Origin of the sequence: Streptomyces sp. NPDC049970, assembly GCF_040660235.1 — a bacterium.
Lineage (GTDB): Bacteria > Actinomycetota > Actinomycetes > Streptomycetales > Streptomycetaceae > Streptomyces.
On sequence record NZ_JBFALP010000028.1, the window covers coordinates 1 to 47893 of the forward strand.

47 protein-coding genes and 1 tRNA gene are annotated in these 47893 nt (G+C 72.0%); 28 read left to right on the forward strand and 20 right to left on the reverse strand.

Features of this window, described 5'->3' with window-relative positions; translation table 11 throughout:
• Nucleotides 1-108 precede the first annotated feature (108 nt).
• Nucleotides 109-768 (reverse strand): TetR/AcrR family transcriptional regulator C-terminal domain-containing protein, encoded by a 660-nt coding sequence (locus AB0I83_RS29820; protein ID WP_363306851.1) that lies wholly within the window; start codon nt 766-768, stop codon nt 109-111.
• Between the two features lie 65 nt (nt 769-833).
• Here AB0I83_RS29820 and AB0I83_RS29825 point away from each other — a divergent pair, with 65 nt between their 5' ends.
• The 3 genes from AB0I83_RS29825 (at nt 834) to AB0I83_RS29835 (ending at nt 3102) form a co-directional block, all read left to right on the forward strand.
• Nucleotides 834-2021, forward strand: a complete 1188-nt coding sequence (locus AB0I83_RS29825) for an acyl-CoA dehydrogenase family protein (RefSeq protein ID WP_356536675.1) — start codon at nt 834-836, stop codon at nt 2019-2021.
• An 81-nt stretch (nt 2022-2102) separates the two neighbouring features.
• Nucleotides 2103-2393 carry a YiaA/YiaB family inner membrane protein gene (locus AB0I83_RS29830; RefSeq protein WP_356536673.1) on the forward strand — a complete coding sequence of 97 codons (291 nt, stop codon included), beginning with the start codon at nt 2103-2105 and terminating at the stop codon, nt 2391-2393.
• Between the two features lie 85 nt (nt 2394-2478).
• Entirely contained in the window at nt 2479-3102 is a 624-nt protein-coding gene (locus AB0I83_RS29835) for a TetR/AcrR family transcriptional regulator (protein ID WP_356536672.1), read from the forward strand.
• Nucleotides 3103-3232: 130 nt separating this feature from the next.
• Here AB0I83_RS29835 and AB0I83_RS29840 read toward each other — a convergent pair whose 3' ends face one another.
• A complete protein-coding gene (locus tag AB0I83_RS29840) occupies nt 3233-3694 on the reverse strand; it encodes a MaoC family dehydratase (protein ID WP_356536670.1) in 462 nt (153 codons plus the stop codon).
• A 157-nt stretch (nt 3695-3851) separates the two neighbouring features.
• On the opposite strand from AB0I83_RS29840, the gene soxR reads away from it, so the two are divergent.
• The gene (soxR, locus tag AB0I83_RS29845) at nt 3852-4325 is read left to right on the forward strand and encodes a redox-sensitive transcriptional activator SoxR (RefSeq protein ID WP_363306852.1); all 474 of its coding nucleotides are present in this window, start codon (nt 3852-3854) and stop codon (nt 4323-4325) included.
• Nucleotides 4326-4371: 46 nt separating this feature from the next.
• Here the strand turns inward: soxR and AB0I83_RS29850 are convergent, their stop codons facing one another.
• Complete coding sequence (locus tag AB0I83_RS29850) at nt 4372-4992, reverse strand: hypothetical protein (RefSeq protein ID WP_356536666.1); 621 nt, start codon at nt 4990-4992, stop codon at nt 4372-4374.
• A 225-nt stretch (nt 4993-5217) separates the two neighbouring features.
• On the opposite strand from AB0I83_RS29850, the gene AB0I83_RS29855 reads away from it, so the two are divergent.
• On the forward strand, nt 5218-8046 hold the full coding sequence (locus AB0I83_RS29855; RefSeq protein WP_363306853.1) for a penicillin acylase family protein: 2829 nt from the start codon (nt 5218-5220) through the stop codon (nt 8044-8046).
• Between the two features lie 111 nt (nt 8047-8157).
• On the opposite strand, the gene AB0I83_RS29860 is transcribed toward AB0I83_RS29855, so the two are convergent.
• Nucleotides 8158-9426, reverse strand: coding sequence for a DUF1343 domain-containing protein (locus AB0I83_RS29860; protein ID WP_363306854.1), 1269 nt, complete (start codon nt 9424-9426; stop codon nt 8158-8160).
• Between the two features lie 194 nt (nt 9427-9620).
• Here AB0I83_RS29860 and AB0I83_RS29865 point away from each other — a divergent pair, with 194 nt between their 5' ends.
• From AB0I83_RS29865 to AB0I83_RS29880, 4 genes are all read left to right on the forward strand, one after another.
• Nucleotides 9621-10385 carry an SDR family oxidoreductase gene (locus AB0I83_RS29865; RefSeq protein WP_356536661.1) on the forward strand — a complete coding sequence of 255 codons (765 nt, stop codon included), beginning with the start codon at nt 9621-9623 and terminating at the stop codon, nt 10383-10385.
• Nucleotides 10382-12049, forward strand: a complete 1668-nt coding sequence (locus AB0I83_RS29870; protein WP_363306855.1) for an AMP-binding protein — start codon at nt 10382-10384, stop codon at nt 12047-12049. The genes AB0I83_RS29865 and AB0I83_RS29870 overlap by 4 nt, the downstream gene beginning before the upstream one ends.
• Before the next feature lie 38 nt (nt 12050-12087).
• Complete coding sequence (locus AB0I83_RS29875; RefSeq protein ID WP_356536658.1) at nt 12088-12681, forward strand: TetR/AcrR family transcriptional regulator; 594 nt, start codon at nt 12088-12090, stop codon at nt 12679-12681.
• Nucleotides 12682-13062: 381 nt separating this feature from the next.
• A complete protein-coding gene (locus tag AB0I83_RS29880; RefSeq protein WP_363306856.1) occupies nt 13063-14376 on the forward strand; it encodes a M28 family metallopeptidase in 1314 nt (437 codons plus the stop codon).
• Nucleotides 14377-14436: 60 nt separating this feature from the next.
• On the opposite strand, the gene AB0I83_RS29885 is transcribed toward AB0I83_RS29880, so the two are convergent.
• Entirely contained in the window at nt 14437-15651 is a 1215-nt protein-coding gene (locus tag AB0I83_RS29885; protein WP_363306857.1) for an acyl-CoA dehydrogenase family protein, read from the reverse strand.
• A 7-nt stretch (nt 15652-15658) separates the two neighbouring features.
• Nucleotides 15659-16681, reverse strand: a complete 1023-nt coding sequence (locus AB0I83_RS29890) for a phosphotransferase family protein (protein ID WP_356536653.1) — start codon at nt 16679-16681, stop codon at nt 15659-15661.
• A gap of 147 nt (nt 16682-16828) precedes the next feature.
• On the opposite strand from AB0I83_RS29890, the gene AB0I83_RS29895 reads away from it, so the two are divergent.
• On the forward strand, nt 16829-17764 hold the full coding sequence (locus AB0I83_RS29895; protein ID WP_356536651.1) for an NADP-dependent oxidoreductase: 936 nt from the start codon (nt 16829-16831) through the stop codon (nt 17762-17764).
• 13 nt (nt 17765-17777) lie between these two features.
• Here the strand turns inward: AB0I83_RS29895 and AB0I83_RS29900 are convergent, their stop codons facing one another.
• From AB0I83_RS29900 to AB0I83_RS29915, 4 genes are read right to left on the reverse strand one after another with little or no spacing between them, the layout of a single operon-like run.
• Complete coding sequence (locus AB0I83_RS29900) at nt 17778-18089, reverse strand: DUF202 domain-containing protein (protein ID WP_363306858.1); 312 nt, start codon at nt 18087-18089, stop codon at nt 17778-17780.
• On the reverse strand, nt 18086-18481 hold the full coding sequence (locus AB0I83_RS29905) for a DUF202 domain-containing protein (RefSeq protein ID WP_363306859.1): 396 nt from the start codon (nt 18479-18481) through the stop codon (nt 18086-18088). Before AB0I83_RS29905 ends, AB0I83_RS29900 begins: the two co-directional genes overlap by 4 nt.
• Entirely contained in the window at nt 18478-18996 is a 519-nt protein-coding gene (locus AB0I83_RS29910) for an NUDIX domain-containing protein (RefSeq protein WP_356536645.1), read from the reverse strand. The genes AB0I83_RS29905 and AB0I83_RS29910 overlap by 4 nt, the downstream gene beginning before the upstream one ends.
• Nucleotides 18983-19900 (reverse strand): DMT family transporter, encoded by a 918-nt coding sequence (locus AB0I83_RS29915; protein WP_356536643.1) that lies wholly within the window; start codon nt 19898-19900, stop codon nt 18983-18985. The genes AB0I83_RS29910 and AB0I83_RS29915 overlap by 14 nt, the downstream gene beginning before the upstream one ends.
• Before the next feature lie 163 nt (nt 19901-20063).
• On the opposite strand from AB0I83_RS29915, the gene AB0I83_RS29920 reads away from it, so the two are divergent.
• Nucleotides 20064-21719 carry an FAD-binding dehydrogenase gene (locus AB0I83_RS29920; RefSeq protein ID WP_356536641.1) on the forward strand — a complete coding sequence of 552 codons (1656 nt, stop codon included), beginning with the start codon at nt 20064-20066 and terminating at the stop codon, nt 21717-21719.
• 157 nt (nt 21720-21876) lie between these two features.
• Here AB0I83_RS29920 and AB0I83_RS29925 read toward each other — a convergent pair whose 3' ends face one another.
• Nucleotides 21877-22302 carry an ASCH domain-containing protein gene (locus AB0I83_RS29925; RefSeq protein WP_363306860.1) on the reverse strand — a complete coding sequence of 142 codons (426 nt, stop codon included), beginning with the start codon at nt 22300-22302 and terminating at the stop codon, nt 21877-21879.
• Between the two features lie 241 nt (nt 22303-22543).
• Here AB0I83_RS29925 and AB0I83_RS29930 point away from each other — a divergent pair, with 241 nt between their 5' ends.
• The 4 genes from AB0I83_RS29930 to AB0I83_RS29945 all read left to right on the forward strand — a co-directional run bounded on the left by AB0I83_RS29930 (nt 22544) and on the right by AB0I83_RS29945 (nt 26603).
• Nucleotides 22544-23506, forward strand: a complete 963-nt coding sequence (locus AB0I83_RS29930) for a hypothetical protein (protein ID WP_363306861.1) — start codon at nt 22544-22546, stop codon at nt 23504-23506.
• Nucleotides 23507-23541: 35 nt separating this feature from the next.
• Nucleotides 23542-25113 (forward strand): APC family permease, encoded by a 1572-nt coding sequence (locus AB0I83_RS29935; protein WP_363306875.1) that lies wholly within the window; start codon nt 23542-23544, stop codon nt 25111-25113.
• Between the two features lie 193 nt (nt 25114-25306).
• Nucleotides 25307-25972 (forward strand): molybdopterin-dependent oxidoreductase, encoded by a 666-nt coding sequence (locus AB0I83_RS29940; protein WP_356536678.1) that lies wholly within the window; start codon nt 25307-25309, stop codon nt 25970-25972.
• 13 nt (nt 25973-25985) lie between these two features.
• Nucleotides 25986-26603 carry a cytochrome b/b6 domain-containing protein gene (locus AB0I83_RS29945; RefSeq protein WP_363306862.1) on the forward strand — a complete coding sequence of 206 codons (618 nt, stop codon included), beginning with the start codon at nt 25986-25988 and terminating at the stop codon, nt 26601-26603.
• 21 nt (nt 26604-26624) lie between these two features.
• Here AB0I83_RS29945 and AB0I83_RS29950 read toward each other — a convergent pair whose 3' ends face one another.
• Entirely contained in the window at nt 26625-28022 is a 1398-nt protein-coding gene (locus AB0I83_RS29950) for a gluconate:H+ symporter (RefSeq protein WP_363306863.1), read from the reverse strand.
• 11 nt (nt 28023-28033) lie between these two features.
• The gene (locus AB0I83_RS29955; RefSeq protein ID WP_356843663.1) at nt 28034-28543 is read right to left on the reverse strand and encodes a gluconokinase; all 510 of its coding nucleotides are present in this window, start codon (nt 28541-28543) and stop codon (nt 28034-28036) included.
• A gap of 131 nt (nt 28544-28674) precedes the next feature.
• On the opposite strand from AB0I83_RS29955, the gene AB0I83_RS29960 reads away from it, so the two are divergent.
• The 3 genes from AB0I83_RS29960 (at nt 28675) to AB0I83_RS29970 (ending at nt 31167) form a co-directional block, all read left to right on the forward strand.
• Nucleotides 28675-29376, forward strand: coding sequence for an FCD domain-containing protein (locus tag AB0I83_RS29960; protein ID WP_356536630.1), 702 nt, complete (start codon nt 28675-28677; stop codon nt 29374-29376).
• A gap of 76 nt (nt 29377-29452) precedes the next feature.
• Entirely contained in the window at nt 29453-30538 is a 1086-nt protein-coding gene (locus AB0I83_RS29965; protein ID WP_363306864.1) for an S-(hydroxymethyl)mycothiol dehydrogenase, read from the forward strand.
• The gene (locus AB0I83_RS29970; RefSeq protein WP_363306865.1) at nt 30538-31167 is read left to right on the forward strand and encodes an MBL fold metallo-hydrolase; all 630 of its coding nucleotides are present in this window, start codon (nt 30538-30540) and stop codon (nt 31165-31167) included. Before AB0I83_RS29965 ends, AB0I83_RS29970 begins: the two co-directional genes overlap by 1 nt.
• 9 nt (nt 31168-31176) lie before the next feature.
• Here the strand turns inward: AB0I83_RS29970 and AB0I83_RS29975 are convergent, their stop codons facing one another.
• Nucleotides 31177-32118: a pseudouridine synthase gene (locus AB0I83_RS29975; protein ID WP_363306866.1), complete on the reverse strand. Its 942-nt coding sequence runs from the start codon at nt 32116-32118 to the stop codon at nt 31177-31179.
• Between the two features lie 125 nt (nt 32119-32243).
• A tRNA-Leu gene (locus tag AB0I83_RS29980) sits at nt 32244-32328 on the reverse strand.
• A gap of 181 nt (nt 32329-32509) precedes the next feature.
• On the opposite strand from AB0I83_RS29980, the gene AB0I83_RS29985 reads away from it, so the two are divergent.
• From AB0I83_RS29985 to AB0I83_RS29995, 3 genes are all read left to right on the forward strand, one after another.
• Nucleotides 32510-33844, forward strand: a complete 1335-nt coding sequence (locus AB0I83_RS29985; protein WP_356536623.1) for a M20/M25/M40 family metallo-hydrolase — start codon at nt 32510-32512, stop codon at nt 33842-33844.
• 146 nt (nt 33845-33990) lie between these two features.
• Nucleotides 33991-34224 (forward strand): chaplin ChpH, encoded by a 234-nt coding sequence (chpH, locus tag AB0I83_RS29990; protein WP_031099530.1) that lies wholly within the window; start codon nt 33991-33993, stop codon nt 34222-34224.
• Nucleotides 34225-34360: 136 nt separating this feature from the next.
• Entirely contained in the window at nt 34361-35119 is a 759-nt protein-coding gene (locus AB0I83_RS29995; RefSeq protein ID WP_363306867.1) for a chaplin, read from the forward strand.
• A gap of 58 nt (nt 35120-35177) precedes the next feature.
• Here AB0I83_RS29995 and AB0I83_RS30000 read toward each other — a convergent pair whose 3' ends face one another.
• Nucleotides 35178-35366 (reverse strand): DUF5703 family protein, encoded by a 189-nt coding sequence (locus tag AB0I83_RS30000; RefSeq protein WP_356536619.1) that lies wholly within the window; start codon nt 35364-35366, stop codon nt 35178-35180.
• A 47-nt stretch (nt 35367-35413) separates the two neighbouring features.
• Here AB0I83_RS30000 and AB0I83_RS30005 point away from each other — a divergent pair, with 47 nt between their 5' ends.
• Entirely contained in the window at nt 35414-36073 is a 660-nt protein-coding gene (locus AB0I83_RS30005) for a hypothetical protein (protein WP_363306868.1), read from the forward strand.
• 237 nt (nt 36074-36310) lie between these two features.
• Here the strand turns inward: AB0I83_RS30005 and AB0I83_RS30010 are convergent, their stop codons facing one another.
• Nucleotides 36311-38596, reverse strand: a complete 2286-nt coding sequence (locus AB0I83_RS30010; protein WP_363306869.1) for a helix-hairpin-helix domain-containing protein — start codon at nt 38594-38596, stop codon at nt 36311-36313.
• On the reverse strand, nt 38593-39576 hold the full coding sequence (locus AB0I83_RS30015) for an aldo/keto reductase (RefSeq protein WP_356536615.1): 984 nt from the start codon (nt 39574-39576) through the stop codon (nt 38593-38595). Before AB0I83_RS30015 ends, AB0I83_RS30010 begins: the two co-directional genes overlap by 4 nt.
• A gap of 145 nt (nt 39577-39721) precedes the next feature.
• On the opposite strand from AB0I83_RS30015, the gene AB0I83_RS30020 reads away from it, so the two are divergent.
• Together AB0I83_RS30020 and AB0I83_RS30025 are read left to right on the forward strand one after the other, a co-directional pair.
• A complete protein-coding gene (locus AB0I83_RS30020) occupies nt 39722-40774 on the forward strand; it encodes an LLM class F420-dependent oxidoreductase (protein WP_363306870.1) in 1053 nt (350 codons plus the stop codon).
• A gap of 244 nt (nt 40775-41018) precedes the next feature.
• Nucleotides 41019-41807, forward strand: coding sequence for a ferritin-like domain-containing protein (locus AB0I83_RS30025; protein WP_363306871.1), 789 nt, complete (start codon nt 41019-41021; stop codon nt 41805-41807).
• A 23-nt stretch (nt 41808-41830) separates the two neighbouring features.
• Here AB0I83_RS30025 and AB0I83_RS30030 read toward each other — a convergent pair whose 3' ends face one another.
• Nucleotides 41831-42826 (reverse strand): magnesium and cobalt transport protein CorA, encoded by a 996-nt coding sequence (locus AB0I83_RS30030; protein WP_356536610.1) that lies wholly within the window; start codon nt 42824-42826, stop codon nt 41831-41833.
• Nucleotides 42827-42870: 44 nt separating this feature from the next.
• Here AB0I83_RS30030 and AB0I83_RS30035 point away from each other — a divergent pair, with 44 nt between their 5' ends.
• From AB0I83_RS30035 to mshC, 4 genes are all read left to right on the forward strand, one after another.
• Nucleotides 42871-43581 carry a histidine phosphatase family protein gene (locus AB0I83_RS30035; RefSeq protein WP_363306872.1) on the forward strand — a complete coding sequence of 237 codons (711 nt, stop codon included), beginning with the start codon at nt 42871-42873 and terminating at the stop codon, nt 43579-43581.
• Between the two features lie 105 nt (nt 43582-43686).
• Complete coding sequence (locus tag AB0I83_RS30040) at nt 43687-44277, forward strand: DUF3090 domain-containing protein (RefSeq protein WP_356536606.1); 591 nt, start codon at nt 43687-43689, stop codon at nt 44275-44277.
• Nucleotides 44241-45098 carry an SCO1664 family protein gene (locus tag AB0I83_RS30045; protein ID WP_363306873.1) on the forward strand — a complete coding sequence of 286 codons (858 nt, stop codon included), beginning with the start codon at nt 44241-44243 and terminating at the stop codon, nt 45096-45098. Before AB0I83_RS30040 ends, AB0I83_RS30045 begins: the two co-directional genes overlap by 37 nt.
• A gap of 176 nt (nt 45099-45274) precedes the next feature.
• The gene (gene mshC, locus AB0I83_RS30050) at nt 45275-46504 is read left to right on the forward strand and encodes a cysteine--1-D-myo-inosityl 2-amino-2-deoxy-alpha-D-glucopyranoside ligase (protein ID WP_363306874.1); all 1230 of its coding nucleotides are present in this window, start codon (nt 45275-45277) and stop codon (nt 46502-46504) included.
• An 80-nt stretch (nt 46505-46584) separates the two neighbouring features.
• Here mshC and AB0I83_RS30055 read toward each other — a convergent pair whose 3' ends face one another.
• Entirely contained in the window at nt 46585-47643 is a 1059-nt protein-coding gene (locus AB0I83_RS30055) for a PAC2 family protein (protein ID WP_125500620.1), read from the reverse strand.
• Nucleotides 47644-47893: the final 250 nt, after the last annotated feature.

Sequence of the window (47893 nt, forward strand, 5' to 3'; positions counted from 1 at the left end):
CGGAGCAGGTGTGTGCACCGTGTACGCCGCGCGCCCCGGTCCCCCGCGCGGGGGACCGGGGCGCGCGGCGTACACGGTGCACACACCTGCTCCGGGCGGACCGTTCGGCTACGGCCGCACGGCCCGGCCGTCGGCCACCTGCTGGAACTGCAGCTCGAGGCCGTCGAGCAGGGCCCGCAGCCCGGTCTCGAACGCGCCCTCGTCGACCTGCTGGCGGCGGTCGGCCAGCAGGTGGGCCTGGCCGAGGTGGGGGTAGTCGGCCGGGTCGTACGCGGTCTCGTCGTCGACGAATCCACGGGCGAAGGAGCCGAGGGCCGAGCCGGTGATGAAGTAGCGCATCAGTGCGCCGATGTAGGTGGCCTGGGCGGGCGGCCACCCGGCCCGGACCATGGCGCCGAAGACCGCGTCGGCGACCCGCAGGCCCGCCGGGCGGCGGCCCGGCCCCTGGGCGAGCACCGGGACGATGTGCGGGTGCTCGGCGAGCGCCGCACGGTAGGAGACGGCCCAGTCGTGCAGGGCGGCGGGCCAGTCGCGGGGGTCCGCGTCCTCGAACATCGACAGATCGACCTGCGCCGAGACGGCGTCGGCGACCGCGTCCAGGATCTCGTCCTTGTTCCGGAAGTGGTTGTAGAGCGACGGCCCGCTGACCCCGAGCTCCGCGGCGAGACGCCTGGTCGAGACCGCTTCCAGTCCCTCGGCGTCCACGAGCGCGCTCGCCGCCCCGACGATGCGGTCTCTGCTGAGGAGGGGCTTGCGCGGTCGGGCCATGCGGCACATAGTAGGGCCTGCAAGCAGAAAACTAGCAGTGCTAATTAAAAGTGGGGTGTCGCAGGATGAACCTGGAGCTGAGCGAGGAGCAGGAAGCCGTTCGGCAGCTTGCCGAGGACTTCGTCGCACGGGAGATCACCCCGCACGTCGTCGAGTGGGACCGCGCCGAAAGTGTCGACAAGTCGATCGTGAAGAAGCTGGGCGCCCTCGGCTTCCTGGGGCTGACGATTCCCGAGGAGTACGGCGGCTCGGGCGGCGACCACCTCTCGTACTGCCTGGTCACCGAGGAGCTCGGGCGCGGCGACTCCTCGGTGCGCGGCATCGTGTCCGTCTCGCTCGGCCTGGTGGCCAAGACGATCGCGTCCTGGGGGAGCGAGGAGCAGAAGCGGCAGTGGCTGCCGGGGCTCACCGCGGGCGAGACCATCGGCTGCTTCGGCCTCACCGAGCCCGGCACGGGCTCGGACGCGGGCAACCTCACGACCAGGGCCGTGCGCGACGGAGGGGGCACCTCCCGGTCGAGCGGAGCCGAGGGTGGGGGGGACTACGTCATCGACGGGGCCAAGATGTTCATCACCAACGGCACCTGGGCCGACGTCGTCCTGCTGTTCGCCCGCACCGGCGACATCCCCGGGCACCGCGGCGTCTCCGCCTTCCTGGTGCCGACCGACGCCCCGGGCCTCACCAGGCGAACCGTGCACGGCAAGCTGGGTCTGCGCGGCCAGGCCACCGCCGAGCTGACGCTGGAGGGCGTGCGCGTTCCCGCCTCGGCCATGCTGGGTCCCGAGGGCAAGGGCTTCTCCGTCGCCATGTCCGCGCTGGCCAAGGGGCGGATGTCGGTCGCGGCCGGCTGTGTCGGCATCGCCCAGGCCGCGCTGGACGCGGCCGTGCGCTACGCGGGCGAGCGTGAGCAGTTCGGCAAGTCCATCGCGAGCTACCAGCTCGTCCAGGAGCTCATCAGCGACATCTCCGTGGACGTCGACGCCGCCCGCATGCTGACCTGGCGGGTGGCCGACCTCGTCGACCGGGGCCAGGACTTCGCCACCGCGGCGTCCACGGCGAAGCTCTTCGCCTCCGAGGCCGCCGTCCGCGCCGCGAACAACGCCCTGCAGGTATTCGGCGGCTACGGCTACATCGACGAGTACCCCGTCGGCAAGCTCGTCAGGGACGCCCGGGTGATGACCCTGTACGAGGGCACCAGCCAGATCCAGAAGCTGATCATCGGCCGGGCCCTGACCGGTGTCTCCGCCTTCTGAGCGGGCGCGGCCGGCGCCTGAGTACCCACTGAGTACGCCGACGGATACCGGCGCCGTACCCGTCGGCGGATGCTGTGCCACATGAGTGAGACAACTTCGGTCAAACAGCAGAGCACCGCCGCCTTCTACGGCCAGGCCGTCCTCTCCTTCGGTGTGGCGGCGGGGGCGGTGGCCATGGGGATCTTCTTCCTCGAAGCCGACGCCTGGGTGCGGGCCTTCCTCGCCATCGGCGTCCTCTACCTGATCACCTCGTGCTTCACGCTCGCCAAGGTCATCAGGGACCGCCAGGAGGCGGGCCAGATCGTCAGCCGGGTCGACCAGGCCAGGTTGGAGAAGATCCTCGCCGAGCACGACCCCTTCCAGAAGCTCTGACGATCTCCGTCCGCCCGACGCTCTAAGCGCTTGCTCAGCTTCGGGGTATGGTGTTCGTCCTGCCAGCGGAAAGGGGCACGTGGCGATGAGCACGGCGGAGGAGACCGACGGCGAGAACACGCCGTGGAGCGAGGTCACGCCCGAAGCGGCGAGGCGACTGCTCGTCGCGGCCGTCGAGGCATTCGCCGAGCGCGGCTACCACGCGACCACCACCCGGGACATCGCGGGCCGGGCCGGGATGAGCCCGGCCGCGCTCTACATCCACTACAAGACGAAGGAAGAGCTGCTCCACCGGATCAGCCGGATCGGTCACGACCGGGCCCTGCACCTCCTGGAGACGGCGGCCGAGAGCGGCGGCACGGCCTCCGAGCGGCTCGCCGACGCCGTGCGGTCCTTCGTCAGCTGGCACGCCGAGCGGCACACCACGGCGCGGGTCGTGCAGTACGAGCTGGAGGCACTCGGCGAGGAGCACCGGACCGAGATCGTCGCCCTGCGCAGGAGGACGGACGCGGTGGTGCGCCGCATCATCGGTGAGGGCGTCCGGGCGGGCGAGTTCGACGTCCCCGACGTCCCGGGCACCACGCTCGCCGTGCTCTCGCTCTGCATCGACGTGGCGCGCTGGTTCAACGCGCAGGGCAGCCGGACGCCCGAAGAGGTCGGCACGCTCTACTCGGACCTGGTCCTGCGGATGGTGGGCGCCAAGAAGTGACGCCGGGGCCGGACGCCCCCCGGAGGAGCCGGCCGGGAGTGGCGCCGGCTCCTGCCACGGGCCCGGCGCCTCCGTGCGGCTCAGGAGCGGTGCGGCTCGCGGACGTTGCCGAGCCGCACGGAGGTGCGGCTCAGAAGTAGTAGCGCGAGACGGACTCCGCGACGCAGGCCGGCTTGTCGCCGCCCTCGCGCTCGACGGTGACGAGCGCGGTCACCTGCACACCGCCGCCCGCCTCCTCGACGTTCTTGAGCACGGCCGTCGCGCGCAGCCGCGAGCCGACCGGGACGGTCGAGGGGAACCGGACCTTGTTGGTTCCGTAGTTGATGCCCATCTTCGCGCCGTCGACCCGCAGGATCTGCGGCACGAGAACCGGCAGCAGCGACAGCGTCAGGTAGCCGTGCGCGATCGTCGTGCCGAAGGGGCCGGCCGCGGCGCGCTCCGGGTCCACGTGGATCCACTGGTGGTCGCCCGTGGCTTCGGCGAACAGGTCGATCCTCTTCTGTTCGATCTCCAGCCAATCGCTGTGACCGAGCTCCTCGCCCACCCCGTCCCGCAGCTCCTGAGCGGACGTGAAGATCTTCGGCTCTGCCATGTTCCTGGTCCCTGCCTTCCGGCTGTCTGTCGCCATCTCCGGGCAATGTCTAAGCGCTTGCTCAGCATGGTTGGGCCGCGCTTCCCTGTCAACGACGGACCGGCCGGTTCTCCGGGTGAGGGGTGGGAGGCCAGCGCCTTCCCGTAGCGTTGGGGGAGTGCCACAGATCCCGCAGACGTGCCAAGAACTCACCGTCGGGCAGCTCTCCGCCCGCAGCGGAGCCGCGGTGTCCGCCCTTCACTTCTACGAGTCCAAGGGCCTGATCAGCAGCAGTCGCACCAGCGGCAACCAGCGGCGCTACACCAGGGACGCGCTGCGCCGGGTGGCGTTCGTCCGCGCGGCCCAGCGGGTGGGCATTCCGCTCGCCACCGTCAGGGACGCGCTGTCCGAGCTGCCGGAGGAGCGCACGCCGAACCGCGAGGACTGGGCCCGGCTCTCCCGCGCGTGGCGCTCGGAGCTGGACGAGCGCATCGAGCAGCTGGGGCGGTTGCGTGACCACCTCACCGACTGCATCGGCTGCGGGTGCCTCTCGCTGGAGACCTGCGTGCTGTCCAATCCCGACGACGTCTTCGGCGGCCGGCTGACCGGGTCGCGCCTGATGTCCGAGCGGAGCGCGGCCGACCGTCCCTGAACGCGTCCCCGCTCCCGCCGGTCCTCCCGTATCCCGCCCGCGTCCCTCAGGCCGCCGTCGCCGCCAGGTTCCTCCCGCTCGGCCGGGTACCCCTGGCCCTGGCCAGCGCACCCGCCGTGAGGACGGGCCTGGGGACCACGATCCCGCACCGCGTGCACATCGGGCCCGCCCCGGGCTCGCGGTCCAAGTCCTGCCGCCAGGCGATCCGGGTCCCGGTGCAGACCGGGCACGCGGCGCCCGGCGCGGTGCCCAGCGCCGAGATCAGTCGTCCCAGGACCTCGGCCAGCGGTGCGCTCGGGTGCACCTCGGGGTCGTCGCAGTGCGCGATCCCGTAGCCGCCCCAGGTCCTGCGGTGCCAGTCGTCGAAGCTGCCGGGCCGGCGCAGTCCGTCCTGCTTCTCCCGGCGCCGCCGCTCGGCGAAGCCCGTCTCGTACGCGAGCCAGACGGCGCGCGCCTCCTCCAGCTCGTCCAGTGCGCGGATCAGGCGGCCCGGGTCGGGGGCCCTGTCCTCGGGTTCGATCCCGTGCCGGGCGCACAGGTGATCCCAGGTCGCCCGATGACCGTACGGGGCGAACCTCTCCAGGCATTTGCGCAGCGAGTACCGCCGCAAAGCCAGATCGCCACGCGGATCGCGCACCTGTCTCGCAAGACTCCGGAAACCGGCCATGGCCACTGCCACCTCCGCCGCTCGTGATTTCGACGTCAAGGGATGGACGTACGCCTGCCCCGTTCGGCTCCATCGAAAGGTGAAAAGCGTCCATTGATTGAGACATTCCACGTGGGCTCGCGTGCCGGTGTGTGGCGATTCGGAAAAAGTGACTGATGTTCATCTTACCGACGGGGTCGTACCGCCAGTAACCTCCGGCGCAATCGGCCACCCGGAGGAGCACGCATGCCCCCACGCACCCGCACGCTCGGAGCCGCCGCTGTCGCGGCCGTTCTCGCTCTCGGCACGTCCCTGCTCGCCTCGGCCCCCGTCGCCGGAGCGGCGGAACCGAAGCCCCTCGCTGTCACCGACCACTGCGGAAACCAGTGCGCGGACATCCTGCCGCCCGGCGAGAACGGCAACGCCACACTCGTCGAGATCCTCGGCAACAAGGCGTTCGGCACCCATCCCGCGCACAGCGACGACCAGCTCGACCGCTACAACGGCCTGGTCGCGGGCCACACGGGCCTCACCGACCAGAAGCTGACCGACTTCTTCAACGACGCCTCCTTCGGCGTCGCCGCGGACCAGGTGGAATCCGTCACCTCGCCGCGCGAGGACGTCACCATCACCCGGGACAAGAAGAGCGGCGTGCCCCACATCAAGGGCACCACCCGGTACGGCACCGAGTTCGGCGCCGGATTCGCGGCCGGACAGGACCGGCTGTGGCTGATGGACCTCTTCCGGCACATCGGCCGCGGCGAGCTCACCTCGTTCGCCGGCGGAGCACTGGCCAACCAGGGACTTGAGCAGCAGTTCTGGCCGCAGGCCCCGTACACCGAGGCGGACCTCGAGGCCCAGGTCGAGCGGATCAGGACCACCGAGGGCGCCCAGGGTGAGCAGGCGATGTCCGACGCGCAGGCCTACATCGACGGCATCAACGCCTACCGGGTGAAGTCGAAGAAGGGCCGCTACTTCCCGGGCGAGTACGTCCTCACCGGGAAGATCGACTCGATCACGAACATCGGCGAGATCCAGCCGTTCAAGCTGACCGACCTGATCTCGATCGCCTCCGTCGTCGGCGGCCAGTTCGGCGGGGGAGGGGGCGGCGAGGTCCAGGCCGCGCTCTCGCTGCTCGCCGCCCAGCAGAAGTACGGCGTCGAGGAGGGCACCCGCGTCTGGGAGTCCTTCCGCCAGCGCAACGACCCCGAGGCCGTCCTCACCGTCCACGACGGCACCTCGTTCCCCTACGCGGGCAAGCCCGACAAGGCCAAGGGCACCGCCCTCCCCGACGCGGGCTCCGTCACGGCCGAACCCCTGATATACGACCGCACCGGCTCGGCGGGCACGGACAGGAAGGCCCCGGTGAAGGCCCCGGCCGGCCTCGAACCCGTGCAGGGCGTGTTCGACGACGGCGTGATCCCCGAGGGGTCGCTGCCCGGCTCCGGGGACGGTGCCCAGAAGCGGGGCATGTCCAACGCCCTCCTGGTGTCCGGCAAACACACCGCGAGCGGCAACCCGATCGCCGTCATGGGTCCCCAGACCGGCTACTTCGCCCCGCAGCTGATGATGCTCCAGGAGCTCCAGGGCCCGGGCATCAGCGCCCGGGGCGTCTCCTTCGCCGGTGTCGGCATGTACATCCAGATGGGCCGAGGCCAGGACTACGCCTGGAGCGCCACCTCCGCCGCCCAGGACATCACCGACACCTACGCCGTCGAACTCTGCGAACCCGGCGGCTCCACGCCCACCAAGGACTCCACGCACTACCGCTTCCGGGGCACCTGCACCGCCATGGAGAAGCTGGAGCGCACCAACTCCTGGAAGCCGACCGTCGCCGACTCCACCGCCAAGGGCTCCTACCGGATGCAGGTGTGGCGCACCGACTACGGCATCGTCACCCACCGCGGCACGGTGGACGGCAAGCCGGTCGCCTTCACCTCGCTTCGCACCACCTACCGGCACGAGGCCGACTCGATCATCGGCTTCCAACTGCTGAACGACCCCGCGTACGTGACGGACGCGGCCTCCTTCCAGCAGGCGGCGAGCCACATCGACTACGCCTTCAACTGGTTCTACGCCGACTCACGCACCGCGGCCTACTACAACAGCGGCATGAACCCCGTGCGTGCGGCCGGCGTGGACGCCGCGCTGCCGGTCAGGGCGGAGCAGGCGTACGAATGGCGCGGCTACGACCCCGCCGCCAACACCACCGACTACACCCCGTTCGCCGAACACCCCCGGTCCAGCGGCCAGGACTACTACATCTCCTGGAACAACCGCCAGGCCAAGGACTACTCCACCGCGGCCTTCGGCTTCGGTGCCGTGCACCGCGGCGACCTGCTCGACGACCGGGTGTCCGCACTGGTCGAGGAGGGCGGAGTGACCCGCGCCTCCCTCACCCGCGCCATGGCCGACGCCGCGCTCACCGACCTGCGCGGTGAGCAGCTGCTGCCCGAGCTCCTCAAGGTGCTGCGCTCCCAGCCGGTCACCGACCCGGAGGCCGGTGCGGCGATCCAGCAGCTGGAGTCCTGGCGGTCCGCCGGGGCGCAGCGCAAGGAGACCGCTCCGGGATCGCACACGTACACGCACGCGGACGCGGTGCGGATCATGGACGCGTGGTGGCCGAAGCTGATCGAGGCGGAGTTCCGTCCCGGCCTCGGCGACGGCCTCTACACGGCGCTCACCGCGAACCTGGCCACGGACGAGTCCCCGGCCGCGAGCCACGGGCCGAGCGGGGCGCACAGCGGCTCCGCGTTCCAGTACGGCTGGTGGGGCTTCGCGGACAAGGACCTGCGCCAGGTCCTCGGACAGCCCGTCAAGGGGCCGCTGGCGAAGACGTACTGCGGCGGCGGCGACCTGAGCACCTGCCGCTCCGCGCTGCTCAGCACCCTCAAGGCGGCGGCCGCCGTGCCCGCCGCGACGGTCTACCCGGGTGACGACAGCTGCAAGGCCGGCGAGCAGTGGTGCACCGACTCGATCGTCCACCGCCCGCTGGGCGGGATCTCGCAGAAGGCGATCCACTGGCAGAACCGGCCGACGTACCAGCAGGTCGTGGAGTTCCCCTCCCACCGCTGACGTCCGCCCCCGCTCGCCGGACGGGGCCCGTGCCCGTCCGGCGAGCGGTACCCGTCCACCCGCGAACCCGCCCGGCGCGGTCGGGGACCGGCGGCCGGACGGGCCCGGCAGCTACCGGTAGAGCAGGTACTCCTTCCGTGTCCTGCGGAACGCCGCGAGGTCCGCGCTCCACGCGCCGACGACCTCGTCGGTGTCCGCCCCCGCGTCGATCATGGTGCGGACCCGGGTGTTGCCGGAGAGCCTGTCGATCGCGTTGTCCGCCCGCCAGGCGAACCCGCTCCACGTCTTCTTGGCGGTCACCAGCAGCGCGATGCCGGTGCGTACCGGGTCGAAGGCATCCCGGTCCTGTACGTGCAGCTGGACGCCGCCCACCGTCTTCCCCTGGAACTTGGAGAACGTCGGCGAGAAGTAGGCCTCGCGGAACGCCACCCCGGGCAGCTCCAGCGCGTTCGCTGCCGCCGCCCACCGGTGGTCGACGCCCTCCGCGCCCAGCAGCTCGAACGGCCGTGTCGTCCCCCGCCCCTCGGAGAGGTTCGTGCCCTCGAACAGACACGTTCCCGAGTAGACCAGCGCCGTCTCCGGTGTCGGCATGTTGGGACTCGGCGGGACCCACGGAAGACCCGTCGCGTCGAAGAAGTCCCCGCGCCGCCAGCCGGACATCTTCACGACGTCCAGCCGCAGGGGACGGTCCGCCAGGAACTCCGCCTCGAAGAGCAGCGCCAGCTCCGCGACCGTCATGCCGTGCGCCTGGGAGATCTCCCGGCGTCCGACGAACGAGGCGAAGGCCGGATCAAGCACGGGTCCCAGGGCGGCGCGGCCGGTGACCGGATTCGGCCGGTCCAGCACGACGAAGCGCTTGCCGGCGAGCGCCGCCGCCTCCATGCAGTCGTACAGCGTCCAGATGTACGTGTAGAAGCGGGCCCCCGCGTCCTGGATGTCGAAGACCACCGTGTCGACGCCGGACGCCGTGAAGATGTCGGCGAGGGGCTGCCCGCTCTTCAGATACGTGTCGTAGACCGGGAGTCCGGTCGCGGGGTCGTCGTAGCGCCCCTCCGAACCGCCCGCCTGCGCCGTCCCCCGGAAGCCGTGCTCGGGTCCGAAGACGGCGGTCAGGTCCACCCGGTCGTCGGGATGCATCACGTCGACGATGTGCCGGACGTCCGGGGTGATCCCGGTCGGGTTGGTGACGATGCCGACCTTCTGCCCGGCCAGCATCCGGTAGCCGTCGGCGGCCAGCCGGTCGAAGCCGGTGCGGACACCGCCGTGCCCGGCCCCGTGCCCCCGGCCGGCCGCCGCTGCCGTCCCCGGCCCGGCCGCGGTGGCCGCGAGGGCTCCGATCGCGCCGCCTGCGGCCAGCACACCACGTCTGGACAGGGTCATTCCACTACCTCCATGATCGCGACGACTGTCATGGTCACGCACGCTAGCGCGGGTGCGGTCCGCACGGAACGCCCATGACCCGGAAGATTGCCTGTCCCGCGTCAGGCCGCTTCCCTGCCCCGGGCCCCTTCCCGGATCACATACCGACTGGTTAGTCTGCCGGGGTAGGACGGCGTACGGAGAGGCGGGAACCGATGAGTACGGTGCAGGGCGCTGGTGTAGTGGTGACCGGAGCCGGAGGCGGCATCGGAGCCGCCCTGGCACGCAGATTCGCCGCGGAGGGCGCGCGGGTCGTCGTCAACGACCTCGACGCGGCCCGGGTCGAGGCCCTCGCCGAGGAGATCGGCGGCACCGTCGTGGCGGGCGACGCCTCCACCGTCGTGGACGCGGCGCGCGAGGCACTCGGCGGCACGGTGGACGTCTACTGCGCCAACGCCGGACTCGCGTCGGGCGGGGACGCCTTCGCCGACGAGGACGTGTGGGCCAGGGCCTGGGACGTCAACGTCATGGCGCACGTCCGCGCGGCCAAGGCCCTGCTGCCGGACTGGCTGGAGCGCGGCAGCGGCCGTTTCGTCTCCACCGCTTCGGCCGCGGGACTGCTGACGATGATCGGTGCGGCGCCCTACAGCGTCACCAAGCACGGTGCCGTCGCCTTCGCCGAGTGGCTCTCGCTGACCTACCGGCACCGCGGCGTCAAGGTCCACACGATCTGCCCCCAGGGCGTGCGCACGGACATGCTCACGGCCGCCGGGTCGGCGGGCGACCTGGTGCTCGCCCCCACCGCGATCGAGCCGGAAGCCGTGGCCGACGCACTGTTCGACGCCATGGAGCAGGACCGCTTCCTGGTCCTGCCGCACCCCGAGGTCGCCGGCTACTACCGGGCCCGTGCGAAGGACCCCGACCACTGGATCGGCAGCATGAACCACCTGCAGCAGAAGTGGGAGGAGGCCCGAGCATGACCGAGTCGATCTACGCGGCGAAGCCCTGGACGGCGCTGCTCAGTGCGGCCCAGCTCGCTCCGGTCCACCCAGCCGAGACGGTGGTGCACGCCTTCCGCGCGGCCGTCGGGCGGGCCCCGGACCACACCGCGCTCGCCTACTTCGACGGGCGCCTCAGCTACCGGGAGACCGACGCGCTCTCGGACTCGGTGGCCGGGCACCTCGCCGCCGAGGGACTGGAGCGCGGGGACCGCGTGGCGATCATGCTGCAGAACACCCCGCACTTCGTGCTCGCGCTGCTCGGCGCCTGGAAGGCCGGAGCGACGGTCGTACCGCTCAACCCGATGTACAAGTCCGGCGAGGTCGGACACGTGCTCAAGGACGCCGAGGTCAGCGCGCTGATCTGTTCCGACCGGGCCTGGGACTCGTATCTGCGGGCCACCGCCGAGGCGGCCCCGAGCGTGCGGATCGCCCTCACCGCCTGCGAGCTCGACCTCCAGTCGGCCGACGACCCGCGTGTCCTCGGATTCGAGCGGCTCCCCGCACCCGGCGCCGACGACCCGGCCCACGACCTGGTCACCGTCGCCCGCCTGGGTCTCCCGGCCCCCGGCGGCCGGGAACTCAGCGCCGCGGACACCGCCCTGATCAGCTACACCTCCGGGACGAGCGGCACCCCCAAGGGCGCCATGAACTCCCAGGGCAACATCATGGTCAACGCCGAGCGGCAGCGGGCCGGCCACCCCATCGCCGAGGGCTCCGCCTACTTCGCTCTCGCACCGCTCTTCCACATCACCGGCATGGTGTGCCAGCTCGCCGCCTGCCTGGCCAACGCGGGAACCCTGGTGCTCACCTACCGCTTCGAGGTGAGCGTCGTCCTGGAGGCATTCGCCGAGCACCGGCCCGCCTACACCGTGGGCCCCTCGACCGCCTTCATGGCGCTGGCCGCCCACCCCGGCGCCACCCGGGAGCACTTCGCCTCCTTCGAGGTGATCTCCTCCGGCGGTGCGCCGCTGCCGCCCGCGCTGGTCGAGAAGTTCCGGGAGGACTTCGGCCCGTACATCCGCAACGGGTACGGGCTGACCGAGTGCACCGCGCCCTGCGCCTCCGTGCCCCCGGAGCACGAGGCGCCCGTCGACCCGTCGTCCGGGACCCTCTCGGTCGGCGTCCCGGGGCCCGACACACTGGTCCGGATCATCGACGAGAAGGGCGACGACGTCCCGTTCGGCGAGCAGGGCGAGATCGCCGTACGCGGTCCGCAGGTCGTCTCCGGCTACTGGAACCTGCCCGAGGCCACCGGGGCCGCCTTCCCGGACGGGGAACTGCGCACCGGCGACATCGGCTTCATGGACGCCGCGGGCTGGCTGTACGTCGTCGACCGCAAGAAGGACATGATCAACGCCTCCGGCTTCAAGGTCTGGCCACGCGAGGTCGAGGACGTCCTCTACACCCACCCGGCGGTACGCGAGGCCGCCGTCGTCGGCGTCCCGGACGCCTACCGGGGGGAGACGGTCCGCGCCTACGTCAGCCTGCGTCCCGGTGCCGAGGCGGACGCCGCCGAACTCGGCGCGTACTGCAAGGAGCGGCTGGCCGCCTACAAGTACCCGCGCCAAGTGGAGATCCTGACGGAACTTCCCAAGACGGCGAGTGGGAAGATCCTCAGGCGGGAACTGCGTTCCCCCCGGTAGAGCAGTTCACGCGCGGTACGAGAGGGCAGGTGGCGGCAATGGCCAAGGCGACGGACGGGAACGGCGTGCCCGTCCCCCAGAGGCTGCTGGCCGCCGCCACCCGGCTCTTCGCGGAGCGCGGCTACGACCGCACCTCGGTACAGGAGATCGTCGAGGCCGCGGGTGTCACCAAGGGCGCGCTCTACCACTACTTCGGCTCCAAGGAGGACCTCCTCCAGGAGGTCTACGCCCGGGTTCTGCGACTCCAGCAGGAGCGGCTCGACGCCTATGCCGATGCCGAGGCGCCCATCGAGGAGCGGCTGCGTGACGCGGCGGCCGACGTGGTCGTCACGACCATCGACAACCTCGACGACGCCTCGATCTTCTTCCGTTCCATGCACCATCTGAGCCCGGAGAAGAACAAGCAGGTGCGGATCGAGCGCCGCCGGTACCACGAGCGCTTCCGCGCCCTGGTCGAGGAGGGCCAGCGGGCCGGGGTGTTCTCCACCGCGACCCCGGCCGACCTGGTCGTCGACTACCACTTCGGCTCGGTCCACCACCTGTCCACGTGGTACCGGCCGGACGGCCCGCTCAGCCAGCAGGAGGTCGCCGACCACCTGGCCGACCTGCTGCTGAGGGCGCTGCGCCCCTGACCGGACGACGTCCGGCCGGCCGCGCCTCCGGTGCAGGCCGCCGACCCTGTGAGCGGTCGGCGGTCTACCGGACATCGAACTGACGGTTCATCCGCTGCTCCGCGGTGCCCCCGGGTGGCCGTACCCGTGCCGATGCCCGGCTGATCCCTCCGGCGGCGCCCCCTGGGGGACGAGCGGCCCTGTAGTCCACGGCCCCGTGGTGGCCCGCCTCGCCTGGTGTCCGCTGAGCGGACGGCTCTGTCCGGATTCCACCCTTGACGGTACGCGGACATTGATTGAGCATCGGGGGCGCACTTCGCACCACCAGCTCCAGGCCCCTGCCGTACGCGGCCGGGGACCCCCGCACGTTCCGTCAGTCCCCAACGGAATCCGGAGCCACACATGAGACCCGTCCGTCACAGATCCCTGCCCGTGGCCGTGCTCGCCGCCGCGGCCCTGCTGGCCGCCGCGGCCCCCGCGGTCCAGGCCGAGCCCGTCCCGGCCGCCGTCGCCGCAGCCCCGGACATCCCGCTCGCCAACGTCAAGGCGCACCTCACCCAGTTCCAGTCCATCGCCACCGCCAACGGCGGCAACCGGGCCCACGGGCGCACCGGTTACAAGGCGTCCGTCGACTACGTGAAGGCCAAGCTGGACGCGGCCGGATACACCACGGCGCTCCAGCAGTTCACCTCCGGCGGTGCCACCGGCTACAACCTGATCGCCGACTGGCCGGGCGGTGACCCGAACAAGGTCCTGATGGCCGGCTCGCACCTCGACTCGGTGACCTCCGGGGCCGGGATCAACGACAACGGCTCCGGGTCGGCAGCCGTGCTGGAGACCGCCCTCGCCGTCTCCCGGGCGCAGCTCGCGCCCGACAAGCACCTGCGGTTCGCCTGGTGGGGCGCCGAGGAGCTCGGCCTCGTCGGATCGAAGTACTACGTCAACAACCTGGCCTCCACCGAGCGCGCCAAGCTCGCCGGCTACCTCAACTTCGACATGATCGGCTCGCCCAACCCGGGCTACTTCGTCTACGACGACGACCCGGTCATCGAGCAGACCTTCAAGGACTACTACGCCGGTCTGTCGATACCCACCGAGATAGAGACCGAGGGCGACGGCCGCTCCGACCACGCCCCGTTCAAGAGCGCGGGCATACCGGTGGGCGGTCTGTTCTCCGGGGCGGACTACACGAAGACGAGCGCCCAGGCCCAGAAGTGGGGCGGCACGGCCGGACAGGCCTTCGACCGCTGCTACCACTCGTCGTGCGACACGACGGCGAACATCAACGACACGGCCCTCGACCGCAACAGCGACGCGGTCGCCCACGCCGTGTGGACCCTGTCCGCCGGTACGGTCACCCCGCCGACCGGCACGGTCTTCAGCAACGCCACCGACGTCTCCGTACCCGACAACGGGGCGGCGGTGACCTCCTCGGTGCCGGTCACCGGCCGTACGGGCAACGCCCCGTCCACGCTCAAGGTGGGGGTCGACATCAAGCACACCTACCGGGGCGACCTCGTCGTCGACCTGCTCGCGCCCGACGGCACGGCCTACCGTCTGAAGAACTCCAGCAGCAGCGACTCCGCCGACAACGTGATCGCGACCTACACGGTCAACGCGTCGAGCGAGACCGCCAACGGCACCTGGAAGCTCCAGGTGCGGGACGTCGCCGCGCAGGACACCGGCTACATCGACAGCTGGCAGCTCACCTTCTGACCCGCCGGGGAGGCGCCACACGGGTGCCTCCCCGCACCGGGCCGCCTCCCCGCACCGGGCTCAGAGGTACTTCTTGATCTCGCGCCGTGCCAGCGACCGCTGGTGCACCTCGTCCGGACCGTCCGCGAGCCGCAGCGTCCGGGCCGACGCCCAGAGTTCGGCCAGCGGGAAGTCCTGGCTGACGCCCCCGGCGCCGTAGAGCTGCACCGCCTGGTCGAGGATGCCGACCACCGCGCGCGGCGTGGCGATCTTGATCGACTGGATCTCGGTGTGCGCCCCGCGGTTGCCCACCGTGTCCATCAGCCACGCCGTCTTCAGGACCAGCAGCCGCAGCTGCTCCACGGTCACCCGGGCATCCGCGATCCAGTTCTGCACGACGCCCTGCTGGGCGAGCGGCTTGCCGAAGGCCGTACGGTCCACGGCCCGCCTGCACATCAGCTCGATCGCACGCTCGGCCATGCCGATCAGCCGCATGCAGTGGTGGATACGTCCGGGGCCCAGCCGTGCCTGGGCGATGGCGAAACCGCCGCCCTCCTCGCCGACCAGGTTCGCGGCCGGCACGCGTACGTCGGTGAAGACCACCTCGGCGTGGCCGCCGTGCGAGTGGTCCTCGTAGCCGTACACCCGCATCGCGCGCCGCACCTCCAGGCCGGGGGTGTCACGCGGGACGAGGATCATGGACTGCTGGCGCCGGATGTCCTCGCCGTCCGGGTCCGTCTTGCCCATGACGATGAAGACGGCACAGTCCGGGTTCATCGCCCCGGAGATGTACCACTTGCGGCCGTTGATCACATAGGAGTCGCCGTCGCGCGTGATGCGGGTCTCGATGTTCGTCGCGTCCGACGAGGCCACGTCGGGCTCCGTCATCGCGAACGCCGAGCGGATCTCGCCCGCGAGCAGCGGCTCCAGCCACTGCTTCCTCTGCTCCGGGGAGCCGAACTGGGAGAGCACCTCCATGTTCCCGGTGTCCGGGGCCGCGCAGTTCAGGGCGGTCGGTGCCAGGTGGGGGCTCCGGCCGGTGATCTCGGCCAGCGGGGCGTACTGAAGGTTCGTCAGCCCCGCGCCGTACTCCGCGTCGGGGAGGAAGAGGTTCCACAGACCCTGCCTGCGCGCCTCGGCCTTCAGGTCCTCGACGACCCGCGGGGTGTCCCAGGGCGAGGCCAGCTGGGCGCGCTGTTCCTCGGCGACCTCCTCGGCGGGGTGGACGTGCTCGTCCATGAACGCGAGCAGCCTGGTGCGCAGCTCTTCGGTACGGGCGTCGAATGCGAAGTCCACGGGGTGATCAGCCTTCCTTGAGGGTGGTGAGGCCGTGCGCGATGAAGACGGGGACCAGGTCGCCGATGCGGTCGAAGCCGGCGCCGACGGTCTGGCCCAGGGTGTAGCGGTAGTGGATGCCCTCCAGGATCACGGCGAGCTTGAACCACGCGAAGGCCGTGTACCAGGAGATGGCGGAGGTGTCGCGCCCGGAGCGCTCGGCGTAGCGCCGGATCAGCTCGGCGGGACTCGGGTGGCCCGCCGCGCCGCTGGTCGTGGAGACCGGTGACTCGGGCAGATCCAGGTCGGAGCTGTACATGACCAGCAGGCCGAGGTCGGTCAACGGGTCGCCGAGCGTGGACATCTCCCAGTCCAGCACCGCCTTGATCCGGTCGTCGGTGCCGATCAGGACGTTGTCCAGGCGGTAGTCGCCGTGGACGACGGTGGGCGCGGGGGAGGCGGGGAGCTCCCGCCCGAGCGAGGCGTGCAGTTCGTCGATGCCCGCGAGGTCGCGGTTGCGGGACGCGTCCAGCTGCTTGCCCCAGCGCCGCAGCTGACGGTCCAGGAAGCCGTCCGGGCGGCCGAAGTCACCGAGGCCGACGCTCGCGGGATCCACTGCGTGCAGGTCCACCAGCGTGTCCACGAGTCCCAGGACGACCGCGCGGGTGCGCTCGGCGCCGAGTGGGGCGAGCTGCTCGGCCGTGCGGTACGGGGTGCCCTCGACGTACTCCATGACGTAGAACGGCGAGCCGACGACCGACTCGTCCTCGCAGAGCAGGAGGGTCTCCGGTACCGGGACCGCCGTGGAGTGCAGCGCGCTGATCACCCGGTGCTCGCGCTTCATGTCGTGCGCGGTGGCCAGCACATGGCCCAGCGGAGGTCTGCGCACGACCCACTGTCCGGTGCCGTCGGTGACGACGTAGGTGAGGTTCGAGCGTCCGCCCTCGATCACCCGTGCTTCGAGCGGACCGCCGACCAGCCCCGGCCGCTCACGGTCGAGATGGCCGCGCAGCAGGTCGAGGTCGAGACCTGGCGGGTGGACTGGGCTCATGGGGCGCACCTCCGGGGCGGTTGAACGTTCGGCACCATGATGCCGACCAGTCGGTATGTCGTCCAGTGTCCGCCCGGAATCGGCGAAGTGATCTCCGGCTCCCCGGGCTGAGTTGCGAGGACACCTCCGCCAGCTGATCGTCGGAGGATGAAGGCGATCAGCTACAGCAGGTACGGCACGGCCGACGTCCTCGAGTACGGCGAGCGGCCCGATCCCAAGGTCGGACCCGACTCGGTCCTGGTGAAGGTGCGGGCGGCCGCCGTGAACCCGGTCGACTGGAAGGCCCGTGAAGGCTATCTCCAGGCGGGGCTGGAAGCCGTCTTCCCCGTCATCCCCGGCTGGGACGTCTCCGGGGTCGTGGTCCAGCCCGGCGCCGCCGTGGACGAGTTCGAGGTGGGGGACGAGGTGATCGGCTACGTGCGCGAGGACTTCCTCTCGCGCGGGACGTTCGCCGAGTACGTCGCCGCACCCGTGCGTACCCTCGCGCGCAAGCCCCTGAGCCTCAGCTTCGAGGAGGCGGCCGGTCTGCCGCTCTGCGGCCTCACCGCCTACCAGGTGCTGCACCGCACGCTGAAGGTCCAGGAGGGCGAGACCGTCCTCGTCCACGCGGCGGCCGGAGGCGTCGGCTCGCTCGCCGTCCAGCTCGCCCGCCACGCGGGCTGCCGGGTCGTCGGGACCGCCGGGCCGCACAACCACGACTACGTGCGCCGGCTGGGCGGCGAACCCGTGGAGTACGGCGAAGGACTCGCCGGCCGGCTGCGGGACCTGGTGCCCGAAGGCTTCGACGCCGCGTTCGACACCGTGGGCGGGGAGGCGCTCCGGGTCTCCGCCGAGACCCTGGCGAGCGGCGGGCGGCTGGCGTCCATCGCCGACGCCGAGGTGTTCTCCTACGGCGGGCGATACGCCTTCGTACGCCCCGACGCCGCCGACCTCGCCCGTCTCGCGGAGCTGGCCGAGCAGAGCATCGTCTCCGTGCACGTCGACCGGGTCTTCCCGCTGGAACAGGCCGCGGACGCCTACCGGCTCAACGAGCAGGGGCGCACCCGGGGGAAGATCGTCGTCACCGTCGACTGGGCGGAGTGAAGCCAGCGCCCGGTCAGAAGAGCACGGCGGCGGCGAACACCGCGAGGGCGAGCGTGCACCCCACCGCGGTCAGCGCGTGGCGCGGCGACAGCGGGACGGGCCGCGCGCTGCTCATGCCCGTCACCCTGCGGTGCGCCACCGCGAGGAACCCCAGCCAGGCCAGCAGGCTCAGGGCCACCGCGAGCACCCCCGCCGGGGTCGTACCGTCGTGCAGGGCCTGCCGGACCGCGAGCAGGCCCACCACCGTGCTCGCCAGTGTGGTGCGCCGCCAGGCCAGCCGTGTCCGTTCCGGCTGGAGACCCGGATCGCGCTTCCCTGCGGTCACCGGCTCTCCCAGCCGAACAGGACCACCACCACCATCGCGACCGCCACCACCGCGACGACCAGGCTCAGCAGCGCCGGGAAGCGCGACGTGGGCAGGTCCTCGCCCCGCCGCATCGCACGCTCGCACCGCATCCAGTGGCTGACGGCCCGCAGGGCGCAGAGCACCCCGGCGGCCAGCAGCCCGAGGGCCAGGCCGGCGCGGATGCCCCAGGCCAGGCCGGGCAGGAACTGGTCGACGGCGAAACCCCCGCCGATCAGCGCGAGCGCCGTCCGGATCCAGGCCAGGAAGGTGCGCTCGTTGGCCAGGGAGAAGCGGTAGTCCGGCGTCTCCCCCTCGTCCCGGATCCGCTCCGGGGCGAACCACAGCCGCAGCCCGCGCACGAACCCGCTCACGCCGTGCCGCCCGCTCGGAACCGTCGCAGCCGGTGGTACGTCTCCAGGCCGTCCGGCACCCACGTCCGGTCGGCCAGCTGTTCCGCCAGCTCCTCGTCGGTCAGGAAGGTGTGCCAGGCGACCTCCTCCACCTGGGGCCGTACGGGCAGCTCGCAGCGCACCTCGTACACGTACGACCACCAGCTGTGCCCGGGGCTCTCGTAGAGGTACTTGAAGAGCGGGGTGGGGCGGGGGAGGCCGGACACCCCCAACTCCTCCTCCGCCTCCCGCAGCGCCGCCTCGTCGTACGACTCCCCGGCGCCCACCACCCCGCCGACGAACATGTCGTGGTGCGAGGGGAAGACCAGCTTCGTGTCCGTCCGGCGGTGCACGAACAGCCGGCCCGCCCCGTCCCTGGCCTCGACGAAGACGCAGCGGTGCCGCAGCCCGCGCGCGGTCGCCTCGCCGCGTGGCGCCTGCCCCACGACCTCGTCGTTCTCGTCGACAACGTCCAGGATCTCGTCAGCCGGGTTCATGACGTCCATCCAACATCAACCGGTCGGCGGCCGTGGAACCGCGCCGCTCCTTCCCCTCCGGCATCGCCGGATGCAGCCCCAGCAGCACGATCCCGGCCACGATCGCCGTCAGCCCCGCGGCCTCCCAGGCCAGTGCGCCCGTGTCGGTGCGCACCTGGTCCCCGAGGAAGCCGATCCCGCAGACGATCCCGGCCAGCGGCTGCGCGGCGGTCAGCGCCGGCAGGGACATCCTCAGCGGGCCCGCCTCGAACGCGCTCTGGACCAGGAGCAGCCCGGCCACGCCGAGGACGACGACGGCGTACGGCTGCCAGGACGTCATCAGCGCCGCCCAGCCCTCCGTGGTCAGCCGCACCCCGCTGACCCTGGTCAGCCCGTCCTGCAACCCGTAGAGCAGCCCCGCGGCCAGCCCCAGCAGGACCGGGGTGCCCCGGGTGCGCGGATGCCTGGCGCAGGCGGTCAGGAACAGGGCCAGCCCCGCGACGATCCCGATCACCAGCCAGTGGCGCAGCTGCGAGGCCACCGCCTCCCCGCCGCGCGGCTCACCGGCCAGGAGGAAGGCGGTGACGCCGCCGGCCAGCAGGCAGAGCCCTCCCCAGCCCTGACGGCCCAGCGGCTGGCCGGTGCGATGGCGCGACAGCCCCAGCGCGAAGAGCAGGTTGGTCGCGAGCAGCGGCTCCACGACCGAGACCTCGCCCTGGCCGAGCGCCAGGGCGCCCAGCACCATGCCGCACACCATCAGGCCGATCCCGGCGAGCCAGCTCGGGACCCGCATCAGGTCGAGCAGCAGCCGGGGTGAGAGGAAATCGCTCATGGGCGCACGGCGGGCGGCGTCCTGCTGGAGGACGAAGCCGAAGCCCAGACAGCAGGCGGCGCCCACGGAGAGCAGGAGTACCAGCACCGACACGCTCCGACGATAGCCCGCGCGCCGTACGGGATCGGTGAGGGCGCCGCCGACCGGACGGTTGACGTGGGCGCGGCCGGTACCGAAGATCTGACCCACAAGTAACTTCGCCGCACCCGCCCGCCGCACCCCCGGCCGCCCCGCACCGCTTCGAAGGATGGAACCCATGGCGTACGACGCTGATGTGATCGTGATCGGCGCAGGACTCGCGGGGCTCGTGGCCACCGCCGAGCTGGTGGACGCGGGCCGGACGGTCATCCTCCTCGACCAGGAGCCCGAGCAGTCCATCGGCGGCCAGGCGCACTGGTCCTTCGGCGGGCTCTTCCTCGTCGACTCGCCCGAGCAGCGCCGGATGCGGATCAAGGACAGCCACGAACTCGCCCTCCAGGACTGGTACGGCACGGCCGGCTTCGACCGCGAGGAGGACCACTGGCCGAGGCAGTGGGCCGAGGCGTACGTCGACTTCGCGGCCGGGGAGAAGCGGTCCTGGCTGCACGCGCAGGGACTGCGGCTCTTCCCCGTCGTCGGCTGGGCGGAACGCGGCGGCTACGACGCCAACGGCCACGGCAACTCCGTGCCCCGCTTCCACATCACCTGGGGCACCGGGCCCGGAGTGGTCGCCCCCTTCGAGCGGCGGGTCCGCGAGGGCATCGCGAGGGGCCTCGTCCGTCCGCGATTCCGCCACCGGGTGACCGGTCTCGCCCGCTCGGGCGGAGCGGTCGACACGGTCACCGGCGAGATCCTGCGCGAGAGCGGCGCCGAGCGGGGCACCGCGAGCACCCGCGAGGTCACGGGCGCCTTCGAGCTGAGGGCCCAGGCCGTGATCGTCACCTCCGGGGGGATCGGCGGCAACCACGACCTCGTGCGCGCCCAGTGGCCCGAGCGGCTCGGCACCCCGCCGGCGAAGATGCTCTCCGGCGTTCCCGCCCACGTCGACGGACTGATGCTCGGCATCACCGAGGAGGCGGGTGCCCGCCACATCAACCGCGACCGGATGTGGCACTACACCGAGGGCATCGAGAACTGGAACCCGATCTGGGCGAAGCACGGCATCCGCATCCTTCCCGGCCCGTCCTCCCTCTGGTTCGACGCCCGCGGCAAGCGGCTGCCGGTGCCGCTCTTCCCGGGCTTCGACACGCTGGGCACCCTGGAACACATCATGAGGTCGGGGCACGACCACACCTGGTTCGTCCTCGACCGGAGGATCATCGGCAAGGAGTTCGCGCTCTCCGGCTCCGAGCAGAACCCGGACCTGACGGGCAAGTCGGTGCGCGACGTGATCGGCAGGGCGCGCGCCGACGTCCCCGGGCCCGTCAGGGCGTTCATGGACAAGGGTGTGGACTTCGTCGTCGAGAAGGACCTCGGCGCGCTCGTGCGGGGCATGAACGCCCTCACCGGTGAGGCGCTCATCGACGAGGACGACCTGCGGCGCGAGATCACCGCCCGGGACCGCGAGATCGCGAACCCGTTCACCAAGGACCTCCAGATCACGGCGATCAACGGCGCCCGCTCCTACCTGGGGGACAAGCTGATCCGTACGGCGAAACCGCACCGCATCCTCGACCCGGCCGCGGGCCCGCTGATCGCCGTGCGGCTCAACATCCTGACCCGCAAGTCGCTCGGAGGCCTGGAGACCGACCTGTCCTCCCGGGTCCTGGCCGAGGGCGGCGCCCCGCTGCCCGGGGTGTACGCGGCGGGGGAGGCGGCCGGCTTCGGCGGCGGTGGCGTCCACGGCTACCGGTCGCTGGAGGGGACGTTCCTGGGCGGCTGCATCTTCTCCGGCCGGGCGGCGGGCCGGGCGGCCGCGAAGGCCGTCGGCTGACGGCACCGGCTGACGGCACCGGCGGGCGGGCGCGGCGTGCGGGCGCGGCGGTTCCGTACGGCCCGGTGGGAGGACCGGACACGGCGTGGTGTGACCGACCGGCGTGACGCGCGCTCCCGGACCCGGACCGGCGCGGCGCGCGGTCGCGGACCGTCCGTCACGCCAGCCGTTCCACCACCCGGAACCGCTCGGCCACGATCATCGTCCCGTCGTCCACGGTGAACAGCGGGTCCCCCAGCGCCTCCCGCATCTCCTCGCCGTGCCAGAACTCCTCGTGTCCCGCCCGCCACTCGGCGACCGAGGCGTACCCCTCGCCCTCGTCGAGTGCGTGCCGCAGGTCCACCGATCCCAGTGGCAGCACCCGTACCTCCGTCAGCTCGACCACCGCCACCTCCCGGCCCCCGGAATCGATGAGCGCGGACCGTTCACCCACGGGCGGCAGTTCCTCGCGCTCCACCTCGTACTCCACGAGCAGGCCGGACGTGGAGACCTTCTCGCCCGAGAGCACCGCCGCGACCAACCGGTCGCGCAGCGGGCCGGGGAAGGCGAGGAGGAGGGGTTTGAGGGGTTCGCGGCTCTCCATGGCGGCAGTGTGGCACGCGTCACCTCACCCCCACCCGCCACTCCCGTGACCGGGCCGCGAACTGCGCGAACGGGTCGGAGCACGTCCCGCAGAGGTCAACTGTGTGCGAATTAAACCAAGTTGGGAGACGTCCGCCCTTGACTCGCAGCGTTGCCTAACGCTTTGCTGTGCGCGATCGTTTGCTCGCACACAGCATCGATATGTGCTGGTGTCATGTCGAAGTGGAAAAGGAAGCCTGCGGATGTCTCCGCCTCCGCCGCCCCTGGGCCGCTCCCGTCGCAGGGGCGGGCGCTTCGACCGAATCTTCGACCCGGCCCTCGACGACACCGAACTCGTCAGCGTACGAGGCCAGTTCACCCAGGGCCGCTGGCCCCGCGCCCGTGCCCTGCTCGTCGCCACCGGCACCGACTGGGACCGCAGGGGCCACCGCGTCCTCGCCCTCGCCGCCGTCCCGTCCGCCACCGGCTGGGCCCGCGACTGGCTGCTCGCCGAACCGGGCAGCCCCGACGCCACCACGCTCCTCGCCTGCGCCGCCGTCGCCCGCGCCCAGCGCCCCGAAGCCGGTACCGGCGAGCGCGACAGGGCCCGCGAGGCATGCCTCGCCGCGGCGGCACTGGATCCGGCCGACCCCACGCCCTGGCTCGGAATGATGGCGCTGGAACGCACCCACGGAACCCAGGAGGGAGCCGCCCGGCACTTCGAGGAGATCCGGGCCCGCCACCCGGAGCACCACCAGGCCCACCACCTCATGACGGCCGGTATCGCCGAGGCCCGCCCCGAGAGCGACCCGCTCCACGAGGTGTACGACTTCGCCGCCTGGGCCGCCGAACAGGCCCCCGCGGACTCGCCGCTGGCGGTCCTTCCCGTCGTCGCCCACGCCGAGCGCTACCGCGTCCTCGTCGCCGCCGGGGCCCTGCCGGACGATCCCGCCGGATCCGGCCACTGGACCGGACGCCGGGCCCGGCAGGTGATGAAGGCCGCCTTCGACTGGTGGCTCGAATGGGAACGGGAGGACCACCCCCGCCACCGCGCCGACCTCAACTTCCTCGCCCACGCGAAGATCTGCGAGGGCCGCCCCGCCGAGGCGGCGGCCCTCTTCCACCGCATCGGCAGCCACGCGACCGAGGCCCCCTGGTCGTACTCCGGCCGAGACGCGTACCCCGAGTTCCTCGCCGCGCGCACCTACGCGCTCGGCTCCCCGTGATGCAGGCAGCTCTCAACGAAGGGACCACCCCCGCGATGTCGACGGGCAGACCAGACACGAGCGAGACCGCCACCCGGAGTGCCGACGACACCGGAGGGATCAACACCTACAAGGGCGAGGAGCGCGCCCTGCGCGCCGACCGCCTCGGCACCCCCGGCCTGCTCCTGTCGGTCCTCGCAGCCAGCGCCCCGCTGATGGTGGTCGCGGGCGTGATGCCCACCGTCTTCGGCGTGATGGGCGTCGTCGGACAGCCCCTGCTCTACGTCATCCTCGGCATCGTCCTGATGCTGTTCGGTGTCGGCTACGCGGAGATGAGCCGGCACGTCCACAACGCCGGCGCCTTCTACGCGTACATCGCGCGCGGCCTCGGCCCGACCGCCGGAGCGGGCGCCTCGCTCGTCGCGCTGGTCGCCTACAGCGCCATGCAGGTCGGCATCTACGGAATCCTCGGCTTCGAGGTCTCCGGCCTCTTCGCCACCTACCTCGGCACCGACCTCCACTGGTGGATCCCGGCCCTCGTCTCCGTGGCCGTCGTCGGCGTACTCGGCTGGCTGAAGATCGACCTCAACGCCAAGGTGCTCGGCGTACTCCTCGTCGTCGAGTGCGCCCTCGTGGTGATCTTCGACATCGCCGCCGTCGGCAAGCCCGGACCCGAGGGCCTGTCCCTGCACGCGTTCAACCCGGAGACGCTCACCGGAGCCGGCCTGGGCACCGCGCTCTGCTTCTGCATCGCCGCATTCGTCGGCTTCGAGCAGGCCCCGGTGTACGCCGAGGAGACCAGCCGCCCGCAGATCGTCGTCTCGCGCGTGATGTTCCTCGCCGTCGGCTACGCCGCGCTCTTCCTCGCCGTCAGCTCCTGGGCCCTGACCGTCGCAGCCGGTCCGTCCTCGATCGCGGACACCTCCCTCAAGGAGGGCCCCGGCATGCTCTTCGGCCTCACCGAGGAGCGCCTCGGCGCCACCTTCACCGACGTCCTGCACGTCCTGTTCGTCACCGGCATGTTCGCCGCGCTGCTCAGCTTCCACAACGTCGTCGCCCGCTACGCGTTCGCCATGGGCCGCGAAGGGCTGCTGCCCGCCGGATTCGGCCGCACCAACAAGGCGAGCGGCGCTCCCGCCACCGGGTCCGTGCTCCAGTCCGCGCTCTCCGTCGTCGTCGTGCTGGCCTTCGCCCTCACCGACGACAACCCGGTCGGCGACCCCACCGCGCCCGTCCTGCACCTCTTCACCTGGATGGGCAACGTCGGCGCGCTCGGCGTCATCGTGCTGATGGCCGCGGCCTCCTTCGCCGTCATCGCGTTCTTCGTACGCCGCGGAGCCGGCCGGGCGCAGGCCCCCCGGCTCGTCGCCTCGGCACTCGCGGGTGTCGCGCTGCTCGCCATCGCGGTCTTCACGGTCAGGGACTTCGACGTGCTCGTCGGCTCAGGGCCCGGCTCCACGCTGAACTGGGTGCTGCCCGGCGTCATCCTCCTGGCTCTGGCCTGCGGCCTCGCCCTGGGTGCCGTGCTGCGCCGCACCCGGCCCGACGTCCACGCGAGGATCGGTCTCGGCAACGAGGCCTTCCAGCTGGAGAAGGCCGCGGAGGGCGGGCCCGACGGTCCGCGCTGACCCGCACCTCCCCGACCGGACTTCCTTACCGAAGCATGACGTGTGCCCGTGGCCCTTGGTGACCGAGGGCCGCGGGTGTTCGAATGGGCGGGTGAACAGTCCCCCTCCCGACAACACCGGGTCCCCTCCCGACCCCGGCGGCCCGTCCCCGGAGACCGGCGGCACCCCCGTCGGCCGCCGTCTGGTCCTGGCCATGCTGGGCCTCGGCGCCGCCGGGGTCGTCGCCGCCCCCGCACTCCAGCGCGCACTGGAGAACGGCCTGGGCGCCGTCGCCGACAAGGACCCCACCGGACTGACCGGACTGCTCCCCAACGGCGGCGGCTTCCGCTACTACTCGGTGGCCACCTCCGTACCCAGGAGGACCGCCGCCGACTACCGCCTCACGGTGGACGGCCTGGTCGACCGCCCGGCCACGTACACGCTCGACTCCCTCGCAGCGCTGCCGCAGACCCGCGTCGTCCGCGACGTCCAGTGCGTCACCGGGTGGAGGGTGCCCAAGACCCCGTTCGAGGGGGTCGGGCTCTCGGCACTGCTGGACGCAGCCGGTGTACGGCCCGGTGCCAAGGCCGTCCGCTTCACCTGCTTCGACGGCGCGTACAGCGAGAGCCTCACCCTGGAGCAGGCCCGCCGCGCCGACGTGCTCGTGGCGACGCGCATGCGGGACGAGCCACTGGCCCACGCGCACGGCGGGCCCGTGCGCCTGTACGTCGCCCCCATGTACTTCTACAAGTCCGCGAAATGGCTGTCCGGGATCACCGTCACCGATTCCGTGCGCCCCGGCTACTGGGAGGAGCTCGGCTATGACGTCGACGCCTGGGTCGGCCGGTCCAACGGCCGCGACGACGCCCCCACCGTCTGAACCCGCCCCGAGGATGCGACGGTTCACCACCGCCGAGCGCTGGGTGCACCGCACCACCGCCTGGCTGGTGCTGCTGTGCGTCGCCACGGCCGCCTGCCTGTACGTCCCGCAGCTCGCGGAACTCGTCGGCCGCCGACGCCTCGTGGTCACCCTGCACGAGTGGTCCGGGCTGCTCGTCCCCGTACCGCTGCTCGCGGGGCTCCTCTCCCGGGCGCTGCGCGCCGACCTCTCCCGGCTCAACCGGTTCGCACCGCACGACCGGCTGTGGCTGCGGGCCGCGCTGCGCCGCGACCACACCCCCGGATCGCGGCCGGCCGGGAAGTTCAACGCGGGCCAGAAGCTCTACGCCTCCTGGATCGCGGGCGCCGTGCTCGTGATGCTCGGCACCGGACTGCTGATGTGGTTCACCGGCCTCGCGCCGCTGGTGTGGCGCACGGGCGCGACGTTCGTCCACGACTGGCTGGCCCTCGCGGTCGGCATCGTGGTGGCCGCGCACATCGCGAAGGCGCTCGCCGACCCGGAGGCGCGCCGTGGCATGCGCACCGGGTCGGTCGAGCGCCCGTGGGCCCGTTCCGAGCACCCGCTGTGGCGGCAGCCGGACGAACGGACCGCTGAGACGACGGACCGCTGAGACGACGGACCGCCGGGGCCGCTAGAGCACCAGCGACAGCAGCAGGATGAAGACCAGCGAGACGACGGAGATGATCGTCTCCATCACCGACCAGGTCTTGACGGTCTGGCCGACGCTCATCCCGAAGTACTCCTTCACCAGCCAGAATCCCGCGTCGTTGACGTGGCTGAAGAAGAGCGAGCCCGCACCGACCGCGAGGACGAGCAGCGCCGCGTGCGGGGTCGACATGTCGGCCGCCAGCGGGGCGACCAGACCGGCTGCCGAGATGGTGGCCACGGTGGCCGAACCCGTCGCCAGACGGATCGCCACGGCGATCAGCCAGCCGAGCAGCAGGGCGGGTATGGACCAGTTCTCGGAGAACTCCAGGATCATCCGGCCGACGCCGGCGTCGATCAGCGTCGTCTTGAATCCGCCGCCCGCGCCGACGATCATCAGTACGCCCGCGATCGGGGCGAGGGACTTCTCGACGGTCGTGGCGAGCCGCGCCCTGGTGAAGCCCGCGGCCCGGCCCAGTGTGAACATGCCGACGACCACGGCCGCGAGGAGTGCGATCAGCGGCGATCCGACCACGTCGGCTATCCGCTGGACGTGGTGCTCCGGGTCGTCCACGACGATGTCGACGAGGGCCTTGCCCAGCATCAGCACCACGGGCAGCAGCACGGTGAACAGCGTGGCACCGAAGCCCGGACGGCGGTCCAGCTCCTCGGAGGGGCGCTGGGGGATCATGTTCTCCGGCGCCTTGATGTCCACCCAGCGGGCGGCGTACCGGGAGAAGACCGGGCCCGCGATGACCACGGTCGGTACGGCGACGAGCACACCGAGGGCCAGTGTGACGCCGAGGTCGGCGTCGAGGGCGTCGATCGCTACCAGCGGGCCGGGGTGCGGGGGGATCAGCCCGTGCATGACCGAGAGGCCGGCGAGCGCCGGGATGCCGATCCGCATCAGGGAGAAGTTGCCGCGCTTGGCGACCAGCAGCACCACCGGGATCAGCAGCACGATGCCGACCTCGAAGAAGAGCGGCAGGCCGATGATCGACGCGATCAGCACCATCGCCCAGGGCATGGCCCGTCGGCTCGCCTTCGCGAGGATCGTGTCGACGATCTGGTCGGCGCCGCCCGAGTCGGCGAGCAGCTTGCCCAGGATCGCGCCGAGCGCGATCAGCACGCCGACGCTGGCGACGGTCGAGCCGAGACCCGTCGTGAAACTGGTGATCGTCTTGTCCAGCGGCGCACCGGCGAAGGCGCCCAGCGCCAGCGAACCGATGGTCAGCGCCAGGAATGCGTGCATCCTGAACCGGGTGATGAGCAGAACGATGACGGCTATGCCCGCCAGTACGGCGATGCCCAACTGAGCGTTGCCGGCCGAAGTGATCGGTTCGACGGCATCCGCTGCCAGCATCTCGACACTGAGACCTGTCACGGTGATGATCCTCAGCTCTCGAGCCGGCGCAGCGCGGCGACGGCCCGTTCGGTGATTTCCTCGGGCGTGCCGGACACGTCGACCGACACCCCGGCCTCGTCCTCCTGCAGCGGCTGGAGGGTGGCGAACTGGGAGTCGAGCAGCGCGGTCGGCATGAAGTGGCCCTTGCGGTCCGCCATGCGGCGTTCGACGAGCGCCCGGTCGCCGGTCAGATGCAGGAAGACGGCGCCAGGCGCCCCCGCCCGCAGCCGGTCGCGGTAGACGCGCTTGAGCGCCGAACTGCTGACGACTCCGCCGAGCCCCGCCCGGCCGTGCGCCCACTGCCCGATGGCGTCCAGCCACGGTCGGCGGTCGTCGTCGTCGAGCGGGGTGCCGGCGGACATCTTGGCGATGTTGGCGGGCGGGTGGAAGTCGTCGCCCTCGGCGTAGGGAACGCCGAGTCGGGCTGCGAGCAGGGGGCCGATCGTGGTCTTGCCGGTCCCTGCCACGCCCATCACCACGACGACGTGGGGGGTGCTCATTGGTGCCTCGCTGTCTTCGTCGACATCGGTTCGTCGCGCTACTGAAACGCATTACATACGACTTATTCAAGGGGCTGTGACATAAACGTCGTACTTTTCGGGAGTGTGGGAGGCGCCGTAGGCTGATGGGCATGACCACACAGAGCCAGGGGCTGCATACACATGTGCTGGACGCCCTCGGCCTGGAGATCGCGGCGGGGGACTGCCCGCCCGGCAGGGTCCTGCGCACCGACGAACTCGCCCAGCGCTTCGACGTCTCACGCACCGTGGTGCGCGAGGTCGTCCGGGTCCTGGAGTCCATGCACCTGGTCGAGTCCCGGCGCCGGGTCGGAGTGACGGTGCGGCCCACCGAGGAGTGGAACGTCTACGACCCCCAGGTCATCCGCTGGCGGCTGGCCGGCGCCGACCGGCCCCGGCAGCTGCGGTCCCTCACCGTGCTGCGGTCCGCGGTCGAGCCCGTGGCCGCGGGCCTCGCGGCCCGCAACGCCACGGCCGAGCAGTGCGCGGCCCTCACGGAGTGCGCGCTCGGCATGGTCGCCACCTCGCGCGGCCGGCAGCTGGAGGGCTACCTCCGGCACGACGTCGCCTTCCACCGCATCGTGCTCGACGCCTCCGGCAACGAGATGTTCGCGCGGCTCGGCGACGTCGTCGCCGAGGTCCTCGCGGGGCGCACGCACCACCAGGTGATGTTCGAGGACCCCGATCCCGCCGCCGTCACGCTCCATGTGCGGGTCGCCGAGGCCGTACGCGAGGGCGACGCCGCGGCCGCCGAGCGGCTGACCAAGGAGATCGCGGTCGGCGCGCTGCGCGAACTGGACGTACTCGCCCCTTGAGCGGGCCCGCGTCCGGGTACGGTGGTCGGGTTCGATCTTTCGAGGTACGGGGCAGTTCGGGATGGGAGACCACGGCATGGCGCAGCAGGTACAAGGGGTCATCGCACCGGGGAAGAACGAGCCCGTGCGCGTCGAGACGATCCTCGTGCCGGACCCGGGCCCCGGTGAGGCCGTGGTCAAGATCCAGGCGTGCGGCGTCTGCCACACCGACCTGCACTACAAGCAGGGCGGCATCAACGACGACTTCCCGTTCCTCCTCGGCCACGAGGCCGCCGGGGTCGTCGAGTCCGTCGGCGACGGCGTCACCGACGTCGCACCCGGCGACTTCGTCGTCCTCAACTGGCGTGCCGTGTGCGGCCAGTGCCGCGCCTGTCTGCGTGGACGCCCGTGGTACTGCTTCGACACCCACAACGCCAAGCAGAAGATGACCCTGCTGGACGGTACCGAGCTGTCCCCGGCACTCGGCATCGGCGCCTTCGCCGAGAAGACCCTCGTCGCCTCCGGCCAGTGCACCAAGGTCGACCCCGAGGTCTCCCCGGCCGTCGCCGGTCTCCTCGGCTGCGGAGTGATGGCGGGAATCGGTGCCGCGATCAACACCGGCCAGGTCGGACGCGGTGACTCCGTCGCCGTCATCGGCTGCGGCGGAGTCGGGGACGCGGCCGTCGCGGGCGCCAGGCTCGCCGGAGCGGCGAAGATCATCGCGGTCGACATCGACGACCGCAAGCTGGAGACGGCGAAGAAGATGGGCGCGACCCACACCGTCAACTCCCGCTCCGGTGACCCCGTCGAGGCGATCCGCGCGCTCACCGACGGCAACGGCGCGGACGTCGTCATCGAGGCGGTCGGCCACCCGGAGACGTACAGGCAGGCCTTCTACGCCCGCGACCTCGCCGGCACGGTCGTCCTCGTCGGCGTACCCACGCCCGAGATGCGGCTCGAACTCCCGCTCCTCGACGTGTTCGGCCGCGGAGGCTCGCTCAAGTCCTCCTGGTACGGCGACTGCCTGCCCTCCCGCGACTTCCCCATGCTCATCGACCTCCACCAGCAGGGCCGCCTCGACCTCGGCGCCTTCGTCACCGAGACCATCGGACTCGGGGACATCGAGCAGGCCTTCGGCCGGATGCACGACGGCGACGTCCTGCGCTCGGTGGTGGTCCTCTGATGGCCGCCCGCATCGACCACCTGGTCACCTCCGGCACCTTCGCCCTGGACGGCGGCGAGTGGGACGTCGACAACAACGTCTGGATCGTCGGTGACGACACCGAGGCCGTCGTCATCGACGCCGCCCACGACGCAGCCGCCATCGAGGCCGCACTCGGCGGCCGAACGCTGCGCGCCATCATCTGCACCCACGCGCACAACGACCACATCGACGCGGCCCCCGCCCTGGCCGACGCGACCGGGGCGCCGATCCTGTTGCACCCCGACGACCTGCCGCTGTGGCAGCAGACCCACCCGGACCGTGCACCGGACGCCGAACTGGCCGACGGCCAGGTACTGGAGGTCGCCGGAACCCGGCTGACGGTCCTGCACACCCCGGGACACGCGCCCGGCGCCGTGTGCCTCCACGCCCCCGGGCTGGACACCGTCTTCACCGGTGACACGCTCTTCCAGGGCGGGCCCGGAGCCACCGGACGGTCCTTCTCCCACTTCCCGACGATCATCGACTCGATCAGGGACCGGCTGTTCGCCCTTCCGCCGGAGACCGAGGTCCGCACCGGGCACGGCGACTCGACCACCATCGGCGCGGAGGCGCCGCGGCTGGACGAGTGGATCGCCCGGGGGCACTGACGGGCCGCCTCAGTCCACGCCCGGCCACGCGGCGAGCCGCAGACCGCTCTCGAAGCGGTGCGGCTCGCCCGTGACCGGGTCGGTGAACTCCAGCACCCGCGCGAGCAGTTGCAGCGGACGCCCGAAGTCCCCCGGCCCCGGGTCGGGTTCCACCACCGGATAGACCGGATCGTTCACCAGGGGCAGCCCCAGCGAGTTCATGTGGACCCGCAGCTGATGGGTGCGGCCGGTCGCGGGCAGCAGCCGGTACCGGCCGAGTCCGTCGCGGTGCTCCAGCAGTCCGACGCGGCTCTCGCTGTTGGCCGTACCCGGCTCCTCACGTGCCGCGATCACACCGCGCTCCTTCACGATGCGGCTGCGCACCGTGCGCGGGAGCGTGAGCCCGGGGTCGTACGCCGCCACCGCCTCGTACTCCTTGCGCACCAGGCGGTCCCGGAACAGCGTCTGGTACGCGCCTCTGTCGCCGGCCCGTACGACGCAGAGCACCAGGCCCGCCGTCAGCCGGTCGAGCCGGTGCGCGGGCTGTAGCTCCGGCAGCCCGAGCTCGTCGCGCAGCCGCGCGACCAGGGTCTGGGTGACGTGCCGGCCGCGCGGAGTGGTGCTGAGGAAGTGCGGTTTGTCCGCGATCACCAAGCGTTCGTCGCGGTGGACGACACCCACCGGGAAAGGCACGCGCACCTCGGGGGCGAAGTCCCGGTGGAACCAGAGGTACCGCCCGGCCGTGTACGGCTCGCCCGCCCCGGCCGGGACGCCGTCCGCCCCGACGAAGCACCCGTCGGCCAGCATCGCCCGGACCCGCCCGGCGCCGACCGCTCCCGCGAACCGGTCCAGCAGATGGTCCCCGAGCGTGGGCCAGGCCCCGCCCGGGTCGGCGGGGAGCCGCACCCGCACCGCGTCGACGCCCGCGCGCTGGGGGAGCGGAGCGGCAGGGGGCCTCGCCCGTCCTCGCATCGCACAGTTCCTTGTCGCCGCAGGGTTCCCGGAACGGACGGGCGGAGCCCGGCCGTGACCCCAGCCGCGGGGTCCGGTACGGGAAACGCGAAAACCCCCAGGGCGACCTGGGGGTTTTCCACTTGTGTCCGAGGGGGGACTTGAACCCCCACGCCCGATAAAGGGCACTAGCACCTCAAGCTAGCGCGTCTGCCATTCCGCCACCCGGACCGGGTGTGCCGTCCCGGGCCTGCCCGTTCCGACGTGGAAAACCATAGCAAACATTCGGGGGTGCTCGATCACGCCCGGGGGCTTGTGAAAGGCGCATGACGAGGAGCGGGCGGCCTTGGGTGTGCGTGGCGGGCGCGGGAGGATGGGAGGGAGTACCACCGCGACAGTGGAAGGAACCAGCGTGAGCGAGACCAACACGGCCCGGGCCGGCATCGGCGAGACCGCCGAGAACGAGGTCGTGGACCTCTGTCGTGACCTGATCCGCATCGACACCAGCAACTACGGGGACCACTCCGGCCCCGGTGAGCGGGCCGCCGCCGAGTACATCGCGGAGAAGCTCGCGGAGGTCGGGCTGGAGCCCGAGATCTTCGAGTCCCACAAGGGCCGGGCCTCCACCGTCGCCCGGATCGAGGGCGAGGACCCCTCCCGGCCCGCGCTGCTGATCCACGGGCACACCGACGTCGTGCCGGCCAACGCCGCCGACTGGACGCACGACCCGTTCTCCGGGGAGATCGCGGACGGCTGCGTGTGGGGCCGCGGCGCGGTCGACATGAAGGACATGGACGCCATGACCCTCGCGGTCGTACGCGACCGGATGCGCAGCGGCCGCAAGCCCCCGCGCGACATCGTGCTCGCCTTCCTCGCCGACGAGGAGGCCGGCGGTACGTACGGTGCGCGCCACCTCGTCGACAACCACCGCGATCTCTTCGACGGCGTCACCGAGGCGATCGGCGAGGTCGGCGGCTTCTCCTTCACCGTCAACGAGAACCTGCGTCTCTACCTGGTGGAGACGGCCGAGAAGGGCATGCACTGGATGCGGCTCACCGTGGACGGCACCGCCGGCCACGGTTCGATGACCAACGACGACAACGCCATCACCGAACTCTGCGAGGCCGTCGGCCGGCTCGGCCGCCACAAGTGGCCGGTCAGGGTGACCAAGACCGTACGGTCCTTCCTCGACGAACTGTCCGACGCGCTGGGCACCCCGCTCGACCCGGAGGACATGGAGGCGACGCTCGCCAAGCTGGGCGGCATCGCCAAGATGATCGGCGCGACCCTGCGGAACTCCGCCGCCCCCACCATGCTCGGCGCCGGCTACAAGGTGAACGTCATCCCGGGACAGGCCACCGCCCATGTCGACGGACGCTTCCTGCCGGGCTTCGAGGACGAGTTCCTGACCGATCTCGACCGGATCCTCGGTCCGCGTGTGAAGCGCGAGGACGTGCACGGCGACAAGGCGCTGGAGACCAGCTTCGACGGGTCCCTCGTGGACGCCATGCAGATCGCGCTCAAGGCCGAGGACCCGATCGCGCGTGCCGTTCCCTACATGCTCTCCGGCGGCACGGACGCGAAGTCCTTCGACGACCTGGGCATCCGCTGCTTCGGGTTCGCCCCGCTGAAGCTGCCGCCGGAGCTGGACTTCGCCGGGATGTTCCACGGCGTGGACGAGCGGGTTCCGGTGGAGGGCCTTACCTTCGGCGCGCGGGTGCTGGACCGCTTCATCGACCACTCCTGACGCTCGCGTCCGCCCAATTCGCCAGCCTGTACGTATCTCACCGGAAAGGGTGAAAGGGGCCGCGCACTCGTAGCCCCTTCACCCCCTCCTCGTTACAAGTGATGCGGTCCGCGGCTGGGACCGCACTTGTCAACACAGGAGGAATAATGATCAAGAAGGTCGTCGCAATCGCGGCTGCTACCGGTGGTCTCGTGCTCGCTGGTGCGGGTATGGCTTCCGCCGACGCCGGTGCCCAGGGTGCCGCCATCGGCAGCCCCGGCGTGCTCTCGGGCAACGTCGTCCAGGTTCCGGTTCACGTTCCGGTGAACGTGTGCGGCAACACGGTCTCCGTGATCGGGCTGCTGAACCCCGCCTTCGGCAACACCTGCGTCAACGCGTGACGATGCGCGTCAACCCGTGAGGGTTTGAGTCCGGTCGGCCCCGGAGTGCGCGCCATGCACTCCGGGGCCGCTGGACATTCGGCCCCGCACGGTTGTGTCGGGGCATTTCGTTAGGCAGAAGGCAGGAAAGCAACCTATGCGACAGGTCACACGCAAAGGCCTGATCACCATGGCGGCGGCGGGCGGAGTGCTCGCTCTCGGTGGCGGCTACGCGCACGCCGACGCCGGCGCGGCCGGCGCCGCCTCCCACTCACCCGGAGTGCTCTCCGGGAACTCGATCCAGGTCCCGATCGACGTCCCCGTCAACGTGTGCGGAAACTCCGCGGACGTCGGCGGTCTGCTCAATCCCACGAGCGGAAACGACTGCGGGAACGGATCCGGAAACGGATCCTCGAATTCCGGGCACTCGCGCACCGACGACGGAGGTCCCGCGTCCGGTCACGGTTCCGGTGACCGGGCGTCCGGGCACCAGGACACCCGGCACGGCGGCGAAGGCACGGGAAGGCACCGTGCCGGCGGCACCTCCGCCCAGGCCGTGACCAGCGGCTCGCCGGGGATCCTCTCCGGCAACCAGGTGCAGGCGCCGGTCGAGATCCCCGTGAACCTCTGCGGCAACAGCGTCACCGTCGGCGGGCTGCTGAACCCGGTCTTCGGGAACCACTGCGAGAACGACACCGAGGCAGTCCCGCCCCCCGTCGTTCCGCAGACCCCCGAGACCCCCGGGAAGCCGGTCACCCCGGACAGCCCCCGTGCTCCCGAGCCCCAGCTCGTGGCGGGTGAGCAGCTCGCTCACACCGGTGCCGGCGGCCTCGGCATGCTGATCCCGGCCGGCGCGGGCATGCTGCTCGCGGGTGCGGGCACGGTCATGTACCGGCGGTCGCGCAGCGCCGCGTAACACCGGCGCGACAACCGGTGCGACGAGCGGGTTCCGCACAGGCGGAACCCGCTCGATGTCACCAGGTGGGCCGGAGCTGGCGGATGATCCTGCGGCGCAGCCGCACCCGGCGGCTCCCGTCACGCCGCAGCGTCAACCGGTCCAACTCCCAGTGCCCGTACTCGGCGTGGTCGGTCAGCAGGCGGGCCGCTTCGTTACGGGAGACCCCGCGCGGCACGTACACGTCGACAAATTCGTATTCCGGCATCGCATCTATTGTGCGGGCAGACCCCCGGTACGGATAGCGTCTGCCCCATGTCTGATGCTGCGCAGCCCACCGCTGCCGAGGTACGCGCCGCCGCCGATGCAGTCAAAACCGCGCTCGACCGCCACCTCCAGGCCGTCGAACGCCGTACCGGGGACGACGACCCCGCCGTCTTCGACGCCTTCAACGCCCTGGCCGCCGCGGCCGAGGTGTACGACGAACTGCTGTACGACCGCTACGACGAGGTCACCCCCTTCGAGATCCCCGGCGCGGAGGACTCCCTCCCGCCGTACGAGGGCCCCGAGGAGCCGCACGCCCTCAGCGTGCTGATCAGGCGGGACTACGCGGTGGCGCAGCCCGCGCGGCTGCTCGCCCAGGCACAGAGGCTCGCCGACCTCGACCCGGAGGGGCACGAAGGCGACGGTGCGCCGGTCGTCGCGGGGGGCGTGCACGCCGCGCTGGGCGTGCTCTTCGGCGAGTACGAGGCGGACGAGATCGCTTCCCGGCACACGGAGTTCGGCCTGGAGGAGGGGGACTCCACCCTCTGGGTCACGGCGGTGGAGGAGCTCCCGGAACCGGGGGAGTGGCTCGGTGCGCCGTTCGAGGACGCCGATCCCGCACTGGTGGTGTGCCGGTTCGACGCCAGCTCCGTCTTCGACGACGACGAACCGGACGTCGAGCCGGGCGGCGTCGTCCGGGAACGCGCCTGACCGCACGGCACGACGGCTCCGGTGCGCGGCGCACCGGAGCCGTCGGCGTGACCGGGGCCTGGTTCCGGCTGCACCGGCGACACCGGCCGATGCCCTGAACGATCGCTCGTGGGGCAACCCCGGCCGACCCGGCATGTCCGGTCCTGCGCGTCCGGCTCGGATCCGCAGGGCCCCGCCCCTGGCACCGCACCGGCGTGCGGTGGTGCACGATCCGCGCGCGACGCCTGACGGGACGCCTCAGGCGTCCGGGGTGGGCAGCGCCTCCAGCAGGGGACGCAGCCGGGTCGTCCGTTCCTGGGCGGGAATCCCGGCCACCGCCCGCGGCAGCGCCTGGTCCACGCCGTGGACCACGGACAGGTGCCGTTCACCCCGGCTGAACGCGGTGTACACCCACGGCCTGCTGAGCCCGCCCGCGGCGTCACCCGGCAGCACGACGACGGCGGCGGGCCACCGCGTCCCCGCCGCCTGGTGCGCGCTGAGCGCCCAGCCGTGGCGCACCGAGGTCTCCACCAGGTCCTGCGGTACGACCACCGGTGTGCCGGAGCAGTCCAGGTGCAGGCCCTCGGCGTCGGCCGACACGACCGAGCCGGGCACGGCCCTGCCGGGCGCCGGCACGTGGACCACACGGTCGCCGGGGTCGAAGCCCCCGAAGCGGCCCGGACCCGGATTCAGCCGCTGCTTCAGCGCCGCGTTCAGTGCCGTCGTACCCGCCGAGCCGCCGTGCCCGACAGTGATCACCTGCGTGTCGGAGGAGGGTACGCCGATGGCGCGCGGGACCGAGTCCGCGACCAGCTGCACCGTGCGGTGGACCGCCTCGCCCGAGTCGCGGACGGGCACGATCACCACTTCCCTGCCCGGCGCCTCGACCTGGGCGAGTTCACCGATGCCGATGCCCGAGACCAGCTCGCCGATCGGTCCCGGATCGGGCGTACGCGAGACCACGTGCGGACAGGCGCGCGCCGCGATCACGTCCGCGAACACCCGGCCGGCTCCGGCGGATCCGAGTACCCCCGGATCTCCGCTCAGTACGAGCCTGGTCCCGTCGGCGAGGGACTCCACCAGCATCGCGGCCGTCTCCACGTCGAGCTGCGGTGCGTCCAGGACGACCAGCAGGTCGACGGCGAGCGCGCCGTCCGCGTCCCGCCCGGGGCCGCTCCCGCCGGACAGCAGACCGGAGAGCGTGACGGCGGCCCTGTCGTCGCCGACGGCGGCCGCCAGCCTGCTCAGCCCGTCGACGGTATGGGTGGTTCCGACGGCACGCAGGCCGAGCCCGAGCGCCGCGGCGACGAGGGCCGCGGGCTCGGCCCTGGCGCTCTCGCCCCCGCTGTGCGCGACCAGGCCGGCGGTCGCGGCGGTCCGGATCAGCTCGGCGGCCGACGGGGACGCGGCACCGGCAGCGGCCTCCGCCCAGTCGGCACCCTTCTCGCAGGAGTTGACCAGCCGGGCCAGACCGTCTGCGAGGCTCTCCTCGGCCAGGGCGTACCTGTCGAGCCCGAGCAGGACGCGCACCGGCTCCTGGTCCCCTCCGGAGGCGTCCTCCGCGGTCTCCGACGCGTCCTCCGGCGGCGCGGCCGTGTCCTCCCCCTCGGAGCCCTCGACACCGTCCTGGAAGACCAGCACGACGCCCTCCGCCACGGCGTGCTGGACGGCCGCGTCGGCGTCGGCCACCGCGAACCCGGACAGCGCCTCACGCACCTCGGACGCGTCCAGCGCGGTATGACCTCGCAGGGCCGCCCGCTCCAGCAGCCAGCCGACGAGTGCCGCCGTGCGCCGCTGGTCGTCGGGGCCGCACTCCGCGCCCAGCAGCGCCCGCGCGAAGCCGTCCGCCTGCTCGGGGCGTACAGCCGGCACGGACAGCAGCTGCCACGGATCCTCCCGCAGGAGGCCGGCGGCCTGCTCCCCGAGCGTCGCGGCCGCGGGGCGGGCCAGGGCCTCGGGGGCCCCGCCCTCGGCGAGCACCGCCGCTACCGAGGCGGCGGCCTCGGGGGACGTGCCGCGCGCCGTGGGCCGCTCGGGCGCCGGGGACGGGCGAGTGGGCGCGGAGGCGGCCGCCGGGGCCGCCCGGCGGGGCGCGGGCGCCGAGGCCGGCGAGTCGAAGAACGCGGTGCCCGGCTTCTCGCCGCTCTCCACGGCGCGCACGGCCGCGAGCAGATCGGCGGCGGGCCCGCTCAGTTTCGCCCCCGCTGTGACAGTGCCTTCCTTCTCGGCCTTGCGCTGCTCGATCCGCTGCCGGAGCTCGCGCTGTGCGGCCAGCTCCGCCTCGGCCTCCGACAGTTCGGGGGTCTTCGGCGCCTGTTCGGTGTCCTGCGCGGCCCCGGAGCCGGTCCCGGCCTCCGTGGCCCCGGCGCCCTCCACGACCTGTGCGGCGCCGGCCTCCTGCGGGGTCTCCGGACCATCCGCGGTCCCGGCGGCGTCCCCCTCGGGTGTGCCGGGCACGGCGGCGGCCTCTTCGCCCACGACCTCGCGGTCCTCGTCGTTCTCGGCCGCGGGGTCCGGGGATTCTCCCCGGGGAAGCGCAGTCACAGCGTGCTCCAGTCCTGGTCGGGATAGCGGTGCACGGGCGCCGACACGTCGTCGAGCGCCTGGCAGATCTCGTCAGGAAGACTAAGCGCCTCCACCGACAACGCCTCCGTCAGCTGCCGCGCGTTGCGCGCGCCGACGACCGGGGCCACCACCCCGGGCCGGTCCCGCACCCAGGCGAGTGCGACCTTGAGCGGCGTCGTGGCGAGGCCGTCGGCGGCGGTGGCCACCGCGTCCACGATCCGGCCCGCGGCCTCGTCGAGGTACGGCTCGACGAAGGGAGCCAGCAGCTCCGACGCGCCGCGTGAGTCGGACGGCGTACCGGTGCGGTACTTGCCGGTCAGCACCCCGCGGCCCAGGGGCGACGACGGCAGCAGTCCCACCCCGAGGTCCAGCGCCGCCGGCAGCACCTCCCGTTCGACCCCGCGCTGCAGCAGCGAGTACTCCATCTGGGTGCACGCCAGCCGGGTGCGCAGGCCGGGCGCGGCGAGCTGCCAGGTCGCTGCCTTGGCCAGTTGCCAGCCGCTGAAGTTGGACACCCCCGCGTACCGCACGCGCCCCGACGACACCGCGAGGTCCATGGCCTGGAGGGTCTCCTCCAGCGGGGTCGAGGGATCGAAGGCGTGGATCTGCCACAGATCGACGTAGTCCGTCCCGAGCCGCCGCAGGGACGCGTCCAGCGCGGCGAGCAGATGCCCGCGCGAGCCGTCGGAGCGGCGGTAAGGATCGGGCACGCTGCCCGCCTTGGTCGCGACGACCAGGTCCTGCCGCGGCACCAGGCTGTCCAGGAACCGCCCCAGGACGTACTCGGCCTCACCGCCGCCGTACACGTCGGCGGTGTCGACGAGGGTGCCGCCCGCGTCCCAGAAGGCCTTGAGCTGGTCGGCGGCGTCGTGCTCGTCGGTGTCCCGGCCCCAGGTGAGGGTGCCCAGCCCCATACGGGACACACGAAGGCCGGTTCGGCCGAGATGCCTCTGCTCCATGGGCGCTGAGATTACTGGCCAAGGCCCCACCGGGTGGAAGCCTGTGGACAACCGGACGTCCGGCCGGCGCCCCTGCCGCATCAGGGCCCTGCGCGCTAGAGTCCCGGACACAGGAACGTTACTGATCAGTAGAGGGAGCGTGGCTATGCGGCTCGGCATCAATCTCGGTTACTGGGGGGCGGGTATGGACGACGACAACCTCGCCGTCGCCCAGGAGGCCGACCGGCTCGGCTACGACGTCTGCTGGGCCGCCGAGGCCTACGGTTCCGATGTGCCGACCGTGCTGGCCTGGGTCGCCGCCCGGACCGAGTCCATCGACGTCGGCTCCGCCATCATGCAGATCCCGGCCCGCCAGCCCGCGATGACGGCCATGACCGCGGCCACGCTCGACTCCCTCTCCGGGGGCCGCTTCCGGCTGGGGCTCGGTGTGTCGGGCCCGCAGGTCTCGGAGGGCTGGTACGGCGTCAAGTTCGACAAGCCGCTGGCCCGCACCCGCGAGTACGTCGAGATCGTGCGCAAGGCCATGTCCCGCGAGCGGCTGACCTACGAGGGCGAGCACTGGACGCTGCCCCTGCCGGACGGCCCCGGCAAGCCCATCAAGCTGACCGTCCACCCCGAGCGCGAGCGCATCCCGCTGTACATCGCCGCGATCGGCCCGAAGAACCTGGAGCAGACCGGCGAGATCGCCGACGGCGCCCTCCTGATCTTCCCGTCCGCCGAGCACATCGAGGAGACCGCGCTGAAGCACCTGCGGGCCGGACGGGAGAAGGCCGGAAAGACGATGGACGGCTTCGACGTCTGCCCGACCCTGCCGCTTGCGGTCGGCGACGACGTCAACGGCCTCGCCGACATGTTCCGCCCCTACACGGCTCTCTACGTCGGCGGCATGGGCAGCCGCAAGCAGAACTTCTACAACCAGCTCGCCCAGCGCATGGGGTACGAGAAGGAAGCGGCCGAGATCCAGGACAAGTACCTGGCCGGGGACAAGGCCGGCGCGGCGGCGGCCGTCCCGCACCGGCTGATCGACCAGACCACGCTGCTCGGCTCGGTGGAGCGGATCGCCGACCGGATGCGGGCGTACGCGGAGGCGGGTGTCACCACGCTGACGCTGGCCCCGGCCGGCTTCACGCGCGACGAGCGCCTCGCGGCCCTGCGGGCGGGCACCGACGCCCTGGAGCTCTCCGGCGTCGCCGCCTAGCCGGCGCAGGGCCGGAGAGCGGGCACTACGGCCGTGGTGGGGGCTCGGGGGGCCTCCCCGCCACGGCCGGCACAGGGCACAACGCGCCGCACCCGCCCCCGGTCACGCCCGGGGACTCCCCAGGGGCCGCCCGGCCGGTCCGGGCGGCCCCGTTCGGCCCCGCCCGGGTCCTGCTCGTGTTGCCTGCCGGCCCGTACCGACTTTGACTGTTCCTCTGAGGACACCGGTACGAAGGGTGGCAGTGATGCTCTCGGCAAAGAGTCTGTTCCAGGAGATCCTCGACGACGACGAGTCGTTCCGGCTGTTCTGCTCGATCGCTGCCGGCGGTGAGTCGCAGGGCGGCTGGGAGAACGGGCGCATCGCCGCCCTGGTGCCCACCGGACTGCGTGAGCTGGCTCCCAAGGTCGCCCGGCACGGCGCCGACGAGGACAAGCACGGCCGCATCTTCAACGCCCTGCTGAAGCAGCGCGGACTGCGGCCCGTGCCGGTGCCGTACGAGACCGACTACACCCTCCTGCTGGAGCGCCACGGCATCGGCCTCGCCCACGACCGGCTCAGCGGCGAGGAGCCGCTCACCGAGCGGGACATCATTGTCTACCTGGCCCACAGCAGGGTCACCGAGCAGCGGGCGTCCGAGCAGATGCGGCTGCTGCTCCGGCACTTCTCCGACCACCCCGTGCTCGGCCGCGCCGTCAGGATGATCTCGCGGGACGAGGACAACCACCTCGCGTACTGCCACGAGGAACTCCTGCGCTTCGCCCGGGCCGGACACGGCCGGACCATCCAGTCGGTCCTGCGCGAGTGCGCACGGGCCGAGATCAGGGTCTACCGGGACGTCAGCCTCGCCGTCATGGCCCACATGGGCGAGGTGCTGCGCTGGTCACGCGTCAGGGGAGCGGTGCTGGCGGCCGGCATCCACGCGATGTACGCCTACGAGTGGCTGGTGGGGTGGCGGCGGATGGTGAGCCTCCGCCAGCCCGCGCTGCGCGACGCGCTCGGCACCCCCGCGGCCCCGGAGACCGAGTTCGCCTGAGGCCCTCGGCCGGTCCGGACGGTCTACATCCAGCCGCGGCGCTTGAACAGGCGGTACAGGCCGAAGACGGCCACGCCCATCAACGCGATCACCGCCGGGTACGTCCACACCTGGTCGAGCTCCGGCATGTGCTCGAAGTTCATTCCGTAGATGCCCGCCACCATGGTCGGCACCGCGGCCATCGCGGCCCACGCCGAGATCTTCCTCATGTCGTCGTTCTGCCGTACCCCCACCTGGGCCAGGTGCGCCGAGAGAATGTCCGAGAGCAGCCGGTCCAGGCCCTCCACATGCTCGACGGCGCGGGTCAGGTGGTCGTTCACGTCCCGGAAGAACGGCTGGGAGCCGGTGTCCACGAACGGCACACCCGCGCTCGACAGCCGCGCCATCGGCGCGCTCAGCGGGTTGGTGGCCCTGCGGAACTCCAGCACCTGCCGCTTGAAGGTGTAGATGGCCGCGGCGGTGTTCGTGGTGTCCCGGGAGCCGGTCGGCGCGAACACCTGGGCCTCCAGCCCCTCCAGGTCCATCTGGAGCTCGGCCGCGACCTCGATGTAGTGGTCCACGACCGCGTCGCTGACCGCGTACAGCACCGACGTCGGACCGTGCCTGAGGACCTCCGGCTCGGCCTCCAACCGGCTCCGCACGGCCGCCAGGGGCGCGCCCTCCCCGTGCCGCACAGTGACCACGAACGAGTCGCCTATGAAGAGCATCAGCTCCCCGGCGCTGACCGTGTCGCTCTCGTGCTCGTAGACCACCGGCTTGATGACCACGAACAGGGAGTCGTCGTAGATCTCCAGCTTGGGCCGCTGATGGGCGCGCAGGGCGTCCTCGACCGCCAGTGGATGCAGGCCGAACTCGCTGGTGACATGCTCGAACTCGGCCTCCGTCGGCTCGTGCAGCCCGATCCAGACGAACGCGTCCCCGGTGGCCCGCGCCTCGTCCAGGGCATCGGAGAAGTCGGCGGGACCATCGGTCCTGCGCCCGTCCCGGTAAATTCCGCAGTCGACGATCACGCGCGGCATTCTTCCCCGCCCGCGCTCTTCCACGCACCTTTACGCTGGCAGGCATGCCCACGCTCATCCTCGTACGCCATGGACGCTCCACCGCCAACACCGCCGGAGTCCTCGCCGGGCGGACCCCGGGGGTCTCCCTCGACGAACGCGGCGCCGCCCAGGCCGCCGCACTTCCCGGCAGGCTGTCGGCCATCGCCCTGGCGGCGGCCGTCAGCAGTCCCCTGCAGCGCTGCCGCGAGACCCTCCAGCCGCTGCTCGACAGCCGCCCCGGCCTCGTGCCGCAGACCGAGGACCGGATCAGCGAGTGCGACTACGGTGAGTGGTCGGGGCGCAAACTCGCCGAGCTCTCCGACGAACCGTTGATGAAGGTCGTGCAGCAGCACCCGTCGGCCGCGGCGTTCCCCGGCGGCGAGTCCATGCGGGCCATGCAGGCACGCGCCGTCGAGGCGGTGCGGGACTGGAACACCCGTATCGAGGCGGAGCACGGCGAGGACGCCACCTACGTGATGTGCTCGCACGGGGACATCATCAAGGCGATCGTCGCCGACGCGCTCGGCATGCACCTGGACCTCTTCCAGCGCATCCACGCCGACCCGTGCTCGGTCACCGCGATCCGCTACACGCGGCTGCGCCCCTTCCTCCTCCGGCTCGGCGACACCGGCGACTTCGCCTCCCTCGCCCCCCGGGAACAGGCCGTCGGGGCCGACGCGGCGGGGGAGACGACCACCGATGCGGCCGTAGGGGGCGGCGCTGGGGCGCCGTGATCGCTCCGCGCAGTAGGGTGGACGCGCCGTAGCGGCCACGCGGGGCATCCCGCGGGGCCGCTCAGGGCCCACCCCCATTCGTCACCACTTCAAGGGAGACAGGACGTGTCCCGTCAGGTGTTCCTCTACGACCCCCCGGACCGTTTCGTGGCCGGTACGGTCGGGCTGCCTGGCCGCCGTACGTTTTTCCTGCAGGCATCCTCGACGGGGCGGGTCACGAGCGTGGCCCTGGAGAAGACCCAGGTTGCCGCGTTGGCCGAACGGATCGACGAACTCCTCGACGAGGTCGTCCGGCGGACCGGCGGCAGCTCACCCGTGCCGGCCGTCGCACCCACGGACGTCGCCGACACCGCACCGCTGGACGCCCCCGTCGAGGAGGAGTTCAGGGTCGGCACGATGGCCCTCGCCTGGGACGGCGACGAACAGCGCATGATCGTCGAGGCGCAGGCCCTCGTCGAGTTGGACGCCGACTCCGACGACGACCTCGCCGAGGCGGAGGAAAGGCTCCTGCAGGACGAGGAGAACGGCCCGCCCATGCTGCGCGTCCGGCTGAGCGGCGCGCAGGCGCGCGCCTTCGCCAAACGCGCCCTGGACGTCGTGAACGCGGGCCGCCCGCCCTGCCCGCTGTGCAGCCTGCCACTGGACCCGGAAGGACACGTATGCCCGCGCCAGAACGGATACCGTCGCGGGGCCTGACGGAGGCCGGGCTGCGCACCCTGCTCGCCGAGGGGGAGATCACGGTCCTCGGACAGGTCAGGGGCGCGTCGAACGCGGTTCTCCACTGCGCGGTGGCGCACGAGGGCGAGGAGCGCACCTGCGTCTACAAGCCGGTCGCCGGCGAACAGCCGCTGTGGGACTTCCCCGACGGGACGCTCGCCCAGCGGGAGGTCGCGGCGTACGAGGTCTCCGAGGCCACCGGATGGGGACTCGTGCCCCCCACGGTGCTGCGTGAGGGCCCCTACGGCGAGGGGATGTGCCAGCTGTGGATCGAGGCGGAGGAGACCGCCGGCGGCGACGGCGCCGCGTACGGACTGCCGCCGCTGCTCGCCCTGGTCGAGGCGGAGGAGCCCGGCGACGGCTGGAAGGCGGTGGGCTTCGCCGAGGTGGGGGAGGGCCGGACCGCGCTGCTGGTCCACGCGGACGATCCACGGCTCCGGAGGCTCGCCGTCCTGGACGCGGTGATCAACAACGGTGACCGCAAGGGCGGGCACCTGCTGCCCGCGCCGGGCGGCCGGCTGTACGGCATCGACCACGGGGTCACCTTCAACGCGGACGACAAGCTTCGGACGCTGCTGTGGGGTTGGGCGGGCGAACCGCTGACCGAGGACGCCGTCGAGGTGCTCGGCCGGCTCTCCGCGGAGCTGGAACCCGGCACGCCGCTCGCCACCCGGTTGGCGGAACTGATCACGGCCGTGGAACTCGATGCCCTGCGAGCCCGGGTCGAGGGGCTGCGCAGCTCCGGTCGCCACCCGCGGCCGAGCGGCGACTGGCCCGCGATCCCCTGGCCCCCGGTCTGACGGCGGCGGGCCTCCGGGGCCCGCACGGCCGGACGGCGGCCCACGCCCCGTCCGGCGGACGCGGCGGTCCGCGAAGGGCCGCAGTACGGCCGGGGCCCTTCGCGCAAGACCGCCTCTTCGGCCACGATCCGCCATCCGGTTCGTATCCGGAAGCATCGTCCGGTTACGCTCATGACATGCATGCCTGGCCCGCTTCTGAGGTCCCCGCCCTGCCTGGCAAGGGCCGCGACCTTCGGATCCACGACACCGCGACCGGCGGACGGATCACCCTTGACCCCGGTCCCGTCGCCCGCATCTATGTCTGCGGCATCACGCCGTACGACGCGACCCACATGGGTCATGCGGCGACCTACAACGCGTTCGACCTCGTCCAGCGCGTGTGGCTCGACACCAAGCGGCAGGTCCACTACGTCCAGAACGTGACCGACGTGGATGACCCGCTGCTGGAGCGGGCCGTCCGCGACGGCGAGGACTGGACCGAGCTCGCGGAGCGCGAGACGGCTCTCTTCCGGGAGGACATGACCGCTCTGCGCATGCTTCCCCCGAAGCACTACATCGGTGCGGTGGAGGCGATACCCGGCATCGTCCCGCTCGTCGAACGGCTCCGCGACGCCGGTGCCGCCTACGAACTCGACGGTGACGTGTACTTCTCCGTCGACTGCGACCCCCACTTCGGCGAGGTCTCCGGCCTCGACGCCGAGGCCATGCGGCTGCTCTCCGCCGAGCGCGGAGGCGACCCGGAGCGTCCCGGCAAGAAGAACCCGCTCGACCCGATGCTCTGGATGGCGGCCCGCGAGGGCGAGCCGAGCTGGGACGGCGGCACCCTCGGCCGCGGCCGTCCGGGCTGGCACATCGAGTGCGTCGCCATCGCGCTGGACCACCTCGGCATGACCTTCGACGTCCAGGGCGGCGGTTCCGACCTGGCCTTCCCGCACCACGAGATGGGCGCTTCGCACGCCCAGGTGCTGACGGGCGAGCACCCGTTCGCCCGTGCCTACGTGCACGCCGGCATGGTCGGCCTCGACGGCGAGAAGATGTCCAAGTCCAAGGGCAACCTCGTCTTCGTGTCGGCGCTGCGCCGGGCCGACGTGGACCCCGCCGCGATCAGGCTCGCCCTGCTCGCGCACCACTACCGGTCCGACTGGGAGTGGACCGACCAGGTCCTGCCCGAGGCCGTCGAGCGGCTCGCGCGGTGGCGGGCAGCCGTCTCCCGGCCCGACGGGCCCGCCGCGGACGCCCTGATCGAACAGATCCGCGAGGCCCTCGCCGACGACCTCGACACCCCGACGGCGCTCGCCGCGGTGGACCGGTGGGTGGCGCTCCAGGAGGAGCAGGGCGGCACGGACACCGGCGCCCCCGGCCTGGTCTCCCGCGCCGTGGACGCGCTGCTCGGCGTGGCGCTGTGACCGTCCGGGACGCCTGACGGACGCAGGACGAAGGGGCGGTGCGCCGAGCGCACCGCCCCTTCGGCGTCGTACGGGCCCGCTCAGTCCTCCGAGGCGCCGGAGGAGTCGTCCGGGGTGTCCGGGGTGTCCGAGGTGCCGGGAGAGTCCCCGCCGCCCGCGTCGGCGGTGCGGCCGGTGTCCGTCGTCTCCGGCTTCGGTGCTCGGGGCGGCCGGGTGCGCTCACCCGGGGTGTCCCGCAGGAACGAGCCGCTCTCGCCGCCGTCCGCCGTGGCATGCCCGCCGGAGGCCGCCGGACCGGCGCTGTCACGGCGCCGCAGATACCGCTCGAACTCGCGGGCGATCGCCTCGCCCGAGGCCTCCGGCAGCTCCGCGGTGTCCCGCGCCTGCTCCAGGGTCTGCACGTACTCGGCGACCTCGCTGTCCTCCGCGGCCAGCTGGTCCACGCCCAGCTGCCAGGCGCGTGCGTCCTCCGGCAGCTCGCCGAGCGGGATGCGCAGGTCCAGCAGGTCCTCGAGACGGTTGAGCAGGGCCAGGGTGGCTTTCGGGTTGGGCGGCTGCGACACGTAGTGCGGGACGGCCGCCCACAGGGACACCGCCGGGACACCGGCGTGCGTGCAGGCCTCCTGCAGCACCCCGACGATGCCCGTCGGCCCCTCGTACTTGGTCTCCTCCAGATCCATCCGCCGGGCCAGATCCGCGTTGGACGTGGTCCCGCTGATCGGCACGGGCCGGGTGTGCGGGGTGTCCCCGAGCAGCGCGCCCAGGATGACCACCAGCTCCACGCCCAGCTCGTGCGCGAAGCCCAGCAGCTCGTTGCAGAACGAGCGCCAGCGCATCGACGGTTCGATGCCGCGAACCAGCACCAGGTCCCGCGGCTTGTCGCCGCCGACCCGCACCACCGACAGCCGTGTCGTCGGCCACGTGATCTTGCGCACACCGCCGTCCATGAACACCGTGGGGCGGTTGACCTGGAAGTCGTAGTAGTCCTCGGCGTCCAGCGCCGCGAACACCTCGCCCTTCCATTCCCGCTCCAGGTGCGCGACCGCGGTGGAGGCGGCGTCGCCGGCATCGTTCCAGCCCTCGAACGCGGCCACCATGACCGGGTCGATCAGCTCGGGAACCCCCTCGAGCTCGATCACCCAGTGCCTCCTTCCGACGTGCCCTCGCCTGACCCACCAACCTTACGGCGTGTCGCGGGGGCGCCCGCACCCCCTTGCCCGGGGGAGTGAACGCATCACTGCCCCGTCCACGCCGCCCGGACACCCGCGGCCGCCGCCGGGGCGCGGTGCGCACACCGGGCGGGACGGTCCCGGCCGGCAGCGGGATGCCCCCGGGTACGACGGCGGCGGGGCGGCTCCCCGCGTACCGGGCGCCGCCCCGTGCTCGATC

Coding starts and splice junctions, on each gene's coding strand:
- AB0I83_RS29820 (WP_363306851.1), bottom strand. CDS start 768: ATGGCCCGACCGCGCAAGCCCCTCCTCAGCAGAGACCGCATCGTCGGG.
- AB0I83_RS29825 (WP_356536675.1), top strand. CDS start 834: ATGAACCTGGAGCTGAGCGAGGAGCAGGAAGCCGTTCGGCAGCTTGCC.
- AB0I83_RS29830 (WP_356536673.1), top strand. CDS start 2,103: ATGAGTGAGACAACTTCGGTCAAACAGCAGAGCACCGCCGCCTTCTAC.
- AB0I83_RS29835 (WP_356536672.1), top strand. CDS start 2,479: ATGAGCACGGCGGAGGAGACCGACGGCGAGAACACGCCGTGGAGCGAG.
- AB0I83_RS29840 (WP_356536670.1), bottom strand. CDS start 3,694: ATGGCAGAGCCGAAGATCTTCACGTCCGCTCAGGAGCTGCGGGACGGG.
- AB0I83_RS29850 (WP_356536666.1), bottom strand. CDS start 4,992: ATGGCCGGTTTCCGGAGTCTTGCGAGACAGGTGCGCGATCCGCGTGGC.
- AB0I83_RS29855 (WP_363306853.1), top strand. CDS start 5,218: ATGCCCCCACGCACCCGCACGCTCGGAGCCGCCGCTGTCGCGGCCGTT.
- AB0I83_RS29860 (WP_363306854.1), bottom strand. CDS start 9,426: ATGACCCTGTCCAGACGTGGTGTGCTGGCCGCAGGCGGCGCGATCGGA.
- AB0I83_RS29865 (WP_356536661.1), top strand. CDS start 9,621: ATGAGTACGGTGCAGGGCGCTGGTGTAGTGGTGACCGGAGCCGGAGGC.
- AB0I83_RS29870 (WP_363306855.1), top strand. CDS start 10,382: ATGACCGAGTCGATCTACGCGGCGAAGCCCTGGACGGCGCTGCTCAGT.
- AB0I83_RS29875 (WP_356536658.1), top strand. CDS start 12,088: ATGGCCAAGGCGACGGACGGGAACGGCGTGCCCGTCCCCCAGAGGCTG.
- AB0I83_RS29880 (WP_363306856.1), top strand. CDS start 13,063: ATGAGACCCGTCCGTCACAGATCCCTGCCCGTGGCCGTGCTCGCCGCC.
- AB0I83_RS29890 (WP_356536653.1), bottom strand. CDS start 16,681: ATGAGCCCAGTCCACCCGCCAGGTCTCGACCTCGACCTGCTGCGCGGC.
- AB0I83_RS29895 (WP_356536651.1), top strand. CDS start 16,829: ATGAAGGCGATCAGCTACAGCAGGTACGGCACGGCCGACGTCCTCGAG.
- AB0I83_RS29910 (WP_356536645.1), bottom strand. CDS start 18,996: ATGAACCCGGCTGACGAGATCCTGGACGTTGTCGACGAGAACGACGAG.
- AB0I83_RS29920 (WP_356536641.1), top strand. CDS start 20,064: ATGGCGTACGACGCTGATGTGATCGTGATCGGCGCAGGACTCGCGGGG.
- AB0I83_RS29925 (WP_363306860.1), bottom strand. CDS start 22,302: ATGGAGAGCCGCGAACCCCTCAAACCCCTCCTCCTCGCCTTCCCCGGC.
- AB0I83_RS29930 (WP_363306861.1), top strand. CDS start 22,544: ATGTCTCCGCCTCCGCCGCCCCTGGGCCGCTCCCGTCGCAGGGGCGGG.
- AB0I83_RS29935 (WP_363306875.1), top strand. CDS start 23,542: ATGTCGACGGGCAGACCAGACACGAGCGAGACCGCCACCCGGAGTGCC.
- AB0I83_RS29940 (WP_356536678.1), top strand. CDS start 25,307: ATGCTGGGCCTCGGCGCCGCCGGGGTCGTCGCCGCCCCCGCACTCCAG.
- AB0I83_RS29945 (WP_363306862.1), top strand. CDS start 25,986: ATGCGACGGTTCACCACCGCCGAGCGCTGGGTGCACCGCACCACCGCC.
- AB0I83_RS29955 (WP_356843663.1), bottom strand. CDS start 28,543: ATGAGCACCCCCCACGTCGTCGTGGTGATGGGCGTGGCAGGGACCGGC.
- AB0I83_RS29960 (WP_356536630.1), top strand. CDS start 28,675: ATGACCACACAGAGCCAGGGGCTGCATACACATGTGCTGGACGCCCTC.
- AB0I83_RS29965 (WP_363306864.1), top strand. CDS start 29,453: ATGGCGCAGCAGGTACAAGGGGTCATCGCACCGGGGAAGAACGAGCCC.
- AB0I83_RS29970 (WP_363306865.1), top strand. CDS start 30,538: ATGGCCGCCCGCATCGACCACCTGGTCACCTCCGGCACCTTCGCCCTG.
- AB0I83_RS29975 (WP_363306866.1), bottom strand. CDS start 32,118: ATGCGAGGACGGGCGAGGCCCCCTGCCGCTCCGCTCCCCCAGCGCGCG.
- chpH (WP_031099530.1), top strand. CDS start 33,991: ATGATCAAGAAGGTCGTCGCAATCGCGGCTGCTACCGGTGGTCTCGTG.
- AB0I83_RS29995 (WP_363306867.1), top strand. CDS start 34,361: ATGCGACAGGTCACACGCAAAGGCCTGATCACCATGGCGGCGGCGGGC.
- AB0I83_RS30000 (WP_356536619.1), bottom strand. CDS start 35,366: ATGCCGGAATACGAATTTGTCGACGTGTACGTGCCGCGCGGGGTCTCC.
- AB0I83_RS30005 (WP_363306868.1), top strand. CDS start 35,414: ATGTCTGATGCTGCGCAGCCCACCGCTGCCGAGGTACGCGCCGCCGCC.
- AB0I83_RS30015 (WP_356536615.1), bottom strand. CDS start 39,576: ATGGAGCAGAGGCATCTCGGCCGAACCGGCCTTCGTGTGTCCCGTATG.
- AB0I83_RS30020 (WP_363306870.1), top strand. CDS start 39,722: ATGCGGCTCGGCATCAATCTCGGTTACTGGGGGGCGGGTATGGACGAC.
- AB0I83_RS30025 (WP_363306871.1), top strand. CDS start 41,019: ATGCTCTCGGCAAAGAGTCTGTTCCAGGAGATCCTCGACGACGACGAG.
- AB0I83_RS30030 (WP_356536610.1), bottom strand. CDS start 42,826: ATGCCGCGCGTGATCGTCGACTGCGGAATTTACCGGGACGGGCGCAGG.
- AB0I83_RS30035 (WP_363306872.1), top strand. CDS start 42,871: ATGCCCACGCTCATCCTCGTACGCCATGGACGCTCCACCGCCAACACC.
- AB0I83_RS30045 (WP_363306873.1), top strand. CDS start 44,241: ATGCCCGCGCCAGAACGGATACCGTCGCGGGGCCTGACGGAGGCCGGG.
- mshC (WP_363306874.1), top strand. CDS start 45,275: ATGCATGCCTGGCCCGCTTCTGAGGTCCCCGCCCTGCCTGGCAAGGGC.